53 protein-coding genes and 2 pseudogenes (1 of these 55 only partly in view) are annotated in these 55,693 nt (G+C 64.5%); 35 read left to right on the forward strand and 20 right to left on the reverse strand.

All coding sequences use genetic code 11. The features are described from left to right. The 3 genes from ABIG06_RS20945 to ABIG06_RS20955 all read left to right on the forward strand — a co-directional run. Positions 1 to 280, forward strand: the 3' portion of a protein-coding gene (locus ABIG06_RS20945; RefSeq protein ID WP_124163850.1) for a cupin domain-containing protein. Its footprint begins 230 nt before the window's first position; the window shows 280 of its 510 coding nt (coding positions 231-510); the start codon falls outside the window, past its left edge; its stop codon occupies positions 278 to 280. Positions 281 to 410: 130 nt separating this feature from the next. Next, positions 411 to 839: a VOC family protein gene (locus ABIG06_RS20950; RefSeq protein WP_370138458.1), complete on the forward strand. Its 429-nt coding sequence runs from the start codon at positions 411 to 413 to the stop codon at positions 837 to 839. A gap of 35 nt (positions 840 to 874) precedes the next feature. Then, positions 875 to 1,363, forward strand: coding sequence for a VOC family protein (locus ABIG06_RS20955; protein WP_370138459.1), 489 nt, complete (start codon positions 875 to 877; stop codon positions 1,361 to 1,363). Between the two features lie 148 nt (positions 1,364 to 1,511). Here the strand turns inward: ABIG06_RS20955 and ABIG06_RS20960 are convergent, their stop codons facing one another. Together ABIG06_RS20960 and ABIG06_RS20965 are read right to left on the reverse strand one after the other, a co-directional pair. Next, positions 1,512 to 2,663: a hypothetical protein gene (locus tag ABIG06_RS20960; protein WP_370138460.1), complete on the reverse strand. Its 1,152-nt coding sequence runs from the start codon at positions 2,661 to 2,663 to the stop codon at positions 1,512 to 1,514. A gap of 2 nt (positions 2,664 to 2,665) precedes the next feature. After that, positions 2,666 to 3,367, reverse strand: a complete 702-nt coding sequence (locus tag ABIG06_RS20965; protein WP_370138461.1) for a FecR family protein — start codon at positions 3,365 to 3,367, stop codon at positions 2,666 to 2,668. A 52-nt stretch (positions 3,368 to 3,419) separates the two neighbouring features. Here ABIG06_RS20965 and ABIG06_RS20970 point away from each other — a divergent pair, with 52 nt between their 5' ends. Beyond that, positions 3,420 to 4,850, forward strand: a complete 1,431-nt coding sequence (locus ABIG06_RS20970) for a phospholipid carrier-dependent glycosyltransferase (RefSeq protein ID WP_370138462.1) — start codon at positions 3,420 to 3,422, stop codon at positions 4,848 to 4,850. 55 nt (positions 4,851 to 4,905) lie between these two features. Here the strand turns inward: ABIG06_RS20970 and ABIG06_RS20975 are convergent, their stop codons facing one another. Beyond that, positions 4,906 to 5,547, reverse strand: a complete 642-nt coding sequence (locus tag ABIG06_RS20975; protein ID WP_370138463.1) for an OmpA family protein — start codon at positions 5,545 to 5,547, stop codon at positions 4,906 to 4,908. Positions 5,548 to 5,926: 379 nt separating this feature from the next. Between ABIG06_RS20975 and ABIG06_RS20980 the strand changes: the two genes are divergently transcribed. Then, on the forward strand, positions 5,927 to 6,172 hold the full coding sequence (locus ABIG06_RS20980; protein ID WP_124163857.1) for a hypothetical protein: 246 nt from the start codon (positions 5,927 to 5,929) through the stop codon (positions 6,170 to 6,172). 109 nt (positions 6,173 to 6,281) lie between these two features. Further along, on the forward strand, positions 6,282 to 7,448 hold the full coding sequence (locus ABIG06_RS20985) for a winged helix-turn-helix domain-containing protein (protein WP_370138465.1): 1,167 nt from the start codon (positions 6,282 to 6,284) through the stop codon (positions 7,446 to 7,448). Between the two features lie 269 nt (positions 7,449 to 7,717). Here the strand turns inward: ABIG06_RS20985 and ABIG06_RS20990 are convergent. Beyond that, positions 7,718 to 8,116: pseudogene (locus ABIG06_RS20990) on the reverse strand (DUF2809 domain-containing protein); the annotation flags it as partial. A gap of 80 nt (positions 8,117 to 8,196) precedes the next feature. On the opposite strand from ABIG06_RS20990, the gene ABIG06_RS20995 reads away from it, so the two are divergent. The 10 genes from ABIG06_RS20995 (at position 8,197) to ABIG06_RS21040 (ending at position 22,478) form a co-directional block, all read left to right on the forward strand. After that, positions 8,197 to 9,531: an MFS transporter gene (locus ABIG06_RS20995; RefSeq protein WP_124163859.1), complete on the forward strand. Its 1,335-nt coding sequence runs from the start codon at positions 8,197 to 8,199 to the stop codon at positions 9,529 to 9,531. A 268-nt stretch (positions 9,532 to 9,799) separates the two neighbouring features. Beyond that, positions 9,800 to 10,906, forward strand: coding sequence for an efflux RND transporter periplasmic adaptor subunit (locus ABIG06_RS21000; protein WP_370138467.1), 1,107 nt, complete (start codon positions 9,800 to 9,802; stop codon positions 10,904 to 10,906). A 221-nt stretch (positions 10,907 to 11,127) separates the two neighbouring features. After that, complete coding sequence (locus ABIG06_RS21005; protein WP_370138468.1) at positions 11,128 to 14,265, forward strand: efflux RND transporter permease subunit; 3,138 nt, start codon at positions 11,128 to 11,130, stop codon at positions 14,263 to 14,265. Positions 14,266 to 14,299: 34 nt separating this feature from the next. Further along, positions 14,300 to 14,899: a TetR/AcrR family transcriptional regulator gene (locus ABIG06_RS21010; protein ID WP_061878580.1), complete on the forward strand. Its 600-nt coding sequence runs from the start codon at positions 14,300 to 14,302 to the stop codon at positions 14,897 to 14,899. 176 nt (positions 14,900 to 15,075) lie between these two features. Further along, on the forward strand, positions 15,076 to 15,699 hold the full coding sequence (locus ABIG06_RS21015) for a flavin reductase family protein (RefSeq protein ID WP_124163862.1): 624 nt from the start codon (positions 15,076 to 15,078) through the stop codon (positions 15,697 to 15,699). 296 nt (positions 15,700 to 15,995) lie between these two features. Then, complete coding sequence (locus ABIG06_RS21020; protein WP_370138470.1) at positions 15,996 to 18,263, forward strand: acyl-CoA dehydrogenase; 2,268 nt, start codon at positions 15,996 to 15,998, stop codon at positions 18,261 to 18,263. Beyond that, complete coding sequence (locus ABIG06_RS21025) at positions 18,263 to 19,546, forward strand: acetyl-CoA C-acetyltransferase (RefSeq protein WP_370138471.1); 1,284 nt, start codon at positions 18,263 to 18,265, stop codon at positions 19,544 to 19,546. Before ABIG06_RS21020 ends, ABIG06_RS21025 begins: the two co-directional genes overlap by 1 nt. Positions 19,547 to 19,548: 2 nt before the next feature. Further along, positions 19,549 to 21,645: a 3-hydroxyacyl-CoA dehydrogenase NAD-binding domain-containing protein gene (locus ABIG06_RS21030; protein WP_370138473.1), complete on the forward strand. Its 2,097-nt coding sequence runs from the start codon at positions 19,549 to 19,551 to the stop codon at positions 21,643 to 21,645. A 7-nt stretch (positions 21,646 to 21,652) separates the two neighbouring features. Beyond that, complete coding sequence (locus ABIG06_RS21035) at positions 21,653 to 22,063, forward strand: acyl-CoA thioesterase (RefSeq protein WP_124163307.1); 411 nt, start codon at positions 21,653 to 21,655, stop codon at positions 22,061 to 22,063. Positions 22,064 to 22,286: 223 nt separating this feature from the next. Further along, entirely contained in the window at positions 22,287 to 22,478 is a 192-nt protein-coding gene (locus ABIG06_RS21040; RefSeq protein WP_247440723.1) for a hypothetical protein, read from the forward strand. A 241-nt stretch (positions 22,479 to 22,719) separates the two neighbouring features. Here the strand turns inward: ABIG06_RS21040 and ABIG06_RS21045 are convergent, their stop codons facing one another. Next, positions 22,720 to 23,172, reverse strand: a complete 453-nt coding sequence (locus ABIG06_RS21045; RefSeq protein ID WP_370138474.1) for a nuclear transport factor 2 family protein — start codon at positions 23,170 to 23,172, stop codon at positions 22,720 to 22,722. 154 nt (positions 23,173 to 23,326) lie between these two features. Between ABIG06_RS21045 and ABIG06_RS21050 the strand changes: the two genes are divergently transcribed. Next, positions 23,327 to 24,013: an HAD family hydrolase gene (locus ABIG06_RS21050; protein ID WP_370138475.1), complete on the forward strand. Its 687-nt coding sequence runs from the start codon at positions 23,327 to 23,329 to the stop codon at positions 24,011 to 24,013. A 108-nt stretch (positions 24,014 to 24,121) separates the two neighbouring features. Next, the gene (locus ABIG06_RS21055) at positions 24,122 to 24,967 is read left to right on the forward strand and encodes a DeoR/GlpR family DNA-binding transcription regulator (RefSeq protein WP_035699976.1); all 846 of its coding nucleotides are present in this window, start codon (positions 24,122 to 24,124) and stop codon (positions 24,965 to 24,967) included. Positions 24,968 to 24,971: 4 nt separating this feature from the next. Here the strand turns inward: ABIG06_RS21055 and ABIG06_RS21060 are convergent. Continuing rightward, positions 24,972 to 25,398: pseudogene (locus tag ABIG06_RS21060) on the reverse strand (type II toxin-antitoxin system VapC family toxin). After that, complete coding sequence (locus ABIG06_RS21065) at positions 25,395 to 25,679, reverse strand: type II toxin-antitoxin system Phd/YefM family antitoxin (RefSeq protein ID WP_370138476.1); 285 nt, start codon at positions 25,677 to 25,679, stop codon at positions 25,395 to 25,397. The pseudogene ABIG06_RS21060 and the gene ABIG06_RS21065 overlap by 4 nt, the downstream one beginning before the upstream one ends. A gap of 232 nt (positions 25,680 to 25,911) precedes the next feature. Between ABIG06_RS21065 and glpD the strand changes: the two genes are divergently transcribed. The 7 genes from glpD to ABIG06_RS21100 all read left to right on the forward strand — a co-directional run bounded on the left by glpD (position 25,912) and on the right by ABIG06_RS21100 (position 33,691). Next, positions 25,912 to 27,462: a glycerol-3-phosphate dehydrogenase gene (gene glpD, locus ABIG06_RS21070; RefSeq protein ID WP_370138477.1), complete on the forward strand. Its 1,551-nt coding sequence runs from the start codon at positions 25,912 to 25,914 to the stop codon at positions 27,460 to 27,462. Next, positions 27,459 to 28,598, forward strand: coding sequence for an ABC transporter ATP-binding protein (locus ABIG06_RS21075; RefSeq protein ID WP_370138478.1), 1,140 nt, complete (start codon positions 27,459 to 27,461; stop codon positions 28,596 to 28,598). The genes glpD and ABIG06_RS21075 overlap by 4 nt, the downstream gene beginning before the upstream one ends. A 13-nt stretch (positions 28,599 to 28,611) precedes the next feature. After that, positions 28,612 to 29,697 carry an ABC transporter ATP-binding protein gene (locus ABIG06_RS21080; RefSeq protein ID WP_124163316.1) on the forward strand — a complete coding sequence of 362 codons (1,086 nt, stop codon included), beginning with the start codon at positions 28,612 to 28,614 and terminating at the stop codon, positions 29,695 to 29,697. Then, on the forward strand, positions 29,697 to 30,671 hold the full coding sequence (locus ABIG06_RS21085; protein WP_370138479.1) for a carbohydrate ABC transporter permease: 975 nt from the start codon (positions 29,697 to 29,699) through the stop codon (positions 30,669 to 30,671). Before ABIG06_RS21080 ends, ABIG06_RS21085 begins: the two co-directional genes overlap by 1 nt. Continuing rightward, positions 30,671 to 31,477 carry a carbohydrate ABC transporter permease gene (locus ABIG06_RS21090; protein WP_124163318.1) on the forward strand — a complete coding sequence of 269 codons (807 nt, stop codon included), beginning with the start codon at positions 30,671 to 30,673 and terminating at the stop codon, positions 31,475 to 31,477. Before ABIG06_RS21085 ends, ABIG06_RS21090 begins: the two co-directional genes overlap by 1 nt. Positions 31,478 to 31,487: 10 nt before the next feature. Then, a complete protein-coding gene (locus tag ABIG06_RS21095; protein WP_124163319.1) occupies positions 31,488 to 31,817 on the forward strand; it encodes a DUF2160 domain-containing protein in 330 nt (109 codons plus the stop codon). A gap of 131 nt (positions 31,818 to 31,948) precedes the next feature. Beyond that, complete coding sequence (locus ABIG06_RS21100; protein WP_370140882.1) at positions 31,949 to 33,691, forward strand: ABC transporter substrate-binding protein; 1,743 nt, start codon at positions 31,949 to 31,951, stop codon at positions 33,689 to 33,691. Between the two features lie 227 nt (positions 33,692 to 33,918). On the opposite strand, the gene ABIG06_RS21105 is transcribed toward ABIG06_RS21100, so the two are convergent. From ABIG06_RS21105 to ABIG06_RS21125, 5 genes are all read right to left on the reverse strand, one after another. Beyond that, complete coding sequence (locus ABIG06_RS21105) at positions 33,919 to 35,019, reverse strand: alkene reductase (RefSeq protein WP_370138480.1); 1,101 nt, start codon at positions 35,017 to 35,019, stop codon at positions 33,919 to 33,921. Between the two features lie 179 nt (positions 35,020 to 35,198). After that, the gene (locus tag ABIG06_RS21110; protein WP_124163322.1) at positions 35,199 to 35,702 is read right to left on the reverse strand and encodes a DUF1993 domain-containing protein; all 504 of its coding nucleotides are present in this window, start codon (positions 35,700 to 35,702) and stop codon (positions 35,199 to 35,201) included. 110 nt (positions 35,703 to 35,812) lie between these two features. Beyond that, positions 35,813 to 37,111: a lytic murein transglycosylase gene (locus tag ABIG06_RS21115; RefSeq protein WP_124163323.1), complete on the reverse strand. Its 1,299-nt coding sequence runs from the start codon at positions 37,109 to 37,111 to the stop codon at positions 35,813 to 35,815. A gap of 121 nt (positions 37,112 to 37,232) precedes the next feature. Then, complete coding sequence (locus ABIG06_RS21120) at positions 37,233 to 39,173, reverse strand: glycosyltransferase (RefSeq protein ID WP_424578384.1); 1,941 nt, start codon at positions 39,171 to 39,173, stop codon at positions 37,233 to 37,235. Next, the gene (locus tag ABIG06_RS21125) at positions 39,170 to 40,435 is read right to left on the reverse strand and encodes an HlyD family secretion protein (RefSeq protein ID WP_370138481.1); all 1,266 of its coding nucleotides are present in this window, start codon (positions 40,433 to 40,435) and stop codon (positions 39,170 to 39,172) included. The genes ABIG06_RS21120 and ABIG06_RS21125 overlap by 4 nt, the downstream gene beginning before the upstream one ends. Positions 40,436 to 40,801: 366 nt before the next feature. On the opposite strand from ABIG06_RS21125, the gene htpX reads away from it, so the two are divergent. Further along, the gene (htpX, locus tag ABIG06_RS21130; RefSeq protein ID WP_370138482.1) at positions 40,802 to 41,761 is read left to right on the forward strand and encodes a zinc metalloprotease HtpX; all 960 of its coding nucleotides are present in this window, start codon (positions 40,802 to 40,804) and stop codon (positions 41,759 to 41,761) included. A gap of 131 nt (positions 41,762 to 41,892) precedes the next feature. Then, the gene (locus ABIG06_RS21135) at positions 41,893 to 42,534 is read left to right on the forward strand and encodes a tetratricopeptide repeat protein (RefSeq protein ID WP_370138484.1); all 642 of its coding nucleotides are present in this window, start codon (positions 41,893 to 41,895) and stop codon (positions 42,532 to 42,534) included. Between the two features lie 5 nt (positions 42,535 to 42,539). Here ABIG06_RS21135 and ABIG06_RS21140 read toward each other — a convergent pair whose 3' ends face one another. Both ABIG06_RS21140 and ABIG06_RS21145 read right to left on the reverse strand, forming a co-directional pair. Further along, positions 42,540 to 42,890 (reverse strand): hypothetical protein, encoded by a 351-nt coding sequence (locus tag ABIG06_RS21140; RefSeq protein WP_124163328.1) that lies wholly within the window; start codon positions 42,888 to 42,890, stop codon positions 42,540 to 42,542. A gap of 174 nt (positions 42,891 to 43,064) precedes the next feature. Further along, positions 43,065 to 43,865 carry a hypothetical protein gene (locus tag ABIG06_RS21145; protein ID WP_370138485.1) on the reverse strand — a complete coding sequence of 267 codons (801 nt, stop codon included), beginning with the start codon at positions 43,863 to 43,865 and terminating at the stop codon, positions 43,065 to 43,067. A 227-nt stretch (positions 43,866 to 44,092) separates the two neighbouring features. Here ABIG06_RS21145 and ABIG06_RS21150 point away from each other — a divergent pair, with 227 nt between their 5' ends. Further along, positions 44,093 to 44,386 (forward strand): antibiotic biosynthesis monooxygenase, encoded by a 294-nt coding sequence (locus ABIG06_RS21150; protein ID WP_124163330.1) that lies wholly within the window; start codon positions 44,093 to 44,095, stop codon positions 44,384 to 44,386. 159 nt (positions 44,387 to 44,545) lie between these two features. On the opposite strand, the gene ABIG06_RS21155 is transcribed toward ABIG06_RS21150, so the two are convergent. Next, the gene (locus ABIG06_RS21155; protein ID WP_370138487.1) at positions 44,546 to 45,991 is read right to left on the reverse strand and encodes a helix-turn-helix domain-containing protein; all 1,446 of its coding nucleotides are present in this window, start codon (positions 45,989 to 45,991) and stop codon (positions 44,546 to 44,548) included. A gap of 230 nt (positions 45,992 to 46,221) precedes the next feature. On the opposite strand from ABIG06_RS21155, the gene ABIG06_RS21160 reads away from it, so the two are divergent. The 3 genes from ABIG06_RS21160 (at position 46,222) to ABIG06_RS21170 (ending at position 48,850) form a co-directional block, all read left to right on the forward strand. Then, positions 46,222 to 47,853 carry an isocitrate lyase gene (locus ABIG06_RS21160; protein ID WP_124163332.1) on the forward strand — a complete coding sequence of 544 codons (1,632 nt, stop codon included), beginning with the start codon at positions 46,222 to 46,224 and terminating at the stop codon, positions 47,851 to 47,853. Between the two features lie 32 nt (positions 47,854 to 47,885). After that, on the forward strand, positions 47,886 to 48,098 hold the full coding sequence (locus ABIG06_RS21165) for a DUF4170 domain-containing protein (RefSeq protein ID WP_027575539.1): 213 nt from the start codon (positions 47,886 to 47,888) through the stop codon (positions 48,096 to 48,098). A 197-nt stretch (positions 48,099 to 48,295) separates the two neighbouring features. Next, complete coding sequence (locus tag ABIG06_RS21170; protein ID WP_124163333.1) at positions 48,296 to 48,850, forward strand: hypothetical protein; 555 nt, start codon at positions 48,296 to 48,298, stop codon at positions 48,848 to 48,850. Between the two features lie 99 nt (positions 48,851 to 48,949). Here ABIG06_RS21170 and ABIG06_RS21175 read toward each other — a convergent pair whose 3' ends face one another. Continuing rightward, entirely contained in the window at positions 48,950 to 49,831 is an 882-nt protein-coding gene (locus tag ABIG06_RS21175) for a metallophosphoesterase family protein (RefSeq protein ID WP_370138488.1), read from the reverse strand. A gap of 92 nt (positions 49,832 to 49,923) precedes the next feature. Between ABIG06_RS21175 and ABIG06_RS21180 the strand changes: the two genes are divergently transcribed. From ABIG06_RS21180 to ABIG06_RS21195, 4 genes are read left to right on the forward strand one after another with little or no spacing between them, the layout of a single operon-like run. Continuing rightward, the gene (locus ABIG06_RS21180; RefSeq protein WP_319330170.1) at positions 49,924 to 50,415 is read left to right on the forward strand and encodes an NUDIX domain-containing protein; all 492 of its coding nucleotides are present in this window, start codon (positions 49,924 to 49,926) and stop codon (positions 50,413 to 50,415) included. 47 nt (positions 50,416 to 50,462) lie between these two features. Beyond that, positions 50,463 to 50,618, forward strand: coding sequence for a hypothetical protein (locus ABIG06_RS21185; RefSeq protein WP_370138490.1), 156 nt, complete (start codon positions 50,463 to 50,465; stop codon positions 50,616 to 50,618). Further along, the gene (locus ABIG06_RS21190) at positions 50,615 to 51,550 is read left to right on the forward strand and encodes a glycosyltransferase family 2 protein (protein ID WP_370138491.1); all 936 of its coding nucleotides are present in this window, start codon (positions 50,615 to 50,617) and stop codon (positions 51,548 to 51,550) included. The genes ABIG06_RS21185 and ABIG06_RS21190 overlap by 4 nt, the downstream gene beginning before the upstream one ends. 54 nt (positions 51,551 to 51,604) lie before the next feature. Then, entirely contained in the window at positions 51,605 to 52,120 is a 516-nt protein-coding gene (locus tag ABIG06_RS21195; RefSeq protein WP_370138493.1) for a GNAT family N-acetyltransferase, read from the forward strand. A gap of 116 nt (positions 52,121 to 52,236) precedes the next feature. Here the strand turns inward: ABIG06_RS21195 and ABIG06_RS21200 are convergent, their stop codons facing one another. The 4 genes from ABIG06_RS21200 to ABIG06_RS21215 all read right to left on the reverse strand — a co-directional run bounded on the left by ABIG06_RS21200 (position 52,237) and on the right by ABIG06_RS21215 (position 55,586). After that, a complete protein-coding gene (locus ABIG06_RS21200) occupies positions 52,237 to 53,349 on the reverse strand; it encodes a helix-turn-helix transcriptional regulator (RefSeq protein WP_370138494.1) in 1,113 nt (370 codons plus the stop codon). A 33-nt stretch (positions 53,350 to 53,382) separates the two neighbouring features. Beyond that, positions 53,383 to 53,562, reverse strand: a complete 180-nt coding sequence (locus tag ABIG06_RS21205) for a hypothetical protein (protein WP_370138496.1) — start codon at positions 53,560 to 53,562, stop codon at positions 53,383 to 53,385. A 17-nt stretch (positions 53,563 to 53,579) separates the two neighbouring features. Further along, positions 53,580 to 54,410: a TSUP family transporter gene (locus ABIG06_RS21210; protein WP_370138497.1), complete on the reverse strand. Its 831-nt coding sequence runs from the start codon at positions 54,408 to 54,410 to the stop codon at positions 53,580 to 53,582. Positions 54,411 to 54,624: 214 nt separating this feature from the next. Beyond that, positions 54,625 to 55,586 (reverse strand): IS630 family transposase gene (locus ABIG06_RS21215; RefSeq protein ID WP_370134972.1). Its coding sequence is split into 2 segments (ribosomal slippage): positions 54,625 to 55,250 and positions 55,250 to 55,586, totalling 963 coding nucleotides; the frame shifts between segments, so codons are not numbered across the junction. Positions 55,587 to 55,693 lie beyond the last annotated feature (107 nt).

The raw sequence follows: 55,693 nt of genomic DNA on the forward strand, positions 1-55,693 counted from the left end.
TCTCGAAAGCGTCATCTATGTGGTGAAGGGGAAGGCGCGGATGCGCTGGGGCGAGAGCCTGCAGTTTACCGCGGAGGCCGGCCCGGGCGACTTCATTTTCGTTCCGCCCTATGTGCCGCACCAGGAGATCAACGCCAGCCCGGACGAGGTGCTGGAATGTGTGCTGGTGCGCAGCGACGGCGAGGCGGTGGCGATCAACCTCGACATCGAGCCGGTGGAGAAGCCCGAGACCGTGCTGTGGATCGACCCGGTGCACCGCGATCCCAACGAGAAGAAGTAGGGCCGTTCGGAGCGCGGGGGTCGGTGCGACAGAACCCCGCAGATCGGGTCCGAAAAATGAGTCGGAAGCGGTGTCGGATGGCGGCCTGGCCGACCGTCCTTGGGCAGAACCTCACCCGAGGAGCTTCCCGATGCCCAAGATGATCTTCGTCAACCTGCCGGTGACCGACCTCAATCGCGCGACCGCCTTCTATGAGGCGGTCGGTGCGGTCAAGAACCCGCAGTTCAGCGACGAGACAGCGAGCTGCATGGTCTTTTCCGAGACCATTTTCGCCATGCTGCTGACCCACGACAAATTCCGCCAGTTCACGCCGAAGCCGATCGCGGATGCCAGGACCTCGAACCAGGTGCTGTTCTGCCTCTCCGCGGACAGTCGCAGCGAAGTCGACGATATCGTCGCCAAGGCCGCGGCGGCAGGCGGAGTGACCGATCCCAGCCCGAAGGACGAATACAGCTTCATGTACGGCCGCAGCTTCGAGGATCCCGATGGCCATATGTGGGGTGTGAACTGGATGGACCTCGGGGCCGCCCCTCTGCAGCCCGAGATGGCAAACGCCTGATCCGAACCCGGAAGATCTGAAGAGGAGCATTCACGATGTCCAAGCTCGTGCCCTGCATGTGGTTCAACGGTGATGCCGAGGACGCCGCAAAATTCTACGTCTCGCTCGTTCCGAATTCGGCGATCACGCACGTCCAGCGCAACGTTTCGGACGGCCCCTCCGGCAAGGAGGGCTCCGTGCTCGTCGTCGAGTTCACGATGGCCGGACAACCGCTTGTCGCGCTCAATGGCGGCATGAAGATGGAATACACCCACGCGATCTCGCTGATGATCCATTGCGACGACCAGGCGCAGGTCGACAGCGTCTGGAACGCGTTCCTCGCCCACGGCGGCAAGGAAGAGCAGTGCGGCTGGCTCAGGGATCGCTGGGGCGTGGCCTGGCAGGTGGTGCCGAAAGTGATGTTCGAGTTCCTGTCGAGCCCGGACAAGGCAGCGGCCGCGCGCGCGATGCAGGCCATGATGAAGATGGTGAAGCTGGATGTCGACGTGTTGCGTCGTGCGTTCGAGGGCAAGTCGGCGACGTGAGGCGGGACGGAGTTCCGCCCGCACGCACTCGGTCATCGCCCAGCCTTGACCGGGCGATCCAGTAATCCGAGACGGCTATGATGAAAACGATAGGCCGCGGTGTACTGGATTCCCCGCCTGCGCGGGGAATGACAGTCGTGCTTTCCCGCTAATAATTGATCCGCAGCCCGACGCCGCCGTGGATCGTGTTGCCGACCGGCTGCGGGCCAAGAGTGCCGTTGGCGAAGAGGTCCACGATCCAGCCCTTCTGCACGCGGAAGCCGAGGCGGCCGCCATATTCGAACCAGCCCTGGTTGCCCATGGTCGGCACCACCACGCCGTTGCCGGTCACGGTGGCGACGATGCCGCTGTGGCTCGCAAACGACTGCACCCAGCCGCCATTGATGTTTGTCTCGATGTTGCTGCCGAAGAGATGCGTCCACTGGCCGCCGATCTTGACGAGGCTCGTGCGGTCGGTGCCATCAGCGATGGTGGCGTCGAATGGATTGAACGCCACCGTACTGTCGCTATAGCCGGAGACACGCTGCCAGAGCTGCCACACCTCGATCGAGGCTGCGACCTCGTCGCGTGGCGAGAGGCGGCTTATCCAGCCGGCGCGACCGTAGACGGCGTAGTTCGAGGCGTTGGTCGAGCTGGTCACGCTCACCGGGCCGAGACTGGTATCATAGCTGCGCGTGTAGCGCGCCTTCTCCCATGGCGTCAGGATCGTGCCGACGTCGAAGAACGGCCGCGACGAGCCCCAATCGGTAAAGTCATAGCGCAACGCGAAAGCGCCGATCGGTGCGCTGGTGATCTCGTAGCCACGCCCGTCGTAGTGCGTGTAGGCGATGCCGGCTAGCAGCGACAGATTGTTGGTCAGCGCCTTGCGGCCGTGGATGCCGGCCGAGAACGAGCCGGCCGAGCCGAATGCGCTGATGCAGTCGCCGCAATTGATCTGCTCGTTGACGCCGAGCAGCACCGTGCCGAGCACCCGGTTGGTGATCATCTGGTTGAAGCGCTGGTTGGCGAGGCCGCCGATCGAATTCCCGCTGGAAGCCCCGCCGGTCGGTGTCGGGCTCGGCGACGGATATGGGCTGGGGGAAGGATACGGGCTCGGCGATGGTGAGGGCGCAGGAGTCGGGGAGGGCGTTGGCGAGGGCGAGTAGGTCGGCGACGGATAAGGCGTCGGCTCGCCGCACTCGGACCCGCACTCCGACGCCTGCGCAGCCGCCGGGCGGGTCCCCCACGCGACAAGCGCAAACGCGGCCAATGCGGTCAGCACGCCGATGAGGATGAGGCGCTGGAAGCGGTATTTCGTCATCGTCAGCGCCCGCACAGCATGCCGTCGTCCTGGACGGTTGGCGTGATGGTCGGCGAGGCGCCGGCATACTGGTTGACCGCGCAAAGTCCGGCACTCGCGGCGCAGTTGGCCGCAAAGGTCCAGGGCGGCGTGTTGGCCTTGGTGATGCCGACCTTGCCGGCGGTCGAGGTGATGATCGCGGTGTCGCCTGGCTGGGTGAGCTGCACGCACTGGGAGCTCTTGGTGCAGACGCTGGCCGCACCGTCCTGAAGCACGACCACGGAGCGCCCGCGTTGCGAGAGAATGTCGAGCGTGGTGCCGCGCACACCGATGGTCGCAAGCGGCGTCGTGATCTTGTAAGCGGCCTTGTCGGAGCGCCCGGTGACGAAGCGGAAGGCGCCGGTGGTCATGCGGATCGCGACGTCGCGATAGCTGTGCTCGTCGTTGAAGACGGTGCGGTCGAGCTTCAGCGTGGCGCTCGGGCCGAGCGACAGATTGGTGCTGTCGGCCATCACGAAACGCGCCGCGCTGTCGGCGCCGGTGCGCACGGTCTCGTCGCGCAGCATGCTGTCGCCGACATTGATCGGCGTCGTGGTCGCGGCCACGCGCACCACTTCGTTCTGGATCACAACGGCTTCGCCGACCCGCGTCTGCGCCTGCGCGCCAGAGCCTGCGCACAATGCGGCCGTTGACAGGATGGGGAAAAGCCAAAAACGCAAATTCATTTCGCAACCGATCGATGTGTCCCTTGATCGTACCGGATCGCGCTCGCTTGCGATGTGGCGTAATTATCACAAGCGGCGCGGGACGTGCGCTATGCTTAGTGACAGTTGCGGCAGAATGCGTTCAATGAAAACGACGATCCTTGTTTTTGTCCGCGGTGACGCAAATTTGCCACGCAAGATGTCTCAACAGCAGCCGCTCGAGGCGTTCGCAGTTCCAAAACTGTCGCGGAGCGCAGTGCTTGCTGTCGCGATTTTCCTGGTTGCCCATCTGGCGCTGCTGATCGGTCTCGCCACGCCGGAGAAATTCGTCTTCGACGAGGTGCATTACGTCCCGGCGGCGCGGCAGATGCTGGCGCCTGTGATGTCGCAGCCGATGCTCAATCCGATGCATCCGCCGCTGGCCAAGGAGCTGATCGCGGCATCGATCGCGACCTTCGGCGACAACGCGTTTGGCTGGCGTTATCCCGCGACGTTGTTCGGCGCACTGGCGATCGTCGCAATCTATCTGTGCGGCCTTGCGCTGTTCTCCGCGCAAGGGCCGGCGATCACCGCGGCTCTGATCGCAGGCCTCAACCAGATGCTGTATGTGCAGGCGCGCATCGCTATGCTCGACATCTTTGCGCTCGGCTTCGGCTTGCTCGCGACCGCCGCCTTCATGCATGGTTTTCGCAGAGAGCGGCCGCAGGCAATGTTCGCGCTCGCGGGCAGCTTGTTCGGCTGTGCTGCGGCCTGCAAATGGAGCGGTCTGTTTCCGCTTGGCGTCTGCATCGTGATCGTCGCGGTGATCCGCCTGATGCAGGGCTGGCGCACGTTGTTTGCCGACGCGAAGCCGGACGACTGGTATCGGCCGGAGCTTTGGCCCGGCTTCAGGCTGCATCACGTCGCGCTCTGCTTCGCCGTCTTGCCGGCGGTGGCCTATCTTGCCGCTTTCCTCCCGCTCCATGGAGTGTCGCTGCCGGATCTGATCGAGGCGCAGCGGCGAATCTTCGCCGACAACACCACGACGGCCATCGCCGGCCACACCTATATGAGCGCATGGCCGTCCTGGCCGTTGCTCGCGCGACCGGTGTGGTTCCTGTTCGACAAGACGGCAGAGGACAACGTCGCTGCGATCGTCTTCCTCGGCAATCCGCTGGTGCTGTGGCCGGCGCTGCTCGCCCTCGTCGTGGTGCTGCGCGATTTCATCGTCGCCCGGCGGTGGGATGCATTCCTGATCGCGGCATTCTATTTCGGTCCCTGGCTCGCCTGGGCGCTGCTGCCGCGTACGCTGGGCTTCATCTATTACTATCTGCCGGCCGCGACCGAGGCTTCGCTGGCGCTGGTCTATGTGCTGCGCCGGGAGGGGCTGCCGCGCTGGCTGCTGTGGGCCTATGTCGGCGTCGCTGCGGCCGGCTTTGCGGTCATGCTGCCGATCTCCGCGGCGTTCGTCGGCACGTCGATGCGAACCTTCGGCCGCCTGATGCTGTTCCAAGGCTGGATATGACTTCGCCGCCTGCCGGAGCTGCGCCAAGCGGCGTGTCCGGCGCGACGACTGCGAATTACTTCGCTGCGGTCTTGGTGTCCATGTTCACGACCTGGACGCGGCGGTTGGTCGGGTCGGTGCCGTTGGCGGCATCCTTCAGCTTGGTCTCGCCGTAGCCGACGGTGACGAGATCGGTGCCGTTGAGGCCGTAGTTCTGCACCAGGTATTTCTTGATGGTGTCGGCCCGCCGTTCGGAGAGCCCCTGATTGTACGCTTCGCCACCGACCGCGTCGGTGTGGCCGGCGACCACGAAGGTCGAGCCCTTCAGCGCCGGATCGGACAGTGCCTTGCCGAGCGCCTGCACCGATGCCACCGACGTCTTGGCGATGTCGGCGGAGTTGTAGTCGAACTGGATCTCCAGATCGATCTTCGGCTTGGTCGCCGCGAGCTCCGCAATCTGCTCGCGCTCGCCCGTCGAGAGCGACCGGGTCGAGCGGTTGCGTACCGTGTTCAGGAAGGTCGATTCCCTGGCTTGTGCGGTCGTATCGGCCTGCGGACCGACCGACAGGCCGCGGGTTGCCGGCTTGGGCTTCAGTGCGTCGATGATCTGGCTGGCGGAGATGTTGTTGTCGCCGGCCAGCGCAAGGCTCGCCGTCATCGACAAGGCTGCCGAGAGAGTCATCGCCTTCAGTCCAAAGAACTTATCAAAACGGGTCATTGTCGTATCCTCGCTGCTACACTTGTTGGCGATTTGATGCTGCGAGCCTAGGGCAGGTTCAAAGGCGCTGGCGTGATCTCGGTCACATTCGAAATTCCCCGGGGAACTCTGATATGTCGGGCTCGAAGCGCCGACCGATGTGAACATGTGGCTGGTCGACCGCCTCACCTGGCGGCGCTTATCCCTGCCAGCCGGAAGCACGCGGCGGTGCCTTGTGCGAGCCGGGAGCGTCGGGGAGCGCCCAAAAGCGGCAGGCTGAGAGCGAGCTGATTCGGCAGTGCAGCAACGAAATGTCTTCTCTCTGAAAAACTTGCCGTTGAAGAATGGCAGTCGCGGTGGCCGGCATCAGGCCGGCTGCCTTTTCTGGAGGAGAAGATTGATGAAGACCCTGTTGCTCGCGACGGCATTCGTGGCGCTTGCTCTGTCCCCCGCGTCCGCCGCCAAGATGGCGTGCACCAGTGCAAATATGGCCAAGCTCGTTGGCGGGATGGGTGGTGAAGACACGCCGGGCAAGATCGCAGCGAGGAAATCGATGGCCGCGGCCAATTCCGAAATGAGCAAAGGCAATATGCGCGGCGCCTGCAAGCATTATATGAGCGCCGAGAAGGCGATGGCGATGAAGTAGGCTTCCGGGATTCCGGACGTCATGGCCGCGCTGGCAGCAGATGGCAGCGCGGCTTTTTCGTGTTCCTGCTTCTTGCCTTGCGGCGAATCCGGCTACATTGCATTCTGCAATGCCCCGCGCCCCGAAACCCCTTCCGCTTTCGACCACACAGGCCCGGCAGATCTGGCTGCATGCCCAGCGGCTCGACGTGCGTGCGCCGTTCGGGGAGGGCGCGCCGGCGCTCGCCGCCGCGACTGCTCATCTCGGCTATGTGCAGATCGACACCATCAACGTCATCGAGCGCTGCCATCACCACATCCTGTTCAGCAGGATCCCGTCCTACCGTCGCGCCGATCTTCGCCAGGCCCAGAGCGTCGACAAGAGCGTGTTCGAATACTGGACCCATGCGCTGTCCTACGTGCCGAGCAGCGACTTCCGGTTCTTCCTGCCGGCGATGCGCGAGCACCGGCGCGAGGGACACAGATGGTTCGCCTCGGTGAAGCCGGCCGACACGCGCAAGGTGATGCGACTGCTGCGCGCCGGCCCGCTGACGATCCGCGACATCGAGGACGACGTGCTCGTCGAGAAGGAGCACCTCTGGCAGAGCCGCAAGCCGTCGAAGCGCGCGTTGCAGCTCGCCTTCTATACGGGCGCCGTGACCATCAGCGAGCGCCAGGGCATGCTCAAGACCTATGAGCTGATGAACCGTCATTTCGGCTGGGACAAGCTGCCGAGGGCGGCATCGGCAAGGGAGATCACGGCCTATCTGCTCGATCGCGCGCTGCGCTCACAGGGCGTCGTCAGCCTCGATTCGATCTGCCATCTCGACGCGCCGAGCAAGAAGCCGGTCGCGCGCCTGATCGCCGCGCGCGTCCGCCGCGGCGAGCTGGTGCCTGTCGCCCTCGAACGTGCCGGCAAGCAGGAGCATTGGGCTTCGCCCGCAGCGTTGGAGGCGGGCGGCGAGGGGATATCGCCCGATCTCGTCCACATCCTTTCGCCGTTCGATCCCCTGATCATCCAGCGCAAGCGCACCAATCTGATCTTCGGCTACAACCATCTGTTCGAAGCCTATGTGCCGAAGGCCAAACGCAAGCTCGGCTACTTCGCGCTGCCCGTGCTGGTCGGCGACGAGATCGTCGCCGCCCTCGATCTCAAGACCGACCGGCAGGCGAAGAGGCTGTTGATGCAGAAATGGACCTGGGTCGGGCAGGGGAAGAAGATGGCGGGACGCAAGGAGCTCAAGCGGAAGATCGAAGAGGAGCTGCACCGCTTCTCGCAATTCCAGCTGGCCGACTAAACCGCGACGGGATTGGGACGAATCGTCATCGCTATCGAGGTTGTTGTTTACTCATGATCTTTCCGGAAAGTCGCTTCGCAGTTTTCCGGATTGTGCTTTGAGCGTCGCTGCCTCAGCAGGCGCAGAGCATGCGCGCGGGACGGTCGCGGCTCGTCGCCTGCGCCATTCGCGATTTCGACATTCCGCGATTTGCGCCGTTCATCAAGGAGGCCGAAGCGGTCCTGCGCGAGGCCGGATACACTCTGCTTCTGGCCAGCACCGACGCGGCTGTCCAGCCAGATCCCGGCCACGATACCGATGAGATAGGCCAGCAGATTCCACGGTGAGAAGATGCGCCCGAGCAGCAGTGCGCCGGCCATGGTGAGCCGAAACGCATCGAGCCAGGGCGTATGCACCAAACGCGAAAACTCGACGAGGACCGTGATCACCACCGCGATGGCTGCGATTTGCATCCGCGACTGTCGCGGCAGCAAAGCGGCAACGAGCAGAAACACCATCGTCGCCCACAACAGCGAGCCACCGTACTTCACGACGAACGCAGGCAGCCCGAGCGGAGAGCCATACCAGCGCAAGCTCAGCCCGCAGGCGATCACCGCGAGCGCGAGGGCGGCGCGGACAAGCGATGTCCGTAGCAGCGCAACAGCCTTGCCCGGCTGCGTCTCGTGCATTGCTCGCTGGATTGACTCTTTGCCTGCGATGCTGAAAACCGCCACTGACCCGAAAAAAGCAACAACCCCGGGAGGAAGCCATGAGCCAGACCACCACCTATGCCGGTTCCGCCGGCGCCGCCGCCAAGTCGGATATCGAAACCTCGACCATCCGCGCCATCTCCTGGCGCCTGATTCCGTTCCTGGTGCTGGCCTATTTCTTCTCCTATCTCGACCGGGTCAATCTCGGCTTTGCCGCGCTGACGATGAATGCGGAGCTGAAGTTCACGCCGTTGATCTTCTCCTGGGGTGCCGGCATCTTCTTCATCGGCTATTTCATCTTCGAGGTGCCGAGCAATCTCGCGCTGGAGAAATTCGGCGCCAGCCGCTGGATCGCCCGCATCATGGTGAGCTGGGGCATCATCTCCGCTCTGATGGCCATGGTCAGCGGCGTCACCAGCTTCTACGTCCTGCGCTTCCTGCTCGGCGTCGCCGAGGCCGGCTTCTTCCCCGGCATCATCCTCTATCTCACCTACTGGTATCCGGCGCAGTATCGCGCCCGTTTCCTCGCGGCCTTCGCCATCGCCGTGCCGGTCTCGACCGTGATTGGCGCGCCGGTTTCGGGCCTGCTGCTCGGGCTCGACGGCATGATGGGGCTGAAGGGTTGGCAGTGGCTGTTCATCATCGAGGGCATCCCGTCCGTGCTGCTCGGTATCGTCACCTGGTTCTATCTCACCGACAAACCGGAGAAGGCGGACTGGCTCTCGGCCGAGCAGAAGGCCTGGCTGAAGGCGAAGCTCGATTCGGAGATCGCGGCCAAGCAGGCGGTGAAGCATTTCTCGCTCGGCGAGGCGTTGTCCTCGCCCAAGGTGATCGCGCTCAGCCTGATCTATTTCGGCTTCGTCGGTGCGCTCTATGGCATGCAGTTCTGGCTGCCGCAGATCGTCAAGGCGTTCGGCCTCACCAATGCCCAGACCGGCTTCGTCACCGCGATCCCGTATCTGTTCGGCACCATCGCCATGATCCTGTGGGCGCGGCATTCGGATGCGAGCCGCGAGCGCGTCATGCATGTCGGCGCGCCGCTGCTGCTCACCGCGGTCGCGCTCGGCGTGTCCTCCTATCTCACCGATCCCACGCTGACGATGGTGGCACTGACGGTGGCCGCGATGGGCGTGTTCTGTTGCTTCGGTGTATTCTGGACGTTGCCGACCGCCTGGCTGTCCGGCACGGCGGCGGCCGGCGCCATCGCCCTGATCAACTCGATCGGCAACCTCGCCGGCTTCGGCGGGCCCTATTTGATCGGCTGGGTCAAGGAAGCCACCGGCCAGACCTCGACCGGTTTGCTCGTCCTCGCCGTGCTGCCGCTGATCGCCGGCATCCTGGTCTTCGTCGGCAGCCACGACAGCAAGCACGAGTTCGCCGAGCAGGGGCGGTAAGGGGGCTTCGCACGGTGGGCAAGGGCGCGCTCGTCGCGCTCCGTGCCCACGGATCTCCTCCCGGGCTGACGGGTGGGCACGCTCTGCTTTTGGCCTCCGGGCTCCGACAGACGTCCGTTTGCCCACTCTACAATCGCACCTTCGCAGTATGGCCATCCAAATCCTGACCGCCCCTTTAGCGATCACACTTTCCTGATGACTGACGATTATTGACTTTCATCAGTGATTAGTCGACATTCCTCAGATCGAGATACAGGAGTGTCCTTCGATGTTCGTCCGGTCGGTTTTGTCCAGCTATTCCAGGCTCTTGGCGGGTGTGTCGCTGGCTCTGATGGCCGCGGCCCTGGCCGGGTGCAATGATACTGTCGCCGAGAAGGCCGAGCCGCCGCGGCCGGTTTTGGTTGCGACCGCGCATTATAGTGCCGAGACGCCGGAGCGCGGCTTCGTCGGCACCATCAGGCCGCGGATCGAGAGCGATCTCGGCTTCCGCGTCGCCGGCAAGGTTGCCAAGCGCCTGGTCGAAGTCGGCCAGACTGTCGAAATTGGCCAGCCGCTGGCCACTCTCGATGAGGTCGACCTCAAGCTCCAGGCCGAGCAGGCGGTCGCCGAGCAGACCGCCGCGACCGGTGTGCTGGCCCAGGCCGCCGCCGCCGAGCAGCGCGCCAAGGACCTGAAGGCCAAGGGCTGGACCACCGATGCGCAGCTGGATTCAATCCGCGCTGCCGCCGACGAGGCACGTGCGCGCCTGAACCGGGCCGAGCGCTCAGTCGATCTGACCAAGAATTCCCTTTCCTACGCGACGCTTGTTGCCGACGCCCGCGGCGTCGTCACCGCAACGCTGATCGAGCCCGGCCAGGTGGTTGCCGCGGGCCAGGCTTCGATCCGTGTCGCCCGCTTTGCCGAGAAGGAAGCGGTCGTCGCGATCCCTGAGACGCTGGTCGGACGCGCCAAGTCGGGCGTCGCCAGCGTCACTCTTTGGTCCGAGCCGGACAAGAAGTATGCGGCCAAGCTGCGCGAGATCGCGCCGGCAGCCGACCCGGCCACACGCACCTATCTGGCAAAGTTCTCGCTGCCCGAGGCCGACGACAAGGTCGCGCTCGGCATGACGGCGACGCTGACGCTGTCTGACGCCGCAACCGAGCGCGTCGCCCGGCTGCCGCTGTCGGCGCTGTTCAACGAAGGCGGCAAGCCGTCCTTCTATGTCGTCGACGACAACGGTGGCGTCACGCTCAAGCCGGTCACGGTGAAGTCCTACGAGAGTAAGGACGTCGTCATCACGGGCGGCGTCGACGAGGGCGCCAAGATTGTCGCACTCGGCGTGCAGAAGCTCGATCCGAGCCAGAGGGTGCGGATCGTGTCGTCCTTGTCGTTCTGATCCGTCGTTTGAAAGTCTGGTCCTTCGGACCATCCCGGAATGAGAAGAGAAGCGAGTTACGTCGTGTGAGGTGAGTTTCGGCCTTTGTCCCTAAGCAAAGGCTGAAGCGGCGAAGCGATCCAGAACCTGCCCAGCCCCCTGGATTGCTTCGCTGCCTCGCGACGACGGCTTGAATAGAGCGGCTGTCGTATTTGCAACTGGATCGTCTTTCGGAGAGAGCGATGAAGCGCTTCAACCTTTCGGCCTGGGCCGTCAGCCATCCGACGCTGGTGCTCTTCCTGATGATCGTCCTCGGCGTCGCCGGCTTCTTCTCCTATGAGAAGCTCGGCCGTGCCGAAGATCCGTTCTTCACCGTGAAGGTGGTCAACGTCTCCGTGATATGGCCGGGCGCGACCGCGCAGGAGATGCAGACCCAGGTTGCCGATCCCATCGAAAAGAAGATCCAGGAGCTGCCCTATTTCGAGAAGGTGCAGACCTATTCCAAGCCCGCCTTCACCGCGCTCCAGGTCACGTTCCGCGACAACACCCCTCCGAAGGACGTGCCCTACCTCTTCTATCTGCTGCGCAAGAAGCTGGTCGACGTGCAGGGCCAGCTGCCGTCGGGCATTCTCGGGCCCGTCGTCAACGACGAGTTCTCCGACGTCGATTCCATCCTCTACATGATGACCGGCGACGGCGCCGATTATGCCCAGCTCAAGAAGGTCTCCGAAGGTTTTCGCCAGCGCCTGCTCAAGGTGCCCGGGGTGACCAAGGTCGACGTCTACGGCAACCAGGATGAGCGCATCTTCGTCGAGTTCAGCCATGCCAAGCTCGCCACGCTCGGCATCACGCCGCAGGCGCTGTTCGATTCGCTCGCCAAGCAGAACAACGTGACGCCGGCCGGCACGGTCGAGACCTCGTCGCAACGCGTGCCGCTGCGCGTCACCGGCGCGCTCGACGGGGCCAAGGCCGTCGCCGAGACGCCGGTCGAGAGCAACGGCCGCGTGTTCCGTCTCGGCGACATCGCCACCGTCACCCATGGCTATGTCGATCCGCCGAGCTTCGTCGTCCGACAGGAAGGCAAACCCGCGATCGGCATCGGCGTCGTCACCGCCAAGGGCGCCAACATCCTCGAGCTCGGCAAGGAGGTCGAGAAGGCCACCGCCGAGTTCATGAAAGCGGTACCGCAGGGGGTCGACGTCAAGCTGATCGCCGACCAGCCCAAGGTGGTCGAGCACGCCGTCGGCGAGTTCGTGCATTCCTTCATGGAAGCGCTCGTCATCGTGCTGTTCGTCTCGTTCCTGGCGCTCGGCTGGCGCACCGGCATCGTGGTCGCTTTGTCGGTGCCCCTGGTGCTCGGCATCGTCTTCATCGTCATGAACACGATGTCCCTCGACCTGCATCGCATCACGCTCGGCGCGCTGATCATCGCGCTCGGCCTGCTCGTCGACGACGCCATCATCGCGGTCGAGATGATGGTGGTGAAGATGGAGCAGGGCTGGGACCGCATGCGGGCGGCGTCCTTTGCCTGGGAATCAACTGCGTTTCCGATGCTCACGGGAACGCTGGTCACGGCCGCTGGCTTCCTCCCCATCGGCTTCGCCAATTCGGCGGTCGGCGAATATGCCGGCAGCATCTTCTGGATCGTGGCGATCGCGCTGGTCGCCTCCTGGTTCGTGGCGGTGATCTTCACGCCCTATATCGGCGTCAAGCTGTTGCCTGAGATGAAGGCGCACCACAACCACGATCCGCACGCGGTCTACGAGACCCGCATGTACCGAGGCCTGCGCGCCATCGTGCGATGGTGCGTCAACCACCGCATCACCGTGGTGGTTGCCACGGTCGGCGTCTTCGTCGCCTCGATCGTCGGCTTCGGCCATGTGCAACAGCAATTCTTCCCGCTGTCGGAGCGTCCCGAGCTGTTCCTCCAGTTGCGCCTGCCCGAGGGCACCGCCTTCAACGTCACCGAGAAGGCGGTGAAGAAGGCCGAAACGCTGCTGAAGGACGACAAGGACATCGAAACCTATACGTCCTATGTCGGCCAGGGCTCGCCGCGCTTCTGGCTCGGCCTCAACCCGCAGCTTCCGAATGAGGCCTTCGCCGAGATCGTCATCGTCGCCAAGGGCGTCGAGGCGCGTGAGCGCATCAAGGCCAAGATCGAGAACGCGGCTGCCGAGGGCTTCCTGTCCGAGGCGCGGGTGCGCGTCGACCGCTTCAATTTCGGTCCTCCGGTCGGTTTCCCCGTCCAGTTCCGCGTGATCGGCCCCGATGCCAACAAGGTGCGCGAGATCGCCTACCAGGTGCGCGACGTGATGCGGCAGAACAAGAGCGTCAAGGACGTCCAGCTCGACTGGAACGAGCAGTCGCCTTACCTGAAGCTCGTCGTCGACCAGGACCGTGCCCGCGCCATGGGCCTCACCCCGCAGGACGTCTCGCAGGCGCTGGCGATGCTGATCTCGGGCTCGCAGGTCACCACCGTGCGCGACGGCATCGAGAAGGTCGGCGTGGTCGCCCGTGCGATCCCGTCCGAGCGCCTCGACCTCGGCGGCGTCGGCGATCTCACCATCACCTCGCGCAATGGCGTGGCCGTGCCGCTGCAGCAGATCGCCAAGATCGAATATGCCCATGAGGAGCCGATCATGTGGCGGCGCAACCGCGACATGGCGATCACCGTGCGCTCGGACGTCGTCGATGGCGTGCAGGCCCCTGATGTCACCAACCAGATCACGCCGAAGCTGAAGGCGATCAAGGACCACCTCGAGCCGGCCTACCGGATCGAAGCGGGCGGCGCGTTCGAGGAATCGGTCAAGGGCAACGCCTCCATCTTTATCCTCTTCCCGGTGATGGTCATGGTGATGCTGACTCTGCTGATGATCCAGCTGCAGAGCTTCTCGCGCCTGATCCTCGTGTTCCTCACTGCGCCGCTCGGCATCGTCGGTGCCTCGCTCGGCCTCAACGTCGCCAACGCCCCGTTCGGCTTCGTGGCCCTGCTCGGTCTGATCGCCCTTGCCGGCATGATCATGCGCAACACGGTCATTCTGGTCGACCAGATCGAGACCGACGTCAGCCACGGCCTGACCCGCCGCGAGGCGATCGTGGAAGCGACCGTCCGCCGTGCCCGACCGGTGGTGCTGACGGCGCTCGCCGCCATCCTCGCCATGATCCCGCTGTCGCGGTCGGCGTTCTGGGGCCCGATGGCGATCACCATCATGGGCGGCCTGTTCGTCGCGACCTTCCTCACGCTCCTGTATCTGCCGGGCCTCTATGCACTTTGGTTCCGCAAGAGCCTGGACGAGGCCGGTACGCCCGAGCAGCCCGCCGCGCCGCAGCATGGCAGCGATGAACATCCAGCAATTCCGCTTGCTGAAGCGGCTGAATAAGTGAGATGAAGTGCTGAGCGATGAGTCCTGACTGATGGCCCTTATTTCGGAACATATCGAAGGCGACACCCGGGATCGTATCCTCGAGGTGGCCGAGCGGCTGTTCCGCCAGATCGGCTACCAGAAGACCACGGTCGGCGACATCGCCAAGGAGCTCAGAATGAGCCCCGCCAACGTCTATCGCTTCTTCGAATCGAAGAAGGCGATCCATCAGGCGGTCGCCCGTTCGCTGATGGGCGAGGTCGAGCTCGAGGCGCAGCGGATCGTGGCCCGGCCCGGCCCGGTCAAGGAGCGCTTCCGCGAGCTGCTCACCACCATCCATCGCATGAACACCGAGCGCTATGTCGGCGACAACAAGCTGCACGAGATGGTCGCGATCGCGATGGAGGAGGACTGGGACGTCTGCGTGGCCCATATGGAGTGCATCGCCGGCGTCGTCGGCCAGATGATCGCGCAAGGCGTCGCCTCCGGCGAGTTCGAGGCGCCGGACCTGCAACTGGCCGCGCTCTGCTCGTGCACCGCGATGATCCGCTTCTTCCACCCCCAGATGATCGCCCAGTGCGCCACCAAGCCGGGCCCGAACATCGACCAGATGATCGATTTCGTCATCGCGGGTCTGTCGCCGCGCCACTGACGGGGCGGCGGGTTTCCCTCTATAAGCAGCCGGTCGCCCGGGCTGACCGGCTGGAGGCGGCCAGGACGGACCAACAGACTCCGTCATTGCGAGCGCAGCGAAGCAATCCAGACTGTCTCCTTGGAGGGATTCTGGATTGCTTCGCTGCGCTCGCAATGACGAAAAGGAAGCAGCGCGTGACCGACAAAGACCTGTATTTCTACGAGCCCTCCAAGGGCCACGGCCTCAAGCACGATCCCTTCAACGCCATCATCGCGCCGCGGCCGATCGGCTGGATCTCCTCGCGTGACAGCAAAGGCCACGTCAACCTCGCCCCCTACAGCTTCTTCAACGCCTTCTGCTACGTGCCGCCGATCATCGGCTTCTCCTCCACCAACTGGAAGGACACGGTCGAGAACATGCAACAGACCGGCGAGTTCGTCTGGAATCTGGCCACGATGGACCTGGCGAAGCAGATGAACGCGACCGCGGCGCATGTCTCACCCGAGGTTGATGAGTTCAAGCTTGCGGGCCTCACCGCCGTGCCCGGCAAACTCGTCAACGTGCCGCGGGTGGCTGAGAGCCCCGTCGCCTTCGAGTGCAAGGTGTCCGACATCGTCCGCCTCAAGGGCGCCGACGGCAAGGAGGCCGACGCCTGGCTGACGCTCGGCGAGGTCGTCGCCGTGCACATCGACAAGGCCTTGATCAAGGATGGCGTCTATCAGACCGCCGCCGCCCGCCCCATCGTCCGCGCCGGCCGCCGCGGCGATTATTTCGAGATCAAGCCGGAAAACATGTTCGAGATGATCCGGCCGGATTAGGCTGGGCCACCGTTCTCTCCATACGCCATTCCGGGGCGCGCCGTCAGGCGCGAGCCCGGAATTCATTCCTCCACCGACACTGCCGCATGATGGATTCCGGGCTCACGCTTCGCGTGCCCCGGAAGGACAGCGGAGAGACATTTCCCCCCCATCCCCTCCCGGAACTGTCGCCGCGCCCCCGCCGTTATGGCTCGGGCGGCCACCCGGCCGCGTCGATGTTGCAGGCGAGATGTTCGCCTCCGCCAGCCGATTTCCGCTAAAATGACCTGTCACCGCGCCGATGCATGAGGTCTGCCATGAGCTTCCGCCGCGACATTCTTACCAAGCCGATCTTCTCCTGGGCACGCGGCGTGCTGCCGAGGATGTCCGACACCGAACGTGAAGCACTCGAAGCCGGCGACGTCTGGTGGGACGCCGATCTCTTCACCGGCAACCCTGATTGGTCGAAGCTGCTGAAGGTCCCGCAGGCCGTGCTGACGGACGAGGAACGGGCCTTTCTCAACGGCCCCGTCGACGAGCTCTGCGCCATGCTCGACGAGTGGAAAATCTTCTGGGAATTGCGTGACCTGCCGCAAGACGTCTGGCACTTCGTCAAGTGCGAGAAGTTCTTCGGCATGATCATTCCGAAGGAGTTCGGCGGCCTCGGCTTCTCGCCTTACGCCCATTCGGAAGTGGTGCGCAAGATCTCGACCCGCTCGATCGCGGCTGCGGTCGCCGTGATGGTACCGAACTCGCTCGGGCCCGGTGAGCTTCTGATGCGCTTCGGCACCACGGAGCAGCAGGAACGCTGGCTGCCGCGCCTCGCCGACGGCCGCGACATTCCCTGCTTCGGACTCACCAGCCCGGAGGCCGGGTCAGATGCCGCCTCGATGGTCGACACCGGCATCATCTGCAAGGGCGAGTTCGAAGGCCGCGAGGTCGTCGGCCTCAGGCTCAACTGGCACAAGCGCTACATCACGCTCGGTCCGGTCTCGACGCTCTTGGGCCTCGCCTTCAAGGCTTACGACCCGGATCGTCTGGTCGGCGATCGAGAAGAACTCGGCATCAGCGTGGCGCTGATCCCGACCAATCTGCCTGGCGTCGAGATCGGCCAGCGCCATCTGCCGTCGATGCAGGTGTTCCAGAACGGTCCGAATTGGGGCCGCGACGTCTTCATTCCGCTCGACTACGTCATCGGCGGCAAGGAGCGGCTCGGGCAGGGCTGGAAGATGCTGATGACGGCGCTTGCCGCCGGCCGCGGCATCTCGCTGCCGTCGCTCTCTGCTGCGGGTGCCGCCTATGCGGCGCGCACCACCGGTGCCTATGCCCGCATCCGCGAGCAGTTCGGCATCTCCATCTCCAAGTTCGAAGGCGTCGAGGAGCCGCTCGCGCGCATCAACGCCACCGCCTACCAGTTAGATGCGGCGCGCCGGCTGACCTGCGCGGCGCTGAATGCCGGCATTCATCCCGCCGTCATTTCCGGCATCATGAAGCTGCACGCGACCGAGCGGATGCGGATTGCGGTCGACGACGCCATGGACATCCATGGCGGCAAGGCCGTGATCGACGGTCCGCAAAACTATCTCGGCAATCTGCACCGCGCCGTGCCGGTCGGCATCACGGTCGAGGGCGCCAACATCCTGACCCGCAACCTCATCGTGTTCGGGCAAGGTGCCATCCGCGCGCACCCCTATCTGCTGGACGAGATGAATGCGCTCTCCGATTCCGATCGCGAGCGCGGCCTCACCGCCTTCGACAAGGCGTTCTGGAAGCATGTCGGCCATAGTTTCCGGACACTCTTCCGCGCCTTCGGCCGCAGCTGGACCTTTGGCGCATTCGCGCCGGCACCCGACGCGGGTGATGCGACGCCATTCTATCGCCAGCTCTCGCGCTACTCCGCGGCCTTCGCGCTCTGCGCCGACATGGCGCTGCTGACGCTCGGCGGCGCGCTCAAGCGCAAGGAGATGCTGTCGGCCCGCTTCGGCGACATCCTGTCCGAGCTCTATCTGCTCTCGGCCGCGCTGAAGCGCTGGCAGGATGAAGGCCGGCAGAAGGAGGATTTTGCCGCGCTGGAGTGGTGCATGGCGACCGGCGTCCGCACGATCGAGAACCGGCTTGCCGAAATCCTCGCCAATTTGCCCAACCGCTTCGTCGCAGGTTTCCTCAGGCTCGTGGTCCAACCGTTCGGCGCGCGCGTGCTCGGCCCCTCCGACCGCGTCGTGCACCAATGCGCGGGTTTGGCTCTGGAGCCGTCGGCGGCACGCGAGCGTCTCACGCCGGATCTGGCCCTGGTCGACGACGACGGCGGTTTTGCCCGGCTGGAGCGCGCGTTCGAGCTGGTCGCCAGCACGGACGCCATCGCCAGGCGCCTCCGCGCCGCGCATATCCGCGACTGGAAGGAAGCGGTCGCCAAGGGGGTGATCACGCAGGCTGAAGGCGAGCAGCTCGCCGCCGCCCGCGAAGGCGTCACAAAAGTGATAGAGGTCGACGATTTTGCGCCGGAGGCGCTGTCGCCGATTTACAAGAAAACCGTCAATGTGCATCAGTTCTTCCAGGAACTCGGTGAGCAGAGGGCGGCGAGCTGATGGCACGACCGGTTTTCATCGTCGACGGCAGTCGGACGCCGTTTCTAAAGGCGCGTTCGGGGCCCGGGCCGTTCACGCCGGTCGATCTCGCCGTGCAGTGCGGCCGCCCGCTGCTGGCGCGCCAGCCGTTTGCGCCCGACAGCTTCGACCAGGTCATCCTCGGCTGCGTCAACGTGATCGCCGACGAGATGAACCCGGCCCGCGTCGCCGCGCTCCGGCTCGGCATGGGCGAGGACATGGTCGCCTTTACCGTGCAGATCAACTGCGGCTCCGGCATGCAGTCGATTGACACCGCCTACCGCTACATCCGCGAGGGCCATGCCGACATGATCCTTGCTGGCGGCACCGAGGCCTTGAGCCACGCGCCGCTGGTCTGGCCGAATTCCGGCGTACGGTGGTTCGCCGGCCTCGCTACCGCCAAGGGCGTTGCCGCAAAGCTCGCGGCAGCCTTCAAGCTGCGGCCGCGCGATCTCAAGCCGATCATCGGCCTCGAGCGCGGGTTGACCGACCCCATCACCGAGCTGAACATGGGCCAGACCGCGGAAGTTGTCGGCCATCTCTTCGGCATCACGCGCGCACAGTCCGATGCCTACGCCGCCGAAAGCCATCGCCGGCTTGCGCATGCGCAAGGCGCAGGGTTTCTGAAGGGCGAGGTCGAGACCGCGTTCTCCCGCGACGGCAAGTTCTTCGACCACGACGACGGCGTGCGGCCGGATTCGACGGCCGAGACGCTGGCAAAGCTCCGGCCGGTGTTCGAGCGCCCCTGGGGACAGGTCACCGCGGGCAACTCCTCGCAAATCACCGACGGCGCCTCCTGGGTGATCCTTGCTTCGGATGCTGCGGTCGCCAAGTACAAGCTGACGCCGAAGGCCGTCATCGTCGACAGCCATTGGGCTGCGCTCGATCCCAGCATCATGGGGCTCGGCCCGGTGATGTCGGTGACGCCGCTGCTGAAGCGCAACGACCTCACCATCAAGGACGTCGAGACCTGGGAGCTGAACGAGGCTTTCGCGACGCAAGTGCTCGGCTGTCTCGCCGCCTGGAACGACGACAAATTCTGCCGCGAGATTCTCGGCCTCGATGGTGCCGCCGGCGAGATCGACCGTGAAAAGCTCAACGTCGATGGCGGCGCGATTTCGCTCGGCCATCCCGTCGGCACTTCCGGCAACCGCATCGTGCTGCATCTCGTCAACGCGATGAGGCGACTCGGCACGCGCCGCGGCGTTGCCACCGAATGCATCGGCGGCGGGCTCGGCGGCGCCATGCTGATCGAGACGGTGTGACCATGGATTCCAAGATCATGACCGCGCTCGGCGATCGCGTGCTGACACTCGGGCCGCAGCCGGCGCAAGACAGTCCCTACAAGCACTTCAAGCTGACGCGCGATGTCGAAGGCGTCGCCTGGCTGCTGTTCGACCGCGCTGATGCAAGCGCCAACACACTGTCCTCCGATGTGATGGAGGAGTTCGACGCCATGCTCGCGGCGATCGAGACTGAGCGTCCAGCCGGCCTCGTGATCCGCTCGGCCAAACCGTCCGGCTTCATTGCGGGCGCCGACGTGAACGAATTCCGCGGAGCGTCTGACCCCGGCATGGTGGAGACGCGCATCCGCGCCGCACATGCGGTGGTCGATCATCTGGAAGCGCTAAAACTGCCGACGGTCGCGGTCATCCACGGCTTCTGCCTCGGCGGCGGGCTCGAGGTGGCGCTCGCCTGCCAGGCGCGCATCGCCATCGACGGTGCTCGCTTCGGCTTCCCTGAGGTGATGCTCGGCCTGCATCCCGGCCTCGGTGGCACGGCGCGGTTCACCGCGCTGGTCAATCCGACCGAGTCGATGTCACTGATGCTGACCGGCCGTACCATCGATGCGCGCCGCGCCAAGGCGCTCGGATTCGTCGACACCGTGACCCAGGAGCGCCACGTCCACGGCGCGGTGAAGGATGCGCTGTTCGGCCGGCTGAAGCGGGCCAGGCCCGGTTTGCTCGCGCGCGCCGCCAATCTCGGGCCGGTTCGTGGCCTGCTGGCCAAGCGCATGCGCGCGGAGGCCGCGAAGGCTGCATCCCGGGAGCATTATCCCGCTCCTTACGCGCTGATCGATCTCTGGGAGGCCCATGGCGGCAGAAAGGCCGCGATGCTGAAGGCGGAGCAGGCGTCCTTCGCCAGGCTGATGGTGACGCCGACCGCGCAGAATTTGATCCGCGTCTTCTTCCTGCGCGAGCAGATGAAGAAGGCCGCTGGCAGCGGCAATGCGATCAAGCATGTCCATGTCATCGGCGCCGGCGCGATGGGCGGCGACATCGCCGCCTGGTGTGCGGGGCAGGGGCTACGCGTCTCGCTTGCCGACATGAAGGCGGAGCCGATCGCGGGTGCGGTGAAGCGCGCAGCCGAGCTCTACGGCAAGATCATCCGCAAGCCGACGGAGGTGCGTGACGGGCTAGATCGTCTCATCCCCGACATGGACGGGGAGGGCGTTCGCAATGCCGATCTCATCATCGAAGCGGTGCCCGAAAAGCTCGAGCTGAAGCAGAAGGTCTATGCCGGCCTCGAGCCACGGATGAAGCCGGGCGCGATCCTCGCGACCAACACGTCAAGCATTCCGCTTCAAGACTTGCGCACCACGCTGGCGCGGCCGGAGCGGCTGGTCGGCTTGCATTTCTTCAATCCGGTGTCGCGGTTGCAGCTGGTCGAGGTCGTCAGCCATGACGGCAATGATCCGCAGGTGCTGAAAGATGCGCTCGCTTTCGTCGGTGCGATCGACCGCCTGCCGCTCGCGGTGAAGAGCTCGCCCGGCTTCCTCGTCAATCGCGCGCTGACGCCGTACATGCTGGAAGCGATGGTGATGCTGGACGAGAAGATCGATCAGCGCCTGATCGATGCCGCAGCCGAGCAGTTCGGGATGCCGATGGGACCGATCGAACTCGCCGATCAGGTCGGGCTCGACATCTGCCTCGACGTCGGCGACATGCTGCGGACCAAGTTCGGCGATCTCCTGCCGCCGACGCCGGCCTGGCTTCGCGAGAAGGTCGCCAGGGGCGAGCTTGGCCGCAAGGCCGGGAAGGGCTTCTACACCTGGAAGGATGGCAAGGCGGAGAAGGCGCCGCTTCCCGAGACCGGCCCGCGCGTCACCGACCAGATGATCGACCGCCTCGTGCTGCCTATGTCCAACGTCTGCATTGCGGCGCTTCGCGAGGGCGTCGTCGACGATGCCGACGCGGTCGATGGCGCCATGATCTTTGGAACCGGCTATGCGCCGTTCCGCGGTGGCCCGCTGAATTATGCGCGCATGCGTGGCGTGGATGACGTGGTCTCGACACTGCGCGCGCTGGCCGAGCGATTCGGCGCGCGCTACGCGCCTGATCCGGGCTGGGACAGCTTCAAGTGAGAGCGATATGAGTGAACAAGCTACGACCGGGCCCACCGGTGATCTCTGCATCCGCACGCTGGCGATGCCGGCCGACACGAACGCAAACGGCGACATCTTCGGCGGTTGGCTGCTGAGCCAGATGGACGTCGGCGGCGGCGTGTTCGCCTCGAAGGCTGCCAGGTCGCGCACTGTGACGGTCGCGATCGAGGCGATGAATTTTCGCAAAGCGGTCTATGTCGGCGATCTCGTCTCGGTCTACGCCAATCTCGTGCGCGTCGGGCGCACCTCGCTGACGGTGCATCTGGAGGCCTGGGCATTGCGGCGCAAGGAGCTTCATCCGTTCCTCGTCACCGACGGCAATTTCACCTACGTCTCGATCGACGACCACGGCCGTCCGCAGGCGATCCAGCGAAACGATCCGCCGATCGCGACGTAATCGCGCGCGACGCTCTGCCTCATCTTGCGAGACGCGGCAAGCGCCCCAAAACGCGGCGCGGGTGAGTCATGGTCGTCGCGGCTTCGCCAAGAACCAGTCATAAAACGGATGAGGTCTCGGCGTACTCAATTGCGTGTCGATTCGGGGTGAAACGGCCTCAATTTGCCTGGGAACCTTTGGGCAGGAGTGCCGTTATTTGCCCGCACTGAGGAATCCACGGACCATGCCGGACAGCTACATCATCGAAGTCAATTCGCAGACCGCAGGTATCGTCGTTCGCTCTCAAGGGGGCTACTGCTTCTTCGCCTCGTCCGATCGGTTCAACCGTCTCGAAGGCCAGCTCTTCCGCAACGCCCGCGAGGCCGAACGCGCCGCGCGCAAGCTGGTTAACGGCGATGTGAAGGAGGCGGCGTAAGCGCCGTCATTCCGGGGCGCGCGAGGCGCGAGGCCGGAATTTTTTGCCGAGCACACATCTGCCCTCCCTTCTCCCTTGTGGGAGTAAGGTGGCGCGAAGCGCCGGATCAGGGTTATGCATCAGCGAATTCAATTGCGAGAGGTGTGCTCGTTGATAGAAACACCCGTCTCGCGCTGGTGCGGCGAGCCACCCTCTCCCCGGTCTGAACACCCACAAGGGAGAGGGTTAAGTCAATACGTCATCACAACTTCGTCGCAGCCCGCGACAGCAGCTTCCATTCGTCGCCCTGCTTCTGCCAGTTCATCAGGATGTGAAGGTTGGTCGATACTTTTTTCCCGTCGGCCGCCATCTCCTGCTCGCCCAGCCAATGGAAACGCACGATCGCTGCGGGACCGACGACCTTGATGGTGGGGTCCTTGTATTCGATCGACAGGAATTTCGATTTGCCGTCGGTGGCGTTGGCGATGAAGGTTGCCTTGTCCTCGACCTTGCCGCTGGAATGGCTGTAGCTGAGATCGTCCCAGCACAGCGCACCGAGCGCCTTCGGGTCGGCCGCGATCTGGGCGAGGCGGAAGGCCTCGACCTTCTTCGCCACGGCTTCCTCGTCCGCCGAAGCGGCGATCGCCGGCGCGGTGAACGCAAGCGCGGAGACGGCGAGAGTGGAGAGAGCCAGATCGCGTCGATTGATGGTCATCGTTTCCTCCTTTTTGATCTTGCACCGAGTGTTGCAGCCGCGCGTGACTTTGTCGAGTGTCGCATTGTCGTCATGTGAATGCGTGATTGCGCGATCGCGGCCGTATTGATACGTCTCGCGCATCGATGCGTCGCGCATTTGGGAAAGTACGGAAATGATCGAGGCCAGCTACGATGCGATGGGCAGGGCGTTGTTGTTCGACATCGACGGCACGCTCGCCGATACCGATCCGTTGCACTTGAAGGCTTTCAACCAGGTGCTCGGCCCGCGCGGCCATGTCTTCGATCACGCGCGCTTCTCCAGAGAGCTGCAGGGTTTCGCCAATGTCGCCATCGGCGAGCGCTTTCTGCCCGACGAGGCACCGGAGCGGCGCGCCCTGATCCTCGATGAGAAGGAGGCGGTCTTCCGCACGCTCGTGGCCGGGCAGATCGCACCGCTGCCGGGCCTGATGGCGCTGCTCGACCGGGCCGACAGCGCCGGCATTCCGATGGTCGCCGTGACCAATGCGCCGCGCCTCAACGCCGAGCTGTTGCTCTCCGGTCTCCGCATCACGCATCGCTTCAAGGCACTCGTGATCGGTGCCGAGCTGCCGCACGGCAAGCCGCATCCGCTGCCCTATCAGGAAGGGTTGCGTTTCGTCGGCGCCAGGCCGGAAACCTCGATCGCATTCGAGGACTCCCGCACCGGCGTCCAATCCGCAGCGGCGGCCGGCATTCCGACCATCGGCATCCGGACCAGCCTCAGCCATGCCGACCTGGTTGGAGCAGGCGCGGTCACATCCGCGAGTGCCTTCGACGATCCGGCGCTGCTCGCGCGTCTTGCGAAGGCCATGGCGTGGTGAGAAATGGCGTGGGTGAGGGCCCCTCGTCCATTAACCGTGATCGGCGCGTGCATTGACCGGAGGCGCGAACCGCCGCACCATGCAGCATTCTGATTTGAGGCCGTTGCCGTGACCGGACTAACTCATCGCCAAGCCGAAATCCTCAACATCGCGCGCGCTTCCGGCCGCGTCATGGTCGAGGAGCTCGCGCGTCGCTTCGAAGTCTCGGCGCAGACCATCCGCAAGGATCTCAACGATCTCTGCGAGCGGAGATCGCTGACCCGCATTCATGGTGGCGCCATCATCGCCTCGGGCGTCGAAAATCTCGCCTATGAGGCGCGCCGCTTCGTCGCCGCCGACGAGAAGAAGGCCATTGGCGCCGCCGCCGCATCGCTGATCCCGAACGGCTGCTCGCTCTTCATCAACATCGGCACCACGACGGAGGAGGTCGCGAGCGCACTGACCTCGCACGAGGATCTCCTCGTCATCACCAACAATCTCAATGTGGCCATGCTGCTCTACCGCCACCCCCGCATCGAGGTGGTGGTCGCGGGCGGCACGGTGCGGCGCGCCGACGGTGCCGTGGTCGGCTCGACCGCGACGCAGCTGATCGGCCAGTTCAAGGTCGACTACGCCATCATCGGCGCCTCCGCGATCGACGAGGAGGGGGCGCTGCTCGACTTCGACTATCGCGAGGTGCAGGTGGCGCAGGCGATCATCGCCAATGCCCGCAGCGTCATGCTCGTCGCCGATTCCACCAAGCTGCGCCGCAGCGCGCCGGTGCGCATCGCCCATATCACCCAGATCCAGACTTTCGTCACCGACCAGGAGCTCCCCGAGCGTCTCGCCACGATCTGCCACAGCAAGGGCATCGAAGTGGTGGAAGCGCTGCCGAAGGGCGCGGACATCGACGATGCGCCGGCCGATGCCCAGGATGCGGCACCGGAAGCCGCACCGGTGGTGCGGCTGCGATAGGGTTTTATACGTCGTCCCACGGATTGAGCAGCCGGACGCCGAACGCCGCAAAGTCCTTCACATTGCGCGTGACGAGCGTGAGGTTGTTCGCGAGCGCGGTTGCCGCAAGGAAGCCGTCCATGACGGACAGCGCAAACGCCGCTTCTGCGGCTCTGAGCCAGCAGGTCGCCCCAGTGCTCCGCCACCGCGTGGTCGATCGGCAGGACGCGTTCGGCAAAGCGCGTAGGCAGATCGTGGGCAAGCCAGGCGGCCAGCGCCGTGCGCCGGCGGCCATCCTCCAGCAATGCGATGCCGCGGCGAAGCTCGGCGATCGAGGCGACGCTGATGAACGCGCGATCCTCATCGATCGTATCCAGCCACGCCAGAACTTTCGGCGAAGGCGCGGGCCAGCGAACCTCCGAGAGCACGTTGGTGTCGAGCAACAGGTTCACGGCATCTCGTCGCGTGGTGCGTCGTTCACGCGCTCGAGGTCGAGATCGGCGCCGCGTAGCGGCGATGCCCACAGGAATTCGGCCAAGGTGCCTTTGCGCGCAGTCTTGCGCGCCCATTCCTCGGCGGAGACGACAACCGCATTGGGTTTGCCGTGCCGGGTGATCACCTGCGGGCCGGCTTGAGCGCGGTCGATCACCTCGGACAGTCGTGCCTTGGCGTTGGCAAGCGTCCAAGTGTCATCAGTCGGAGGTGTGTCGGGGGCAGTGTTGCGATCGGCCATGCGAGCCTAGAACCAATATGACCATTATAACTATAATTCTGCGTAGCCGTCCATTCGAGGGGATGCTGCTGCCTCGAAGAGCCGTCCCAACTGCTCATTTTCTCATCCACGTGCTCTCGAAAAAGATCCTCTTTCATTTCCTTTCGTCTCTCTTTCATCTTGCTTTCGTTTTTTGGTATGATTTAATCAAAAGCGAAAGTAGCCGCTCGACGGAACGGGCGGCCGCCGGGGGATGCGTCTGTTGGAGCGTATATTCGATCTCGCCATCATCGGAGGCGGTGTTAATGGCTGCGGCATCGCGCGCGATGCGGTGGGCCGCGGCAACACGGTTTTCCTGTGCGAAATGAACGATCTGGCGAGCGGGACGTCGTCCTGGTCGACCAAGCTGGTGCATGGCGGCCTGCGGTATCTCGAATATTACGAGTTTCGCCTGGTCCGCGAGGCGCTGATCGAGCGCGAGATCCTTTGGGGCATCGCGCCCCATATCATCCGTCCTCTGCGTTTCGTTTTACCGCATCACGCCGGCCTGCGCCCGGCCTGGCTGCTGCGTCTGGGCCTCTTCCTCTATGACCACATCGGCGGCCGCCACCTCTTGCCGGCAACCCGCTCGGTCGATCTGCGGCGTGACGAGGTCGGCAAGCCGCTGATCCCGAACCGTTATGCCCGCGCGTTCGAATATTCCGACTGCTTCGTCGACGACGCCCGCCTCGTCGTGCTCAACGCGCGCGATGCCGCAGACAAGGGCGCCGAGATCCGCACCCGCACCCGCGCCACGGAGATCCGCCAGTCGGACGGCGTCTGGACCGTCAGCATGCTCAACACGCTGACCGGCGAGCGCTCGCAGGTCCAGGCGCGCGCGCTAGTCAATGCCGGCGGTCCCTGGGTCGAGGACGTGCTAGGTCGCGGCGCCGGCGTCAATGCGAAGGCGAAAGTTCGACTGGTGCAGGGCTCACATATCGTCGTGAAGAAACTCTACGATCACGACCGAGCCTACATGTTCCAGAATGCCGACGGCCGCATCATTTTCGTCATCCCGTACCAGGACGATTTCACGCTGATCGGCACCACCGATCGTGATTATGACGGCGATCCCGCCAAGGTGAAGGCGACGGCCGAGGAGATACAATATCTGTGCGCCGCGGCGAGCGAATACCTCGCCAAGCCGGTCACGCCGGATGAGGTGGTCTGGACCTATTCCGGCGTGCGTCCGCTCTATGACGACGGCGCCAGCGAAGCCAAGGCCGCGACGCGCGACTACGTGTTCGAGCTCGACACGCCAGGCGGCGTGCCGCTGCTCTCGATCTATGGCGGCAAGATCACGACCTATCGGAGGCTCGCCGAAGAGGCCCTGGAACGCCTTGCACCCTATCTTCGCAGCGCGAAAGCGCGCGAGGGCTGGACCGGCAAATGGCCGCTGCCCGGCGGCGACATGGATGTGTCCGAGATCGATGGTCTGATCGCCGAGCTCCAGCGCGGCTATCCCTTCCTCAGCCATGAGCATGCAAGGCGGTTCGCGCGTGCTTATGGCACGCGGGCGATCAAGCTGCTCGGGGATGCGAAATCGGCGGCCGATCTAGGCCAGGCCTTCGGCGCCACCCTGACCGAGCGCGAGGTCCGCTACCTCATGGCCAATGAGTGGGCGGTCACAGCGGAGGACGTGGTCTGGCGCCGTTCCAAGCTCGGCCTGCGACTATCTGCCGACGAGATTGCGGCACTCGACGACTGGATCAGGACCCACGCCGTGCCGCAAAGTCCCCTGCTGGAAGCGGGAGGACGCTCATGACCGTGACACTCGATCACGTGACCCGGACCGTCGAGGGTGTCGAGCACATCCGCGATGTCTCCCTGACCCTCGAGAGCGGCACGCTCAACGTGCTGCTCGGGCCGACGCTGTCCGGCAAGACCTCGATCATGCGATTGCTCGCTGGTCTCGACAAGCCGACCACGGGCAAGGTGCTGGTCAACGGTAGGGACGTCACCGGCGCCGACGTGCGCCAGCGCTCGGTCGCGATGGTCTATCAGCAGTTCATCAACTATCCCTCGCTCACGGTCTACGAGAACATCGCCTCGCCCTTGCGCGTGCAGGGCAAGCCGCGCGACGAGATCGAGGCGCGCGTCGCCGAGGCGGCAAAGCTGCTGCGGCTCGAGCCGTTCCTGAAGCGCACGCCGCTCCAGCTCTCCGGCGGCCAGCAGCAGCGCACCGCGATCGCACGCGCGCTGGTCAAGGGCGCCGATCTCGTGCTGCTCGACGAGCCGCTCGCCAATCTCGACTACAAGCTGCGCGAGGAGCTGCGCGCCGAGCTGCCGCGCATCTTCGAGGCCTCGGGCGCGATCTTCGTCTATGCCACCACCGAGCCGACCGAGGCGCTGCTGCTCGGGGGCAACACGGTGTGCATGTGGGAGGGCCAGGCGCTGCAGATGGGCGAGACCGCTAACGTCTACCGCCGGCCGCAGACCTTGCGCGTCGCGCAGGTCTTTTCAGATCCGCCGCTCAATCTTGTCGGCATCGAGAAGAAGAATGGCTCCGTGCAATATGCCGGCGGCATCGCGTCACCGGCCTCGGGGCTGTATGCGTCGCTGGCTGACGGCGCCTATCGCGTCGGCTTTCGCGCGCATCAGCTCGCGCTCGCCAATGGCGAGGCCGACCGCCATGCCTTCCATGCCACTGTTACGGTGACCGAGATCACCGGTTCGGAGAGTTTCGTGCATCTGACCCGCGACGGATCGAACTGGGTGGCGGTGCTGCACGGCGTGCACGAATTCGAGCCGGGCCAGACGCTCGACGCCGTGCTCGATCCGAATGATGTGTTTGTGTTCGATGCGGCTGACCGTCTGGTCGCCGCACCTGGCATAGCGTTTTCAAGCGAAGTGCGTAGCGGATCGCGTGAAGAAAACGCGTCAACTAATAAAAGCTCCTGAGGAGGCATGCGCCATGGCCCGCATTGACCTCGTCGATCTCGCGCACTCCTACGGCGGCAATAACGCCCCACCGGAGAGCTTTGCGCTCAAGCCTGTCACCATGACCTGGCGTCAGGGCGGCGCCTATGCGCTGCTGGGACCGAGCGGTTGCGGTAAGACCACGCTGCTGAACGTCATCTCCGGCATCATCACGCCGTCGCGGGGGAAGATCCTGTTCGACGGCAAGGACATCACACCGCTGTCGACCCAGAAGCGCAACATCGCCCAGGTGTTCCAGTTTCCGGTGATCTACGACACCATGACGGTGGGGCAGAACCTGGCGTTTCCGCTGAAGAACCGCGGCGTACCGAGGGCCGAGATCGACAAGCGCGTCGCCGAGATCGGCCGCCTGCTCGACCTCGAGCCTTATCTCGATCGCAAGGCGACGCGCCTCACGGCCGACGCCAAGCAGAAGATCTCGCTCGGCCGCGGCCTGGTCCGCTCGGACGTTGCCGCCGTGCTGTTCGACGAGCCGCTGACGGTGATCGATCCCGAGCTGAAATGGCAGCTGCGCTCGAAGCTGAAGGCGCTGCATCGCGAGCTCGATCTCACGATGATCTACGTCACCCACGACCAGACCGAGGCGCTGACCTTCGCAGACACCGTCGTCGTCATGCATGATGGCCGCGTGGTGCAGAGCGGCACCCCGGCCGAGCTGTTCGACAAGCCTGCGCACACGTTCGTCGGGTATTTCATCGGCTCGCCCGGCATGAACATCCTGCCGGCGGAGGTGAGGGGACGCGAGGCCAGGGTCGGCGGCCACGTCATCGCGCTCAATCGCGCTTACGACAATCTGCCTGCGGGCGCGAAGATCGAGATCGGGGTTCGTCCGGAATTCGTCGAGGTCGTTGCGCCCGGGCCCGGCCTGCTCACCGCGAGGATCGAGCGCATCGACGATCTTGGCCGCATCCGTTTCGCGCGCGTGCGCGTCGGCGATGCGAAGCTGGCCGCGCGCGCGCCGGCGGGCTTCACAAGCGCGGACGGCACCGCCGGGCTGAAATTCGATCCGTCGCACGTTCACGTCTATGCCGACAGCCTTCTGGTGGAGGGAGCCGCCTGATGGACAAGACCGTCAACCAAAAAGCCTGGTTCCTGGTGCTGCCGGTGTTCCTGGTCGTCGCCTTCTCGGCGGTGCTGCCGCTGATGACGGTGGTGAACTATTCGATGCAGGACACCTTCGGCAACAACCAGTTCTTCTGGAACGGCGTCGGCTGGTTCAAGGAGCTGCTCGATCCCTCGACCGATCTCGGCGGCCGCTTCCTCGCCTCCCTCGGACGCAACCTGTTCTTCTCGCTGGTGATCCTCGCCATCGAGGTGCCGGTCGGCATCGTCGTCGCGTTGTCGATGCCGCGCGAAGGCTGGACGGTCGCCGCTTGCCTGATCATCCTCGCGCTGCCGCTGCTGATTCCCTGGAACGTGGTCGGCACGATCTGGCAGATTTTCGGCCGGCCCGACATCGGGCTGCTCGGCTATACCCTCAACGCCATCGGCATCGACTACAACTACGTCTCAAATGAGGTCGATGCCTGGGTCACCGTCATCGTGATGGACGTCTGGCACTGGACCAGCCTCGTTGCGCTGCTCTGCTACGCCGGCCTGAAGTCGATTCCCGAAGCCTATTACCAGGCCGCCCAGATCGACGGCGCCTCGCGCTGGGCCGTATTCAAGGCGATCCAGCTGCCGAAGATGAATCGCGTGCTGCTGATCGCCGTGCTGCTCCGCTTCATGGACAGCTTCATGATCTACACCGAGCCGTTCGTCGTCACCGGCGGCGGGCCGGGCAATTCCACGACCTTCGTATCGATCGAGCTCGTCAAGATCGCGCTCGGCCAGTTCGACCTCGGCAAGGCCGCGGCGCTGTCGCTGGTCTACAACCTCATCATCCTGATCGTGTGCTGGATCTTCTACACCGTCATGACCAATGCCGGCGTCGAACGCAAAGTCCAGGCTTCGAGCGAGCCGGCGGTGGAGCCCAAGCCTTCGGTCGGGCTCAAGCCCGTGCCCGCACTCAAGCCTAGGGAAGGAGTGGCCTGATGCATTCGATTCCCGGCCGCCGCCTCATCATGGGGCTATTCCTGGTCTTCCTGCTGTTGCCGATCTACTGGCTCGTCAACATGAGCTTCAAGACCAACAGCGAGATCGTCTCGACGATGACGCTATGGCCGCACAATCCGACGCTGCAGCACTATCAGCGCATCTTCACCGACGAGAGCTGGTATTCCGGCTACATCAACTCGCTCGAATACGTCGTCCTCAACACCATCATCTCGATCGCGGTGGCGCTGCCGGCGGCTTACGCCTTCTCGCGCTACCGTTTCCTCGGCGACAAGCATTTGTTCTTCTGGCTGTTGTCGAACCGCATGGCGCCGGCCGCGGTCTACGCGCTGCCGTTCTTTAATCTCTATTCGGCGATCGGCCTGTTCGATACGCCCTGGGCGGTCGCGCTGGCGCACTGCATCTTCAACGTGCCGCTCGCGGTGTGGATCCTGGAAGGCTTCGTCTCCGGCGTGCCGCGCGAGATCGACGAGACCGCCTTCCTCGACGGCTATTCCTTCCCGCGCTTCTTCATCAAGATCCTGGTGCCGCTGATCGCGAGCGGCATCGGCGTCGCTGCCTTCTTCTGCTTCATGTTCTCCTGGGTCGAGCTGCTGCTCGCGCGCACGCTGACCTCGGTGCATGCCAAGCCGATCGCCGCGATCATGACGCGCACGGTGTCAGCCGCCGGCATGGACTGGGGCCTGCTCGCTGCCGCCGGCGTGCTCACCATCATTCCGGGCGCGCTGGTGATCTGGTTCGTCCGCAACTATATCGCGCGCGGTTTCGCGCTCGGCCGCGTGTAGGGAGGCAACCATGGAATCTATCGCATGGATGGCCTGGACACTGCCGACCGCGATCTTCTTCGTCGCGCTCGCCTGCACCCTGGCCGTGATGACCTGGCTCGCCGCGGTCTATCCCGAGGCCGAGCGCGTCGGCGTGCTGCGGATCCCGACCACGCGCGGCGATCGCCTGTTCATCTCGCTGATCGCGGCCGCCGTCATCCATCTCGTGTGGATCGGTCTCGTCGGCACCGATCCCATTGCCACGCTGCCGGTCGGCGAGGAGGGTTTTGAGATTTCGAGCCTGTGGCTCGCAAGTGGAATTTCGCTGGTCACGGCCGCGCTCATCTTCCGCACGGTCTGAAACTCGCGAAGGGACGGCCAGATCCGGGGGCCAACCCGGGCCTGTATAAAAATTTGTCGCTGCAACGGAGGAACAACATGCGACAGTTTAGGAGAAGGAAAGGTCCATTGACCAAGAATAGCTTTTTGACAATGTCCAGCACCGCCGCGCTTCTTGCGGTGTCGCTCGCCATGTCGGCGCCGGTGCGCGCCGCCGACGAGGCCGTGATCCAGAAATGGATCGCGGAATTCCAGCCTTCGACGCTGTCGAAGGAGGACCAGAAGAAGGAGCTGGAGTGGTTCGCAAAGGCGGCCGAGCCCTTCAAGGGCATGGAGATCAACGTCGTCTCCGAGACCATCACGACTCATGAATACGAGGCGCAGACGCTGGCCAAGGCGTTCTCCGAACTCACCGGCATCAAGCTCAAGCACGATCTCATCCAGGAAGGTGACGTCGTCGAGAAGCTCCAGACCCAGATGCAGTCCGGCAAGAACGTCTATGACGGCTGGATCAACGACTCCGACCTGATCGGCACCCATTTCCGCTACGGTCAGACCATCGCGCTGTCGGACTACATGACGGGCGAGGGCAAGGACGTCACCGACCCTATGCTCGACGTCAACGACTTCATCGGCAAGTCGTTCGGCACCGGGCCGGACGGCAAGCTCTATCAGCTGCCCGATCAGCAGTTCGCCAACCTCTACTGGTTCCGCTACGACTGGTTCACCAATCCCGACTTCAAGGCCAGGTTCAAGGCCAAGTACGGCTACGAACTCGGCGTGCCCGTGAACTGGTCCGCCTATGAGGACATCGCCGAGTTCTTCACCAACGACGTCAAGGAGATCAACGGCGTCAAGGTCTATGGCCATATGGACTATGGCAAGAAGGACCCCTCGCTGGGCTGGCGCTTCACCGACGCCTGGCTGTCGATGGCCGGCAACGGCGACAAGGGCATTCCGAACGGTCTGCCGGTCGACGAATGGGGCATCCGCATGGAGGGCTGCCGTCCGGTGGGTTCTTCCGTCGAGCGCGGTGGCGATACCAACGGACCGGCGGCGGTCTACTCGATCACCAAATATCTCGAGTGGATGAAGAAGTACGCGCCGCCGCAGGCCCAGGGCATGACCTTCTCCGAGTCCGGTCCCGTGCCGGCGCAGGGCAACATCGCCCAGCAGATGTTCTGGTACACCGCCTTCACCGCCGACATGGTGAAGCCGGGCATCGCCGTGATGAACGCGGACGGTACGCCGAAATGGCGCATGGCTCCTTCGCCGCACGGCGCCTACTGGAAGGAAGGCATGAAGCTCGGCTACCAGGACGCCGGTTCGCTCACGCTGCTGAAGTCGACCCCGCCGGACCGCCGCAAGGCGGCCTGGCTCTATCTCCAGTTCATCGTCTCCAAGTCGGTAAGCTTGAAGAAGAGCCATGTCGGTCTCACCTTCGTCCGTGAATCCGACATCTGGGATAAGTCGTTCACCGAGCGTGCGCCGAAGCTCGGCGGCCTGATCGAGTTCTACCGCTCGCCCGCGCGTGTGCAGTGGACCCCGACCGGCAACAACGTGCCCGACTATCCGAAGCTCGCGCAGCTCTGGTGGCAGAACATCGGCGACGCCTCGTCCGGTGCGAAGACGCCGCAAGCCGCGATGGATGCGCTGGCCGCCGCTCAGGATTCCGTCATGGAGCGCCTGGAGAAGTCCGGCGTGCAGGGCGCCTGCGGTCCGAAGCTCCACAAGAAGGAGAAGCCAGAGTACTGGTTCGCCAAGGCAGAAAAGGACGGCACCGTCGCGCCCCAGCGCAAGCTCGCCAACGAGAAGCCGAAGGGTGAGACGGTCGACTACGACACGCTGATCAAGTCGTGGCCGGCGAGCCCACCCAAGCGCGCCGAAGCGAAGTAATCGGCGCTCGGAGAGTCACAAGCACGAAAGGCTGGGAGCGATCCCGGCCTTTTTCTTTTTCGTCAATTCGGCACGCCGTCTCCACATCGTCCTTGCGAGCCAACGGGTCCGCGCGAAGCGCGGCCCGATGACAGGCTTCGCGAAGCAATCCAGGCTGTCACCTCGGAAAGATTCTGGATTGTTTCGTCGCAAGCGCTCCTCGCAATGACGGCGGAGAGCGCGGAACCTCACTCCGCCGGCTCGGCCGCCAGCGTCGGATAATCCGTGTATCCCTTCGCGCCGCCGCCGTAGAACGTGTTCTTGTCCCAGTCGTTCAGCGCCGCGCCCCGCTTCAGCCGTTCGACCAGGTCGGGGTTGGAGATGAACGGCTTGCCGAAGGCGATGAGATCGGCCGCGTTCGCGTCCAGCACCTTGGTCGCGAGGTCGAAATCATAGCCGTTGTTGGCGACGTAGGCGCCGGCGAAGCGCTTGCGCAGGGACGCATAGTCGAACGGTGCAATGTCGCGCGGCCCGCCGGTGGCACCCTCGACGACATGGAGATAGACCAGCTTGAGCGCGCTGAGGCCGTCGACGATGTGATCGAACAGCGGTTGCGGGTTGCTGTCCGAGAGGTCGTTGGCCGGCGTCACCGGCGAGATACGAATGCCGGTGCGATCGCCGCCGGCCTCTGCGGCGACGGCCTTGGCGACTTCCAACATCAGCCTGGCGCGGTTCTCGATGGAGCCGCCATAGGCATCGGTGCGCTTGTTGGCGCCGTCCCGCGCGAACTGGTCGAGCAGATAGCCGTTGGCGCCGTGGATCTCGACGCCGTCGAAGCCGGCTTCCAGGGCGTTCTTCGTCGCACGCTTGAAGTCGTCGATAATCCCGGGAATTTCGGAGAGTTCGAGCGCGCGCGGCTCGGAGACGTCGGCGAAGGTGCCGTTGACGAAGGTCTTGCCCTTGGCGCGGATCGCGCTCGGCGCGACCGGAGCGGCGCCATTCGCCTGGAGGTCGACATGCGAGATGCGGCCGACATGCCAGAGCTGGATGAAGATCTTGCCGCCGCGCTCATGCACGCGATCCGTGACCTTGCGCCAGCCGGCGACCTGATCCTTGGTATAGATGCCGGGCGTGTCCTGATAGCCTTGGCCCTGCTGCGAGACCTGGCTCGCTTCGGTGATCAGGAGCCCTGCGGAGGCGCGCTGGCCGTAATAGTCGGCCGCCAGCGGACTCGGAACGAACGTGCCGGGCACGGCACGGTTGCGCGTCAGCGGCGCCATCACCAGGCGATTGGCCAGCGTGATGGGGCCGAGCTTGTAGGTCTCGAACAATTTCGTCGAACGGCTCATGGGAAATGCTTCCAGGCGGTGAGAGGTCCCGAACACTTGTGCATCGCGACATCAGGCGCAAGGGATGAGCCATACGGAAAGTGCAGGCGAGCTGCGCGGCAGCGCCCGCGCAGCATAATTCATGTGCAATTCCGGCCGCAGCAGCGGAATTTCGCTACGCGGCCGTGCGATCCGGAAAATCAGTTCGTCCCCATGAAGTCGCGCTTGCCGATTTCGACGCCGTTGTGACGCAGGATGCCATGGGCGGTCGCGGCGTGGAAATAGAAATTCGGCAGCGAGAACGAGCTCAGGAATTGCTGGCCTTTCATGGTGATGGATTTGTCGGGCCCAGCCGGGAAGGTGACGTCCCTGGCATCGGCGCCTTCGAACTGCTCGGGCTTGAACGACTTGACGTAGTCGATCGTCTTCGCGAGCCGCTGCTTCAATTCCGCGAAGCTGGTCTCGGTGTCGGGCGTCGTGGGCACTTCGCTGTGAGTGAGCCGGGCGCAGCCCTTGGCGGCAAAATCGCTGACGAGCTGGACCTGCCTCGACAACGGCAACATGTCCGGGAACAGGCGCGAGCCGAGCAGGACGCCGGGATCGATCTTTTTCGCCGCGCAATGCGCCTCAGCTTTGGTGAGCAGCCCGGTCACGCTGTTCAGCATCTGCAGATAGGCGGGGACGACGGCGTCGTAGAAGGACATGTGATGCTCGCTTCAATGGTGGGAAATCTCAGGAGAAAACCTGAGTCACTCACATGGGGGGCTCACGGAAAAATACAATCGTCGCAAGTGGCCTGTGCAGTGCGAAAATTCTACCGAATCGTCGCCTGGGGCTGCGCTTGCGCCGTGCTGCCGCCGCGCATGCGGGCGAGGAGCTCGGCCGTCGGCCAGGAATCGGCCGGCAGGCCGTACTTGATCTGCATCGCCTTCACCGCAGCGCGGCTCTGCTGACCGAGTACGCCGTCGACCTTGCCGACATTGAAGCCGGCACGCACCAGCAGCTGCTGCAATTCCTTGAGCTCGTTGAACGGCAATTGCGCGACCGGCGCCGACGGCTTGCGCATCGGCGCGGCACCGGCAATGCGCGAGGCGAGATAGCCCGCCGTGGTCGAGTAGATCAGCGAGTTATTCCACTCGGTGTAGGCCGCGAAATTCGGATAGGCCAGGAAGGCGGGACCATGGCGTCCCATCGGCAGCAGCACGGATGCCGAAAGGTTGTCACTCGGCAGCGGACGTCCGTCGGGATAGGTGACGCCCATCTGCGCCCATGTCGAGCGCGGCTCGCGCGCCGTGAGATCGGTCTTCTCCCACGGCAGGTTGGACGGCACCTTGATCTCCTCCAGCCACGGCTCGCCGCGCCGCCACTTCAAACCATTGGCGATGTAGTTCGCGGTCGAGCCGATCACGTCGGCTGGCGAGCGCAGCAGGTCGCGCCGTCCGTCGCCGTCATAATCGACCGCATAGTTCACGTAGTGCACGGGCAGGAATTGCGTCTGCCCGAGCTCGCCGGCCCAGGAGCCGATCATCTCGTCGGGATGCAGATCGCCGCGGTCGATGATCTTCAGCGCGGCGATGGTCTCGCCCACGAACATCTCGGAGCGGCGGCAGTCATAGGCAAGCGACACCAGCGATTTCAGCGTCGGCAGATTGCCCATGTTGGCGCCGAAATCGCTCTCGAGGCCCCAGAAGGCGGCAATCACGGCCGGCGGCACGCCATATTCCTTTTCGGCGCGTGCAAACGCTGCGGCGTATCGCTTGATATGCTGCTGCCCGTTCTGCATGCGATAGGGGGCGGCCATGCGGCCGGCAAATTCGGTGAAGAGCTGGCCGAACACGCGCTGGCCGCGGTCGCGATTGACGATGCCCTGGTCGTAGACGAGATACGGCGAGGCCTCTGCGATCGTCCGCTGCGACACGCCGGCGGCCACCGCCTGTTGCTTCACGTCGGCCAGGAAACGATCGAAGCTCGCGCCATTGTGGCACGAAGCTGCGCGCGGCGAGGGCGCCTTGGGCGCTGCGGGCCTGGCGGGAGGTGGAAGCATCTGGGCGGAAGCGGTGGCGGTACATGCGAAAAGCGTGACGGCCGCGATCAGAAATCGGGTCTGGACCATAGGGGTTCCGGCGGGGAAAAGGACTGGCGTGGATTCGCTTGAAGTTTAGGAGAATTGATGGCCTCAAGCCATCCTTTCGATGCTCCACCAGCAGAGGAAACGCAGGTGATGTTGCGTCGGCCTAGCCGAACAGCCGCATCAGCAACGCTTTCCCGACCGGGAGCGCCCTCACTCCCCGAAAGGCGCGAACATACTCGCCGGCATAGAATGCCCTGATCGCGTGCACGCGCGTATCCATGCCTTCCTCGAACCGCACGGCGAATCCGTCCGCCGTCCGCCGCACCACGACGGCCGCGATCGGGCGGCCGTAGATTCGGCATTCGATCGTGCTGCCCGGCGCCGGCGGATCGGGATCGATCAGGCGGGCGCCCGTGATGGAGATGTCGCCGAGCCGCGCGAGATGCGACCTGCCGCCGTGACGCAGCAGGACGGTCTCATTGCGGCTGAACCGCTCCGCCTTTCGCTTGCGCGGCTGCTCGATGCAGACGAAGCAGACCACGGTGAGGATGACCGCGTTATAGAGGCTCCAGGCCAGGGGCAGTCCGCCATAGGCGACGTTCTCGCCGCGCAGGTGCAGGATGAAGGCATAGGCGATGGCTGCGAGCGTGACGACGAGCGCGCTGCCATAGAGCCGCAGCAGCGGCCATTCGACGAATCGCCTGTTGCGGTCGCCGCCTTTCGCGGTGACCTTGAACTTGTGTCCTGTCGGCTTCAACAGTCCGATCGCCACCGCCGTGAGCACTGCAGGCGCCGCGATGAGCTGCGAGACATCCGTCATCATCGCCAGCGAGCGGCCGCGCGACAGCCAGGCCATGCTGAGACCATGCCAGACATAGAACGGCAGAAAGAAGCGCAACAGCTCGGTGAGGTCGGCCTGAACCGCCTTGATGCCGAAAAGCAGGAACAACCAGGGCACGACGAGGCCCGCCACCTTCGCGGCGTAGACCGCCGACCAGCTCATGAAGGCGTCGGTCAGCGAGAGCCGGTCTATAAGGGACAGCTTCGAGTCCCGCGAGAGCGGTCCGCTGCGACCGCGCACGATCTGCATCAAGCCGAGGCACCAGCGTGCGCGCTGGGTGATGTATTCCTTCAGCCCCTCCGGCGCGAGCCCGATCGTCAGGCGCTCGTTGAGATAGATCGTGTTGAGGCCGCATTCCTTGAGGCGCAGCGTGACGAGGTAGTCCTCGGTCACCGAATCGATCGGAAATCCGCCGATCTGCATCAGTCCGGCATAGCGAATGAGGGACGAGGTGCCGCAACAAAACGCGACGCCCCAGGCGTCCTTGGCCGGCAGCAGGATGTCGAAGAAAAAGCGTTGCTCGTCGGGCCAGACATCGGTCGCGGCGAGGTTGGTCTGGATCGGATCTGGATTGATGAAGTGCTGCGGCGTCTGCACCACGCCGACCGACTCGTCGTCCATGAGCGGGATGGTACGCGCAAGGAAATCGGGCCGCGGCACGAAGTCCGCATCGAGAATGGCGACGAATTCCGGCCGCTCCGGCAGCGCGCCGACATGCCTGAGTGCATGGTTGATGTTGCCGGCCTTCGCGTGGAGGTTATCGTGCCGCGTGAGATAGTGGCAGCCGAGTTCGCCCGAAAGGCGCCGTAGCCAGGGCCGCCGTCCGTCGTCCAGTACCCAGACGCGGTAGTGGCCATAGGCCATGCCGGTCGCGCCGATGATGGTGCGCTCGAGGATCGACCGTTCCTCGTTGTAGGTGCAGATGAAGACGTCGATCAACGGCGCACGCGGGTCGGTGGCGCGGCCGTCGATCTTCGCCGCCCCGGTGCGGTCGCGCGTCCGGCTCAGGAACAGCAGCGACAACACGACCGCGACCAGCGAGGCTGCCTCCAGCAGCATGAAAGGGTAGCCGATCACAGCGTCGACAGTCAGATGCGGCGGCGGGAGCGTCGAGGTGATGCGCCAATGGAGATAGCGCAGCAGCAACGCCACCGACACGACGGCCACGCACGAGCGCGCCATCGTGCTGTCGCGCCTGAGCAGCGGAACGATCGCCATGAAGGCGCCGAGCGCAATCAGGCCGGGCGTCAGCGCCGCCGTCACGGCGTGGACTCATGCCGGGCGAACACGACGCGGCCGGTGCGTCCCACGGTGCAGGCGCGGGTCGCGGCATCGCGCGATGCCACGGTCACGCGATAGGGCTCCTTGCTCAGCGCATCCGGGTTGATGGCGAGATTGGCGGGCGCGCCGGCGGCGCCGGTCAGATTGACCACGGTGCCGAAGAGCGGCTCGCCGCCATCATTCGGCTCGAAGGTGGCGTGATCGCCGAGGTGCAAGCGGTTGTAGACGTTCTCGGTGACATTGGCGGTGATGACGGCGCCGCTGCAATCGAGCACCTTGAGCAGGGGCTGGCCGGCCTGCACGTCCTCGCCCGGCGAGGTCATCATCTCCCAGACACGCCCCGCGACGGGTGTCGTGATGTTGGCTTCCGACATATCGGCGAAACGGACCTCCTCGACGATGATCTCGTTGGCGAGCCAGGCGATCTCGGTGTCGGTGCGAGCAAGATCGGCCTCGAGGTCGCCGGCGCGCTGACGCATCTCCTCTTCGCGCTGCACCGAGCTCGGCCGGTCGTTATAGCTGTCGCCGAGGAACGAGCCGTTCTGCGCCGCGGCGAGCTCGACCCTGGCGGCATCCAGCCGCGTGCGCGCGCCGAGCTCGGTCTGCTGTGACACAGAGAGCTCGCGCGTCAGCCGCGACAGCTCGACGGTCGAGACATTCCCGGATCTGGCCAGCGCCGAGGCTCGTTCGACGGTGGCGCTGGCCTCCTCGCGCCGCGCCGCCGCCGCCTCGATCGAGGTCTGGATCTCGGCGATGCGGGCCTCGAGCTGGAGCACGCGTCCGTCGCGGAATTGCGCGGCCTGCCGCGCAAGATCCTTTTGTGCGGCCTGGGCCAAGGCAAGCTTGGCGGCAAGGCTCGGCCGCTCGTTCTCGAGGCGCGCTTTCTGCCGCCGGAGATCGTCGAGCCGGGTCCGATCGCTGCGCGAGTTCACGACGCGCAGAACCACGGTTCCGGCTTCGAGCTTGGCCTGGTCGCTGACGCGCTGAGCAGCCGCCACGCGGCCGCCGATCGGCGTGCGCAAGGTGACGAGGCGGGAGTTCAGCACCGCCTCGACACTCGAATTCTCCCAGACCGCGCGCAGCGGCAGCCAGCCGAACACGGCGACGATGGCGAGCCCGATGGCGATCTTGGCACCGCGCCGCAGATACGACCAGCGGCGTCCGGATTCCGGCGCCGTCTGCCCGTCCGGCGCATGGCTGGGCTCGTCATTGGCGAACAGCTGCTCGTGCAGCGTCTCCTGCAAGCCCTTCGCGTCAGTCTTGCTCTCGTTAGGGGGGGAGTGGGTGTGGGGTCGACGGAAGCGGTGCGTGAGCGGTCCATCATGACGGTCACCTTGCTGACGAGATGCCAACGGAACCGGCCAATGCACAAGAACCGTGCGAGGTGCCCGGCAACCGCGGATTAAGCCAATGCTGCGCTTTCCAGGTTGCTAAATGCCAACGTGTGTTTTTGTGCAAATAACCGTCAAGGTTTAGCGTGGGCCGAAAGGCTGGCCGCACTGCCCTGGATCTGCGGCTCGGCGACGCACGAACCTTGCGGTCTCCCGCCGCATTCATACCTCGTGGATGCCGGCCGGAGGTTCGCCCGCGGCCGGTCTTAGGAGACGGCCATGAACTATTTTCGTACCGCAATGCTGCTCGCAGGCCTGACCGCCCTGTTCATGGGCGTCGGCTATCTCATTGGCGGCGCCTCGGGCGCCATGATCGCGCTCGTCATTGCCGCCGCGACCAATCTCTTCACCTACTGGAACTCCGACCGCATGGTGCTGTCGATGTACGGCGCCCATGAGGTCGACCGTTCGACCGCACCGGAGCTGGTCGGCCTCGTCGCCGAGCTTGCGGGCCGTGCCGGCTTGCCGATGCCGCGCGTGTTCGTGATGGACGAGCTGCAGCCCAATGCGTTCGCGACCGGCCGCAACCCCGAGAACGCCGCGGTCGCCATCACCACCGGCCTGATGAACCAGCTCAGCCGCGAGGAGCTCGCAGGCGTGATCGCGCACGAGCTCGCGCACATCAAGCATCATGACACGCTTCTGATGACCATTACCGCGACCATCGCGGGCGCGATCTCCATGCTGGCCCAGTTCGGCATGTTCTTCGGCGGCAATCGCGAGAACAACAATGGTCCGGGCATCGTCGGCTCGATCCTGATGATGATCCTTGCTCCGCTCGGCGCCATGCTGGTGCAGATGGCGATCAGCCGCACCCGCGAATACGCCGCCGACAATCTCGGCGCGCGCATCGTGGGCCAGCCGATGTGGCTGGCCTCCGCGCTGGTGAAGATCGAGGGTGCCGCGCATCAGGTGCCGAACTACGAGGCCGAACGGAATCCCGCGACCGCGCACATGTTCATCATCAATCCGCTGTCGGGCCACGGCGTGGACAACCTGTTCGCCACCCATCCTTCGACGCAGAACCGTGTCGCCGCCCTCCAGCAACTCGCGGCCGAGCTCGGCGGGCGGGCGGCGCCGTCGGTCGGGGCCAACGAGAACTACCCGCCGCGCGGTCCCTGGGGCCGCTCCTCGTCACGTGGATCTTCCCGCGGTCCTTCCCGCGGTCCCTGGGGCTAACGGAACCGGTGAGGATTTGCGGCTTTGTGACTTGGCGCACATAGGGTCGTCCCGGCCGGTGCTAACACCTCGACGTGACCATTCCTTCGAAAGGGGATGCGTGGCCGGCGCGCTGCCGGCCACCGTCGAAGATGACCAGAGCTGCCATACCCTTGCTGATCGTTCTTTGCGTGCTCGTCGGCCTGTCCACGCACATGGTCGTCAATTGCGGCGACGAGGACGATCCCGACATCTGCTCGGCCGTGATCGGCTTCTCGCCGCTCCGCGGCTCGCTGATCGCCTTTGCCTATGAGGGGCGTGGACGGATCGCGCTGCGTCACGGCGACTTCAGGCGGGCGATCGCCGACTTCGACGAGGCCATCCATCTCAATCCCCACCGCGCCTCGCTCTATCGCGAGCGGGCGCTGGCGCGCCGGCAGAACGGCGAACTCGAGGGGGCCATTGCGGATTATGACGAGGCGATCGCGCATGATCCCAAGCTCGCCGCGCCCTATCACCAGCGTGGTCTTGCGCTCGCCGCCATGGGCGAACTCGATCGCGCCATCCTGAGCTACAACACGGCGGTCCGCCTCGATCCCTCCGACGCGCAGGCCCGTCTCGATCGCGGCCTCGCGTTCCTCGCCCGCGGCCAGGCCGACGATGCCCGCGCCGATTTCGAGGCCGCGCTGGCGCTGCCTGCCGGCAAGAGCGGCGGGGCGCGAGAGGCAGCGCGCGCCAAGCTCGCCGAGCTCGCCAGCGCCGAGCCGACCCGGGTCTCTGCGCCGCCGCGGTAAGTGGGTTATTTCGCCTTCTTGGCCTTAGCCTTCTTCGCCTTGGCCTTCTTCTCGGGCTTTTCCTTCGCCTTCTTTTCCACCTTCACTGCGACCGGCGTGCTGGCGGCCAGACGCATCGATCGCGCGTAGCTGTCGGCGACGTTGTCGGCGGACATCTGGAGGCGCTTGGCGGCCGCAGTGGCCTGCTCCATGATGGCCTTGGCCATCATCTTGAAGCGCTCGCCGGTCTCCTTGCCCTTGGCCTTGGCCGCAAGGCCGTTGAAGCGATCCCGCCGCTCCTTGGCGCGGGTCATCAGGCCCGTATGCAGCTGTCTGGCCAATTGCCGGATCACGACATCCAGGTCGGCGTCCGCCATGTTCTCTCATCCTCTTCGAAAAACGATATCGATGCGGCGGGACTATGCAGATCGGGCCCCGCCTTGGCAATTCCCGCCAGCGCGTCATCCGCAGCTTCCGACTTACGAAGCAAAAAAGCCGCGCATTTTGCGCGGCTCTTTGGCTGGCTCGCTTGAGAGGACGCTAGCTCTGCCTCACTTCAGCGAGGCCACGGGGCCGTTCGATGCCGCCGGCTCGGGGTCGAAGCCGAACACGCCGACCAGGTATTTGTAATAGTCCGGCATCTTCTGCTTGAGCGCCTCGCGCGATTTCGGATCGTGGAATTCGCTTTTTCCGGCCAGGAAGATGCTGGCGGTCACCGCAAAGAATTCCATGGGATTCTTCATCGCATAGGCTTCCTTGGGCAACATGTCCTTGGACTTGGCCAGCGCGTAATAGGCGATCACGCCCTTGTTGGCGTAGCCGTCCGGCAGCAGCCGCGCGTGATAGGCGTGGAGGAGCTCGTGCAGCAGCACGGCCTCCTTTTCGTAGCGCATCATGTCCGGCCGCAGCATGATGACGCCGAGCCCCGAATCGACCGCGAGGTCGACGGCGTTCGGATTGGTCCAGCGCTGCTTGTCGTGGTCCCACACCGTCAGCGTTCGCGGCACGCGGCGCTCGACATTGGGAGCGACGCGGCCGTAGCAGGCGGTTGCGGCGCCTTCGTCAAGGCAGGCGAGCTCGCTCGCGATGATCGGCACGGTGCGGAAGAAGCGCAGCACGCGCGGCGACAGGCCGGCCGCTTCGACGGCATCGATCTGCTGCTTCAGATTGGCGGTGAGCTTGTCGACGTCCTTGCGGTCGGAGTTCTCCGACAGGTCGAACATGTAGCCGCGGTAGCCCTGGAAGCCCGGCGGCAACGACTGCGCCGCCTCGGCATCGAGCGACCCGGCATGGGATGGATTGGCGAAGAGCGCGCCGACAATGGTTGCGGTCAGCAGCAACGCAATGCGCATGATGAACCCCCTGATGTCACTTCGCCCGGCAGAATAGGCCGCCGTTGTTTGCGAAACGTGAGTGGGGCGAGACTAAGGCGCCGATGTTGAGGCGCGCTTAATCCCTGGTTGCGGATCGCGCGGGCGGATTAGTGCGGGGTTAACCAAGCGTGGATCGGCGGCGTGCTTCGGCGTATCATTCGCTCCGGGTACCAGGCCCAGAGTCCAGATAGCCGGAGGAGGATGCCATGTATGCCGCCATCCGTCAGGCCAAGGCGAAAAGCGGGAGTGCGGAAGAGCTGGCGCGCCGCATCAAGGACGGCGCCGTTCCGATCATCAGCGACGTCGACGGTTTCCGCGCCTACTACGTCGTCTATGCCGGCGACGATACGGTGACCGCGATCTCGATCTTCGACAAGTTCGAGCAGGCGGAGGAGGCGAACCGGCGCGCGATCGCCTGGATCGAGCAGGATCTGGGGCCGCTGCTGGCGGGCCATGCGAGCGCGGCAGCGGGGCCGGTGATCGTGCATACGCTGGCGTAGGGGACGATAGTATCGTGCCCCGGACGCAGCGCAGCGCCACTTCGGCGGTGCGCTGCAGAGCCGGGGCCATGCGAGACGGGAATTCGCAGCTCCTGGGTCCCGGCTCTGCGCAGCAGCGTTACACGCTGCAGCGCGTCCGGGACACGGTCCTGCGCCCTCTCACAACTCCCGTGCATTCGAAAACGCGAAGCTCGACACCCGCCGCGTCGTCTCGTCCAGGATCAGCGTGCGCGTGATCGGGGGCTCGGCGCGCTGCGCGCAGTTTTCGCGCTCGCACAGGCGGCAGTTGACGCCGATCGGCGTGCCCTCGGTTTTCTCCAGGTCGATGCCGGCGGCATAGGTCAGTCGTGCGGCGTGACGGATCTCGCAGCCGAGGCCGATAGCGAAACGCGGCTGCGGCAACGGGTGCGGCGCGACGGGGCGGCGTACCATCTGCGCGATCGAGAAATAGCGCGTGCCGTCCGGCAGCTCGATCACCTGCTTGAGCAGGCGGTCCGGCGTGTCGAAGGTCGAGTGCACGTTCCACAGCGGGCAGGTGCCGCCGAATTTCGAGAACGGGAAGGTGCCGGAGGAGAAGCGCTTCGAGACGTTGCCGGCATTGTCGACACGCAGAAGGAAGAACGGAATGCCGCGCGCGTTCGGCCGCTGCAGGGTGGTGAGACGGTGGCAGACCTGCTCGAAGCCGGAATTGAAGCGTTGCGCCAGCACATGGATGTCGTAATTGAGCGCTTCGGCTGCGGCCAGGAACGCAGGGTAGGGCATCATCACCGCCGCTGCAAAATAGTTGCCGAGCGTGATGCGGAACAGGCGACGCGGCGCGTCGTCCAACGGACCGGCGCGGCCGATGATGGTCTCCAGGGCTTGCGCGCATTCGCCGAGGCCGAGCTGGAAGGCAAGCTGGAACGCGCGGCCGGGCTGGTCGACCAGCTCGGAGATCAAGAGTTGGCGACGATGCCGGTCGAAGCGCCGGAGCGTCTCGCGCATCACGTCCACAGGCATGATGCGGGTCTGGATCGAATGCTTTTCACGCAGCCGCGCCGCGAGCGCCGCATACAGCCCTTCGGCCGGGACGTTCAGTTCATCGCGCAGAGTCTCGGCGGCCTGCTCCAGCTCCGGAAAATAGTTGCGGTTCGCCTCAATCAGCTCGCGCACGCGCTCGACCGGATTGGTCTCATAGCGCGTGCCGACGTCGCGGTCGGCCATTTGCGCGGCGGCCAGCGTCTCGCCTTGGCGCGCCTCGGTATAGGCGGCGTAGAGCCGCTGCAGGGCGTGGGTGACGCCGGGGCAGAGCTCGGCGAGGTCGCGCAGCTCCTGCTTGGGCACGTCGATCTGGCGGAACAAGGGATCGGAGAAGATCTCGTTGAGCTCGGCAAAGAAGCGGTCCTCGTCGGCGGTGGCGAGGTCGCGCAGGTCGAGGTCATAGGCCTCGGCCAGGCGCAGCAGGATTTGGGCCGTCACCGGGCGCTGGTTGCGTTCGATCAGGTTGACATAGCTCGGCGAGATCCCGAGCCCCTCGGCGATCTGGGTCTGCGACAGCCCCAATTGCTGCCGGATTCTCCGGAAGCGCGGGCCGACGAAGAGTTTCTTGCCGGACTCGGCGGCCATGGCTCAGATCTCCACCTGCATCAAGGACAGTCTTGTTGACCTAATGATTTACAAAATTTACAAAATAACATCTATTACATGTTCTGATGTTACATGACATCACCAATCAGAAACAAGCCCTCTATCCGAATTTTTCGTTTTCGCGTTTAGCTCCTGACACGCATCTCGCAATGCACTGTCAAGAATGTCGATGGCCAGCCATCGCCATCGTCAGCGAAAGGATCAGGCACATGAACTACCAGCCCCGCGGCATCAGCACCCTCCAGGGCCCGTCCTCCTATCTGGACGAGGTCAAGGCGGCCCAGGCGCTCCTCGAGACCCAGCCGACCTGGAACGGCGTGTCGGCCGAGGCCGTCGCGCGCATGCGCCTGCAGAACCGCTTCAAGACCGGTCTCGACGTCGCCCGCTACACCGCGGCCCTGATGCGTGCGGACATGGCCGCCTATGACGGCGACCCCACCAAGTACACGCAGTCGCTCGGCTGCTGGCACGGTTTCATCGCGCAGCAGAAGCTGATCTCGGTCAAGAAGCACTTCGGCAAGACCGATCGCACCTACCTCTATCTCTCGGGCTGGATGATCGCGGCGCTGCGCTCCGAGTTCGGACCGCTGCCCGACCAGTCGATGCACGAGAAGACCTCGGTGCCGGCGCTGATCGAGGAGCTCTACACCTTCCTGCGCCAGGCGGACTCGCGCGAGCTGAACGACATCTTCCGCGCCCTCGACAAGGCACGCAAGGAAGGCGACAAGACCCGTGAGAAGGAGCTGATCGAGAAGATCGACAACTTCCAGACCCATGTCGTGCCGGTCATCGCAGACATCGACGCCGGTTTCGGCAATGCGGAGGCGACCTATCTGCTCGCCAAGAAGATGATCGAGGCGGGTGCCTGCGCGCTGCAGATCGAGAACCAGGTCTCGGACGAGAAGCAGTGCGGCCACCAGGACGGCAAGGTCACCGTGCCGCATGACGTCTTCCTGGCGAAGATCCGCGCCTGCCGCCACGCCTTCCTCGAGCTCGGCGTCGAAGACGGCATCGTCGTGACCCGCACCGACTCGCTCGGCGCCGGCCTGACGCAGCAGATCGCCGTCAGTCACAAGCCCGGCGATATCGGCGACCAGTACAACAGCTTCCTCGATTGCGAGGAAGTCACGGCGGAGAACGCCCGCAACGGCGACGTCATCATCAACCGCAACGGCAAGATGATGCGTCCGAAGCGGCTGCCGTCAAACCTCTACCAGTTCCGCCCGGGCACCGGCGAAGACCGTTGCGTGCTGGACTGCATCACCTCCCTGCAGAACGGCGCCGACCTGCTCTGGATCGAGACCGAGAAGCCGCATATCGAGCAGATCGCGAAGATGGTCGATCGCATCCGCAAGGTGGTTCCGAACGCGAAGCTGGCCTACAACAACTCGCCCTCGTTCAACTGGACCCTCAATTTCCGTTGGCAGGTCTACGACGCGATGAAGGAAGCCGGCAAGGACGTCAGCAAGTACAACCGTGCCGAGCTGATGAAGGCGGAGTACGACGACACGCCGCTGGCCAAGGAAGCCGACGAGCGCATCCGCACCTTCCAGGCGGATTCGGCCAAGCGCGCCGGCATCTTCCACCACCTGATCACGTTGCCGACCTACCACACGGCGGCGCTCTCGACCGATAATCTGGCCAGGGAGTATTTCGGCGAGCAGGGCATGCTCGGCTACGTCAAGAACGTTCAGCGCGCTGAGATCCGTCAGGGCATCGCCTGCGTGAAGCATCAGAACATGGCCGGCTCCGACATCGGCGACGACCACAAGGAGTACTTCGCCGGCGAGGCGGCCCTGAAGGCGGGCGGCGCCCACAATACGATGAACCAGTTCGGCTAACGAACCACGCTACTCTCGATAGGAGACTGACAATGACCAAAGGCAGCAATTTCTGGGTGATCGGCGGCGAGTTCGGTTCGATGAACTTCCACAAGCTCGTGGAAGGCTCGGCCCAGGTCAAAGGTCCGTTCAAGTCCCGCAAGGAAGCCGAGGACTGCTGGCGCGAGGTGTCGGAAGAGAGCCGCCACAAGGCCGGCGTCCGCTTCTCGATCGTGGAAGAACCGCAGCGCGCTCCGGCAGCCTGATCAGGCGGCTGCCGACCTCACCTAAGAAGACGTCCCAAGGACGGATGGTCCCATCCAGGCCCTGCCTGGGTGGGATCGTCTGTTTTTGGTACAGGTGAGGCGGCTGTGGGGCGCTGTAAGTATCTGGAATTGTAGGCCTTTGCGGAGGGGATGGTTGCTGATAGGTTAATGCAGGAATGTCGAGGACGAGGCCGATAATGTCAGAGCCCGAGACCAGCGGGACCCATCCCGGCCAGCCGCGCCCGGTGCGGCTGCGCGATGCATTGCTGCGCGCGCGGATCGAGGCCGCCGACCGGACCGGTGTCGTCGTCGATCTCAGGGACGCCGAGGTGGCGCGGCTCGAGATCCTCAACGACGCGCTCGATCCCCTGTTCGCGCAGGTCCCTGATCAGATCGACCTGTTCGACCGAGGCATCAGCCAAGGCGATACGCCGCGGCTGTGGATCGACGTCGTCGCCCACATCGTGATGGGGCGCGACAAGCGGATGTACCGCTTCGTCCAGGACACCCGCTTCGGCCGCATCGTGCTCGCCGAATCGCACGACACCGCTGTGATCGTCGAGGCCGTCACCGACTATGTCGCGCGCCGCATGGTCGAGCGCGAGCGCGCGATGGTGGTCCCGCCCGAGCCGCAGGCACCGGCCACCGTGCCGCCGCGCCGCTCGCGCGTCTGGCCGTTCGTGTTCGGATTTGTGCTCGGCGCCGCCGCGTTGTTCGGAGTGGCTCTGCTTGCGGCCTTGCGGAGCTGGTAGATTTCTCTCGGCCGTCATTCCGGGGCATGCGAAGCATGAACCCGGAATCTCGAGATTCCGGGTTCGATGCTGCCGCATCGCCCCGGAATGACAGCGGGTCTAAATCAACCTCGCATGCTTGATCTGCCCGATCTGGAATCCGGCCCCCAGGCTCCGCACCGTCTGCTCGCAGCGCCAGCCGGCATTGTCTTTCTCGATCGTCAACAGATTATATGCCGCCGCCGGGTAGCGTCCGTGCGCGAGCGCGGAGGCCGAGGGGACGCCGAGCGCGGGAATGGTGCCGTTGGGACCCTCGACCCACACCGTCGAATGAACGTGGTCGTGACCGTGCAGGATCAGCTCGACGCCGTGGCGCTTGAGCAGCGCCAGCAAAGCGGGCGCGTCCGTCATCCGCTTCTGGCGGGAGTCGGATTTCAGCGGATGATGCACCAGCAGCACGCGGAAGACGTCCTCGGCCGCGAGCCGTTCGAGGACGTCTTCGATCGAGGCGAGCTGATCGCGCCCGAGCGTGCCCGTCGCCATCAGCGGCAGGGTCGGTACCGCCGTGGACAGGCTGATCAGCGCGAGCGGCCCGCGCCGGCGCACGGATGGGAAACCGACGCGGCCGTCGTCGTCGGCAAGATAGGGCGCAAACGTCTCGTCGAAACGATGCGAGGTGGCACGGACATAGGCGTCGTGGTTGCCGGGGATCGCGGTCACGTGCTCGGGCGGGCCGACGCTCTCGAGCCAGTGCAGGGCCGGCGCGAATTCCGCCTCCAGCGCGAGGTTGACGAGATCGCCCGTCACCGCGATGTGGTCGGGCGACTGCGCCTTCATGTCGGCGACGAGTGCATCGAGAACCTCGCGGCGCTGGTACTTGTGGCGGTTGCGCGTCCAGTTGACATAGCCGAGCGCGCGCTTGCCCGCGAGCTCGATCAGCCGGGGCTTCGGCAAGGGCGGCAGATGCGGGTCGGACAGATGGGCGAGCGTGAAGGGAGCCATGGCGCGCGATTGCCTCGCTATTGCTCTGCTGTAATGGCAAGGTCGCAGCCGGCGCGCAAGCAGGGCCTGAAACGGGGCGGCAGGGAAGTCTGATGGGAGAACGTCTGAACGGTGTCCGACGAAAAGCCGAGCCGCTGCTGCGGCGGCTCTTCCATGCCTATTTCCTGCTCGTCCGCGGCATGACGCTCGGCGTCCGCGCCGTGGTGCTGGATGCCGAGGATCGGGTCTTCCTGGTCAGGCACAGCTACGTCAGCGGCTGGTATCTGCCTGGCGGCGGCGTCGACCACGGCGAGACCATGGAGCAGGCGATGCGGCGCGAGCTCAAGGAGGAGGGCGATATCGATCTCACCGGAGACGCGGTGCTGCACGGCATCTTCCTCAACAGCCACGTCTCCCGCCGTGACCACGTCGCGGTCTACGTCGTCAGGCAGTTCAGGCAGGACCGCCTGCCTGCGCCCAACCGCGAGATCGTCGAATGCGGGTTCTTCGCGATCGCGGCGCTGCCCGAGGGCACCACGCCCGGCACGCGGCTGCGGATCGCGGAAGTGCTCGACGACCGGCCCTTGATTGCGACGTGGCGCTGAGGACGGCTTGTGCTAGTAACCGCTCGACCGCCGCCATGGAAAACCGGATGAAGATCGCCAAACCCGCTTTCGGTCTGCTCTGTCTTGCGATACTTGCCAGCAACGTCGTCACGATGGCGCGCTGGAGCGAGGCGCGCACGCCGCCCCCGCAGACTACGCCGCCCGGGCGCGGGCCGACAAGCCTCGGAGCGCCGTCGCGATGACCTCAGCGCAACCTCGCATCGCCGTGCTGGTGCCTTGCTACAACGAGGAGGCGGCGGTCGCGACCGTCATTGCCGATTTCCGCAAGGCGCTGCCCTCGGCGGAAATCTACGTCTACGACAACAATTCGCGCGACCGTACCGCCGCGGTCGCGTGCGAAGCCGGCGCGATCGTGCGCACCGAGCGCCGGCAGGGCAAGGGTCACGTCGTGCGCCGCATGTTCGCGGACGTCGAGGCCGACGTCTACGTGCTGGTCGACGGCGACGCCACCTACGACGCGCCGAGCGCGCCGCGCATGATCGACAGGCTGCTCGACGAGCATCTCGACATGGTGGTCGGCCTTCGCGTCGATCAGGTCCAGGCCGCCTACCGGCTCGGCCACCGCACCGGCAACCGCATGCTGACCGGCTTCCTGTCCTCGACCTTCGGTCACACCTTCAAGGACATCCTGTCCGGCTACCGGGTGTTCTCGCGCCGCTTCGTCAAATCCTTTCCCGTCCTCTCCGACGGTTTCGAGATCGAGACCGAGCTCGCGGTCTATGCGCTGGAATTGTCGCTGCCGGTCGCCGAGATCGAGACGCCTTATTACGCGCGCCCTGAAGGCTCGTTCTCGAAGCTCAACACCTGGCGCGACGGCTTTCGCATCCTCAACACTATGTTGAAGCTCTACCGTTCGGAGCGGCCGTTGCGTTTCTTCACGGTGATCGGAATCCTGCTGGCGCTGGCCTCGGTGATCCTTGCGATCCCGATTGTGATCACCTTCATCGAAACCGGCCTCGTGCCGCGCCTGCCCACCGCCGTGCTGTCGATGGGCCTGATGATCATGGCCCTGCTGTCGGTGTCCTCGGGGCTCGTGCTGGACACGGTGACGCGGGGGCGGCGGGAAATGAAGTTGCTGGCCTACCTGTCCCAGCCGGCGCCGAAAAGGAACTGACGCCGTCGTTGCCCGATGGACCGGGCTGCGTTCAGGTGCTATCCCGCGATTGACATGAGCGATCTCTCACTGACCATCCTTCCCGAGGCCGCCGGCGACGCCCAGGCGATCGAGCGGCTGCACGAACGTACCTTCGGCCCCGGCCGCTTCGTGCTGAGCGCCTACCGGATTCGCGAGCACGTCGACCATCTGCTCGAACTGTCCTTCACCGCCCGCATCGGCACGCTGATGGTCGGCTCCGTCAGGCAATTGCCGATCCTGATCGGCGACACGCCAGCGCTGCTGCTTGGGCCGCTCACCGTCGAGCCGCCGTTCCGCGGCCGCGGCGTCGGCCGTCTGTTGATGGAGCGCGCGCTGAAGGACGCGAAGGCGAATGGCCACCGCCTCGTGCTGCTGGTCGGCGACGAGGCCTATTACAGCCGCGTCGGCTTCAAGCCGGTGCCCAAGGGCCGCGTCACCATGCCTGGCCCCGTCGACGCCGCCCGCATCCTGGTGTTCGAGCTCGTCGATGGCGCCTTCGAGGGCGTGTCGGGCCCGGTCGGCCCCGACTGGCGCAAGGCGCGGGGGTAGCTGCAGCCGCAGCTCCACGCTCGGATGGAGCGTCCGCCGTAGATCGAAGGGCGAAGGCGGAAGCGCAATCCAAGGCCAGGCGGACAAGTCCCGGCTCTCGCTCCGCTCGATCCTGGCTACGAGGCTTCGCCAGGGGATCTGACGACACCTATCGTCGCGAGAAGTGCGGCAAGCTCAGCCTGACCTCTCGTGTCGGTTTTGGCAAAGACTCGCCTGAGATGCGTTTTGATCGTATTGGCGGACAGCCCGAGTATGACGGCTGCTTCGGATGTCGTCCCGCCGGAGGACGCTGCAATTGCCACGCGTGCTTCCGCCCTGGTCAAGCCATATGCGTCCGTCAATTGCTGCGAGCTCGCCGTTCCTCTTTGCGAGGGATCGATCACGAAGGCGGCGCAAGCCGCGTTGCGGATGAAGGCCCCACCGAGCATCCCGACTTCTTCGCTGCGCAGTCCCACGACGACAATAGTCAGAAGCCGCGTCCCCTCCACCGCGGGAACACTCATCGTTCCGCCGGCTCCGCCGGCCAATGTCGAGCGGACAAGGTTTGCGAGGCGTCTCGAATGCGAGGTTGACCAGGTCGCCATCGAAGGCTTGAGCTTGAGCGTCCCTTCCGCTTCCAGCGAACAGGACGTCCGGTTCGCAAAGATGACATTTGCCCTGGGACCCATGACGACGACGCCGTCCGCCAGTTGATCGATCACGTTGAACGCGGCGCTCCTCAATGCGTGATACCCGGTCAGGCGAAATCCCAATGTGACGGATCTCCGCAGATGGGGAGCCAGCATTTCGATGTGCTTACGGCCGGCTGCGTCGAATTCTCCGCGGCGCCTGCTGCGGCAGATGTTGAAGGCCACACGGAAGTCGTCCTTCGCTGCCAGCGCAATCATCGCGTTGTGTCCGATGCCTTGAGGCCTGAGGACCTCGTCGTAGAAGACCGATTTTTCGAGCTCGCGCAGCGGCACCACTTCGTCCGACAGGACCACTTGCCCGATCGGCTTGTCCTCCATAGCCTCCGACCAGGCGTTCTGCATATGGCGTTCCTGGTAGGCTTGATTGCATTGCTGGTTCAAACGGCCGTTGAAATCGAAGTAGACTTGCTCGGCCGCGACCGATTGTCCAAACAATATCCCGCCTTCGCTTCCTGTGAGATCGGCGATAGCGGTGAGAACGGCAGGCCAGAGGTCTTGTTGGCCGGCAGCCTCGTATATCAAATCGAGGATGCGTTCCATTGTTGCGATCCGGGATGCGCCAGACAAGCCCCTCTACTTGTTCAGAGGCGCGGGAGGCACGTTCGTACCTGCAATTTGAACATCATGACTGGTCGCCAGCGCCAGCACCAGCATGACGGCCAGCAGCGATCCATAGATGCTGACGACCGCAAGCCGCCATTTGCGCATCACGCGGCGGTCTGACTGGGGGAGATCCTGTGGGAATTTCTGCATTGGGATACTCCGAACCTTCAGAGGGGCGTGACAAAACCGATCCCGGCAGCCATCAGCAGCAGGCCCACGATGCGGTTGAACGTAGCGGTATCGACGCGGTTGAAGATCATCAGCCCGACATAGGCACCGAGCACGGCGGGGGCTGCATAAAAGAGGAGGCCGAGCGGCATCACCTCTGACGGGCGCAAGACCATCAGCAAGGACAGCGACAGGAGCTGATTGATCAGGATGAAGGGCTGGATGATTGCGCGGGCGCGGTGCTTGTCGAACCCTTGGACATGGCACCACATCGAAACGAAAGCGGCAGGAAATGCTGCAAGGCCACCGGTAATGCCTCCCAGCGCGCCAACCATGATGCGTCCCCACAGGGGATTTTTCCCGGACCGCAGGGTCGGCTTCAGCGCCGTGAAGGCGCCATAGGTGATCAACAGAGCTCCCAATATCGGCAGCAAGGTCGACGCCGAAGTGTTGCAGAGGAGATGAAGGCCGATGGGCAACGTCAAGATGCTGCCGAAGAGGTAGGGAGCGCACTGGCGCATCTCGATCGATTCACGCAAGCGCCAGACGCAGTAGACTTGTTGGGCGATCGAAGCGACCAGGAGAATCCGGACGATCGTGGTCGGCTCGCTCAAGCTATGGAAGAGGAAGGCGCCGGCGATCGGCGAGAATGCGAAGCCTGCGATACTCGAAACCAGCGCGGACAGCAGCACGACCCAGCAAGCTGCTTTCATCGCACTCGACGAGATGGCAAGCGCGACGGCGAAGATTCCCAGGCAGACCGTGGGAATTGCTGGAAATGATCTGACGACGGAGAAAGCGGAAGCTGCCTTTGGATCGACAGGCGGCATGAAAACCTCCGACAGCAAGACTTTGGTGGCAATCGCGGGTATCGATCTCCGATGACCCTACTCGCGCGGCAGAACAATGCGTGTGAACCAATTCACGACGTCGAGCCGAATATCGGGCTCGTGCTTCTGATGCTAACGACTGCGAAGCAACGCAGCGTCACCCGACCGGGTGACAAATGGTGGAACACCTGTAATCAAACACCCCGCGGTGAATTTAGAGCGTTAGCCGATCAGGTTGCAAATAGCCGGCGGCGGCGAAGTAGTTTTTGGATTCAGTGGGCGTGTAGGTGTCGACGATGCGCCCGATCGCGTCCCAAAGGCCGCCGACGGTACGTTCGGCGGCCTTTCGCAAGTGCGCCTTGAGCTTGGCGAAGGCGTTCTCGATGGGATTGAGGTCGGGGCTGTACGGCGGGAGATAGAGGAGCGTGGCGCCGGCCGCCTCGATCATCTCGCGTATGCGTGGCCCTTTGTGGCTGGACAGATTGTCCATGATGACGATGGCGTGCTCGGGCAGCTCGGGGACGAGCACTTTTTCGACATAGGTCTCAAAGGCGTCGCGGTTGATGGGACCGTCGAGCACCCAGGGAGCGATGATGCCGTGCGTGGTGAGAGCAGCTACGCAGGTTGTCGTTTTCCAATGGCCGTGCGGAATGGCGGCGCGCAGGCGTTCGCCGCGCCGGCAGCGGCCATGTGTCCGCGCCATGTTGGTCGATGCCCAGGTCTCGTCAATGAAGACGAGGCGATCCCGGTCGAGCTTGTCCTGACGCTCGCGCCAAGCCTCGCGCCCCTTCAAGACATCCGGACGGTCCTGCTCTGCGGCATGGGCAGTCTTTTTTTGCGCGTGATCTTGTGACGCGCGAAGAAGCGGCGGATCGTGCCATAGCCGAAGGATAGGCCTTGTTTGCTCAAGCTATGCCGCAATTCCTCGATGGTAATATCGGGCGAAGCCTCGAGCAGAGCCATGATCGTCGCCTGATGGGCATCAATGCGGTGAGACTTGCGATCGCCCCCTTGAGCCCTCGGCAGGGCATCGCCTTGCTTGCGCTCACGCGTTCGCCAGCGGCTTACGCTCGCCGGACTGACGCCAAATCGCTCGGCAGCCTGCCGGCCTGAAACGCCCCCTTCAATACAGCCGAGAACGCGTTCACGAAGATCCATCGACAACGGTTTCGCCATGCCCGCCGGCCTCCAGTCCCCGGCAGACAGTTTGAATCATTAAACCGCTGATTTGGGAATCCCAAACGATTCAGTCAGGTAGGCTACCGCTCTAGCGTCGCGTTGCT

The organism is Bradyrhizobium sp. USDA 326 (assembly GCF_049739485.1).
Taxonomy (GTDB): Bacteria; Pseudomonadota; Alphaproteobacteria; order Rhizobiales; family Xanthobacteraceae; genus Bradyrhizobium.

Bases quoted from the DNA above. Each gene is read 5' to 3' on its own strand.
- ABIG06_RS20950 (WP_370138458.1), top strand. From the start codon at position 411: ATGCCCAAGATGATCTTCGTCAACCTGCCGGTGACCGACCTCAATCGC.
- ABIG06_RS20955 (WP_370138459.1), top strand. From the start codon at position 875: ATGTCCAAGCTCGTGCCCTGCATGTGGTTCAACGGTGATGCCGAGGAC.
- ABIG06_RS20960 (WP_370138460.1), bottom strand. From the start codon at position 2,663: ATGACGAAATACCGCTTCCAGCGCCTCATCCTCATCGGCGTGCTGACC.
- ABIG06_RS20965 (WP_370138461.1), bottom strand. From the start codon at position 3,367: ATGAATTTGCGTTTTTGGCTTTTCCCCATCCTGTCAACGGCCGCATTG.
- ABIG06_RS20970 (WP_370138462.1), top strand. From the start codon at position 3,420: ATGTGGCGTAATTATCACAAGCGGCGCGGGACGTGCGCTATGCTTAGT.
- ABIG06_RS20975 (WP_370138463.1), bottom strand. From the start codon at position 5,547: ATGACCCGTTTTGATAAGTTCTTTGGACTGAAGGCGATGACTCTCTCG.
- ABIG06_RS20980 (WP_124163857.1), top strand. From the start codon at position 5,927: ATGAAGACCCTGTTGCTCGCGACGGCATTCGTGGCGCTTGCTCTGTCC.
- ABIG06_RS20985 (WP_370138465.1), top strand. From the start codon at position 6,282: ATGCCCCGCGCCCCGAAACCCCTTCCGCTTTCGACCACACAGGCCCGG.
- ABIG06_RS20995 (WP_124163859.1), top strand. From the start codon at position 8,197: ATGAGCCAGACCACCACCTATGCCGGTTCCGCCGGCGCCGCCGCCAAG.
- ABIG06_RS21000 (WP_370138467.1), top strand. From the start codon at position 9,800: ATGTTCGTCCGGTCGGTTTTGTCCAGCTATTCCAGGCTCTTGGCGGGT.
- ABIG06_RS21005 (WP_370138468.1), top strand. From the start codon at position 11,128: ATGAAGCGCTTCAACCTTTCGGCCTGGGCCGTCAGCCATCCGACGCTG.
- ABIG06_RS21010 (WP_061878580.1), top strand. From the start codon at position 14,300: ATGGCCCTTATTTCGGAACATATCGAAGGCGACACCCGGGATCGTATC.
- ABIG06_RS21020 (WP_370138470.1), top strand. From the start codon at position 15,996: ATGAGCTTCCGCCGCGACATTCTTACCAAGCCGATCTTCTCCTGGGCA.
- ABIG06_RS21025 (WP_370138471.1), top strand. From the start codon at position 18,263: ATGGCACGACCGGTTTTCATCGTCGACGGCAGTCGGACGCCGTTTCTA.
- ABIG06_RS21030 (WP_370138473.1), top strand. From the start codon at position 19,549: ATGGATTCCAAGATCATGACCGCGCTCGGCGATCGCGTGCTGACACTC.
- ABIG06_RS21035 (WP_124163307.1), top strand. From the start codon at position 21,653: ATGAGTGAACAAGCTACGACCGGGCCCACCGGTGATCTCTGCATCCGC.
- ABIG06_RS21040 (WP_247440723.1), top strand. From the start codon at position 22,287: ATGCCGGACAGCTACATCATCGAAGTCAATTCGCAGACCGCAGGTATC.
- ABIG06_RS21045 (WP_370138474.1), bottom strand. From the start codon at position 23,172: ATGACCATCAATCGACGCGATCTGGCTCTCTCCACTCTCGCCGTCTCC.
- ABIG06_RS21050 (WP_370138475.1), top strand. From the start codon at position 23,327: ATGATCGAGGCCAGCTACGATGCGATGGGCAGGGCGTTGTTGTTCGAC.
- ABIG06_RS21065 (WP_370138476.1), bottom strand. From the start codon at position 25,679: ATGGCCGATCGCAACACTGCCCCCGACACACCTCCGACTGATGACACT.
- glpD (WP_370138477.1), top strand. From the start codon at position 25,912: ATGCGTCTGTTGGAGCGTATATTCGATCTCGCCATCATCGGAGGCGGT.
- ABIG06_RS21075 (WP_370138478.1), top strand. From the start codon at position 27,459: ATGACCGTGACACTCGATCACGTGACCCGGACCGTCGAGGGTGTCGAG.
- ABIG06_RS21080 (WP_124163316.1), top strand. From the start codon at position 28,612: ATGGCCCGCATTGACCTCGTCGATCTCGCGCACTCCTACGGCGGCAAT.
- ABIG06_RS21085 (WP_370138479.1), top strand. From the start codon at position 29,697: ATGGACAAGACCGTCAACCAAAAAGCCTGGTTCCTGGTGCTGCCGGTG.
- ABIG06_RS21090 (WP_124163318.1), top strand. From the start codon at position 30,671: ATGCATTCGATTCCCGGCCGCCGCCTCATCATGGGGCTATTCCTGGTC.
- ABIG06_RS21095 (WP_124163319.1), top strand. From the start codon at position 31,488: ATGGAATCTATCGCATGGATGGCCTGGACACTGCCGACCGCGATCTTC.
- ABIG06_RS21100 (WP_370140882.1), top strand. From the start codon at position 31,949: ATGTCCAGCACCGCCGCGCTTCTTGCGGTGTCGCTCGCCATGTCGGCG.
- ABIG06_RS21105 (WP_370138480.1), bottom strand. From the start codon at position 35,019: ATGAGCCGTTCGACGAAATTGTTCGAGACCTACAAGCTCGGCCCCATC.
- ABIG06_RS21110 (WP_124163322.1), bottom strand. From the start codon at position 35,702: ATGTCCTTCTACGACGCCGTCGTCCCCGCCTATCTGCAGATGCTGAAC.
- ABIG06_RS21115 (WP_124163323.1), bottom strand. From the start codon at position 37,111: ATGGTCCAGACCCGATTTCTGATCGCGGCCGTCACGCTTTTCGCATGT.
- htpX (WP_370138482.1), top strand. From the start codon at position 40,802: ATGAACTATTTTCGTACCGCAATGCTGCTCGCAGGCCTGACCGCCCTG.
- ABIG06_RS21135 (WP_370138484.1), top strand. From the start codon at position 41,893: ATGACCAGAGCTGCCATACCCTTGCTGATCGTTCTTTGCGTGCTCGTC.
- ABIG06_RS21140 (WP_124163328.1), bottom strand. From the start codon at position 42,890: ATGGCGGACGCCGACCTGGATGTCGTGATCCGGCAATTGGCCAGACAG.
- ABIG06_RS21145 (WP_370138485.1), bottom strand. From the start codon at position 43,865: ATGCGCATTGCGTTGCTGCTGACCGCAACCATTGTCGGCGCGCTCTTC.
- ABIG06_RS21150 (WP_124163330.1), top strand. From the start codon at position 44,093: ATGTATGCCGCCATCCGTCAGGCCAAGGCGAAAAGCGGGAGTGCGGAA.
- ABIG06_RS21155 (WP_370138487.1), bottom strand. From the start codon at position 45,991: ATGGCCGCCGAGTCCGGCAAGAAACTCTTCGTCGGCCCGCGCTTCCGG.
- ABIG06_RS21160 (WP_124163332.1), top strand. From the start codon at position 46,222: ATGAACTACCAGCCCCGCGGCATCAGCACCCTCCAGGGCCCGTCCTCC.
- ABIG06_RS21165 (WP_027575539.1), top strand. From the start codon at position 47,886: ATGACCAAAGGCAGCAATTTCTGGGTGATCGGCGGCGAGTTCGGTTCG.
- ABIG06_RS21170 (WP_124163333.1), top strand. From the start codon at position 48,296: ATGTCAGAGCCCGAGACCAGCGGGACCCATCCCGGCCAGCCGCGCCCG.
- ABIG06_RS21175 (WP_370138488.1), bottom strand. From the start codon at position 49,831: ATGGCTCCCTTCACGCTCGCCCATCTGTCCGACCCGCATCTGCCGCCC.
- ABIG06_RS21180 (WP_319330170.1), top strand. From the start codon at position 49,924: ATGGGAGAACGTCTGAACGGTGTCCGACGAAAAGCCGAGCCGCTGCTG.
- ABIG06_RS21185 (WP_370138490.1), top strand. From the start codon at position 50,463: ATGAAGATCGCCAAACCCGCTTTCGGTCTGCTCTGTCTTGCGATACTT.
- ABIG06_RS21190 (WP_370138491.1), top strand. From the start codon at position 50,615: ATGACCTCAGCGCAACCTCGCATCGCCGTGCTGGTGCCTTGCTACAAC.
- ABIG06_RS21195 (WP_370138493.1), top strand. From the start codon at position 51,605: ATGAGCGATCTCTCACTGACCATCCTTCCCGAGGCCGCCGGCGACGCC.
- ABIG06_RS21200 (WP_370138494.1), bottom strand. From the start codon at position 53,349: ATGGAACGCATCCTCGATTTGATATACGAGGCTGCCGGCCAACAAGAC.
- ABIG06_RS21205 (WP_370138496.1), bottom strand. From the start codon at position 53,562: ATGCAGAAATTCCCACAGGATCTCCCCCAGTCAGACCGCCGCGTGATG.
- ABIG06_RS21210 (WP_370138497.1), bottom strand. From the start codon at position 54,410: ATGCCGCCTGTCGATCCAAAGGCAGCTTCCGCTTTCTCCGTCGTCAGA.